This window comes from Pseudoalteromonas sp. 0802 (genome assembly GCF_013350085.1).
Lineage (GTDB): Bacteria > Pseudomonadota > Gammaproteobacteria > Enterobacterales > Alteromonadaceae > Pseudoalteromonas.
In genome coordinates this window covers 230686-288356 of the sequence record NZ_JABVXE010000003.1, presented here as the reverse complement: position 1 = coordinate 288356, position 57671 = coordinate 230686, and the positions used below count along the sequence as shown (strand labels likewise).

Sequence of the window (57671 nt, the reverse complement as noted above, 5' to 3'; positions counted from 1 at the left end):
TGGCCGCCTACGCTTGCGGTGTTTGTTAATTTATTTATGGAAATTGGTCCAATATTTATTCTACTGAGTGCTACTAGCGTACTTTTACAAAGATGGTATGTGCAAACTGCTTCAGCACAGGTGCCTTACCATTGGTATTCCATCTCAAACTTGGGTTCTTTACTGGCATTAATGAGCTACCCGCTCGTTTATGAATTACTATTTTCTTTAGAGCAGCAAACTACATACTGGCTATTTGGACTTATCAGCTACTGCTTGTTATTAGCACTTCTAGTAATATTTTTAATAAAAAAAGCCCCCGATTTATCAAGAGAGTCTACTCAAACTAGGCCTGTCACGCTTTTAAAAGGTAAAGGTCAATGGCTGTTATTAAGTGCCTTAAGCTCAGCCATGTTGGTATCTACCACGCATATGATCAGCACTAATATTCCACCCATGCCACTACTTTGGTCGTTACCTCTTGTAATTTACTTGCTCACCTTTAGTTATACGTTTGCCAACAGAGCAAATTATCAGCGTCATGTGTGGGCATATGTGTTTATATTTTCGGCTTTTGCAGGTCTGTTGATGTTTTTTTTTGGCAGCTTATTCAATGCCCTAGCCCAGCTTATAATTTACAGTCTGATTCTATTAACCGCCGGTATGATCTGTCATGGTGAACTGAGAAACAAAGCCCCTGAAAACGAGCAATTTACCATTTTTTATTTTTATATTGCCCTTGGCGGTGTGTTAGGTTCGCTTTTCAGTACGCTCATTGCCCCATTACTATTTGTCCAGATTGACGAGTATTTACTTACATTAGCGGTTATTTTTAGTTCTGTGTGTTACTACCAATTAAAAGCTAGAACAAAAACAAAACAGCTCAAATTCACTCTCGTAACCAGCTCAGTTACTTGGTTAGCATGCTATTGTTTTTTAGCGGTAAACTTTAACCAATATAACGTTGCGACTAGCCGCAACTTTTATGGCTATTTAGCGGTTAAAGATATAAACACTCAATCAATAAAAGAAAGGCGCTTAATTGACGGCACCACGATTCATGGCTCAGAGCCACTAAATCCAAGCCAACAGTTTGGGCAAAGTTATTACCACCAGCATACTGGTGTCGCTAAATCACTTGCCATACTAAAGCAACACAGCGCACTGAACATTGGCGTGATTGGTTTAGGTGCAGGCGTTTTAGCTCGGTTTGCAGACCAACAGGATAGTATTCACTTTTTTGAGCTAAACCCTGCTGTATACGAGATGGCAAAGCGTTATTTCTCATATTTAGAAAACAGTGAAGCCAAGCTCACAGTCAGCTTAGGGGATGGTCGTATTGCGCTAAAAAATAATGCGAACGAAATATTTGATGTTTTAATTATTGATGCATTTTCAAGTGATGTAATTCCTGCGCATTTGCTAACCCAAGAAGCAATGTCACTTTATTGGCAGAGGCTCAATGAAAATGGCGTATTGATTGTGCATATTTCAAATAATCATATCGACTTACTGCCCGTATTACAGGCACATAGCCAACATTTTAATAAGGCAATGTTAAAGTTTAGCTATCAAGGCCATAGCCCATCAGACATAGGCTCAGACTGGGTGGTGCTAACTGATAATCAGACTTTTTTAAATCGTGTATCTATCAGTGATTTGTCGCCTATTAAACGCTACCCACATAGCGAGCTGGCACTGTGGACTGATAGCAAACACAGCCTACTCCCCTTATTAAAATTCTAACAGGCATAAAAAAGCGCGATGATAATCATCGCGCTCATTAACTGCGTTTACTTTATTTAAAGTCGCGCTTAAATTGAACCTTTTATTGGTCCATGTTCGTGGTTTACATGTGGGTTTTGACCACGTTGACGCAATAAGTGATCCATTAAGGTAATCGCCATCATCGCCTCAGCAATAGGAATTGCACGAATACCTACACATGGGTCATGACGTCCTTTGGTGATCATCTCTACCGCTTCGTTGCTGGTATTAATGCTATTGCCCGGTATGGTAATGCTTGAAGTTGGCTTAAGTGCGATAGAGGCAATGATATCTTGCCCTGTCGAGATACCTGCAAGTACACCGCCCGCGTGATTAGATGTGAAACCATCAGGAGTTAACTCATCACGGTGTTCAGAGCCTTTTTGCTCAACCACATCAAAGCCATCACCAATCTCAACGCCTTTTACCGCATTAATGCTCATTAATGAGTGTGCAAGCTCTGCATCTAGGCGATCAAATACTGGCTCACCAAGACCAACAGGCACATTTTTAGCAACCACTTTAACTTTAGCGCCTACCGAATCACCTTGTTTTTTTAGGTCGCGCATGTATTCATCAAGCGCATCTAATTTACTCGGATCCGGGAAGAAAAATGCATTGTTTTCCACTTCATCCCAGTTGTAGTCTTCTGCTTTAATTGGCCCAAGTTGGCTCAAACAAGCACGTACTTCAATACCATGAAATTGTTTTAGGTATTTTTTTGCAATTGCACCCGCCGCTACACGAATCGCTGTTTCACGGGCAGAAGAGCGACCACCACCTCGGTAGTCACGAATACCGTATTTATGCCAATAGGTATAATCACCATGACCTGGGCGAAATACATCGGCAATTTTGCCGTAATCTTTTGAACGTTGATCGGTGTTTTCAATCAGTAAACCAATGCTAGTACCTGTGGTTTTACCTTCAAATACACCAGAAAGAATTTTTACTTCGTCACTTTCGCGGCGCTGTGTTGTATAACGACTTTGCCCCGGCTTGCGACGGTCTAAATCAATTTGTAAATCGGCCTCGCTAATTTCAAGACCTGCTGGTGTGCCATCAACAACGCCGCCTAATGCAACGCCGTGGCTCTCACCAAAGGTGGACACTTTAAATAGTTGCCCGATGCTATTACCTGCCATTAATTTTCCTCATTCCTAATGACTACTGAGACCGAGCCCTCAGGCTCGGCTTTTAAAATCTGCTGTTAATCTGCAAAATATTTAACAAGTTGCTGTTTGCTGATCACAAACACGCCAAGACCACCTTGTTCAAATTCAACCCACTCAAATGGTGCGCCTGGGTACAGCTCTTCCATATGTACCATAGAGTTGCCAACTTCGACAAATAACAAACCGTTATCAGTTAGATGCTCGGCAGCTTCAGCTAAGATGGTGCGAGTAACATCAAGACCATCATGACCCGATGCTAAACCAAGCTCTGGCTCGTGATGGAATTCACGAGGTAAATCAGCCATATCTTCAGCATCAACATACGGTGGGTTAGCTACGATCAGGTCATATTTTTGACCCGGAACACCACTAAACACGTCTGACTGTATTGGCAATACACGGTCATTTAGCATGTAATCGCTAATATTAATATCAGCAACTTCGAGCGCTTCATATGAAATATCAACCGCATCAACCTGTGCCTCTTCAAATGCTTGTGCAAGTGCAATAGCGATACATGCAGAGCCGGTACATAAATCAAGAATGCGCGTTACTGAGCTTGGCTCTTCTAACCAAGGTGCAAAGCGATTATTAATTAACTCTGCAAATGGCGAACGTGGAATTAACACGCGCTCATCAACATAAAAAGGCATACCTGCAAACCACGCGGTGTTGGTCAGGTACGGTACTGGCGTACAATCATTAATACGCTCTGCAATTAGTTCAGCTAAACGATTTTTCTCGGTGCTGGTTAAACGCGCATGCATTAACTCTTTTGGCGCGTCGATTGGCAAGCTTAATGCGGGTAATAGTAAGCTAACTGCTTCATCCCACGCGTTATCTGTACCGTGCCCAAAGAAAATACCACTGCTGGCAAATTGACTGGTTGTCCAACGTAACCAATCATGCAACGTTGAAAGTTCTGCAATTGCCTCGTCTAAAATTGCGTCTTCTATCTGGAAATGGTTCATGTATGTTCCTTAACTTTCAAAGTCTGTTCTGACGCGTATTGTACCGTCTTTTCAGTTGGTTTTTACTCGATTTTTAGCGTTTTTTTGTTTAGACTGCCGCCATGAAAAAAGATCCCCACGCCAACAACCACATTAGCACTGACGATATTGACTTATTTCGTCAGAGTATCAGTGGTGCCAAAGCATTTAAACAAGACACTATTCGATTCACCAATAAGCCTAAAGTGTCACAAGCGAAGCAATTTTCCCAGCAAAAAAAGCAACATCAGGCAGAATTTTTCTTTTCTGATGAATATGTACCAGACATCGACACTCATGGCACCGTAAGTTATGTCAAACCAGGTCACGATAGCTTTTTAGCAAAACAACTTCGCCGTGGAGATTACCCACCAGATTTAACCCTTGATTTACATGGCTTAAATAAAGAATTAGCCAAAGATGAGCTAGCAGGTTTAATTCATGAGTGTAAAAAACAGCATTACTATTGCGCTTGTGTTGTGCATGGCATTGGTGAGCGCATACTTAAACACAAAGTACCGCAATATTTAGTACAACACCCTGATGTGATTGCGATGCACCAAGCACCTCTTGAATTTGGTGGTAAAGGTGCGGTACTTATTTTAATTAATCTTCCACAAAGTGATGAGTTCAGACGCTAACGTCTTCTTGTCATAAGGCCTAAAGTGCATATTTTTTCGATTATCTTTCCACTGATTTTTATCGTGTTAAGTGGTTACATCAGCTCGCGAAGCACGTTTTTATCGAAAGAGCATATAGCAGGTTTAAGTAAGTTTACTTTTTATATCAGTGTGCCTGCTTTTCTATTTTTAAATATGGCCCAAGCCGATTTACAAAATAGTGTGTCTATTGCAGGCTTTTTGAGCTTTTACATTCCAGTATTGGCCATTTACGCCCTCGGCTATGTTCTTGACCGCTACCTTATAAGCAAGCAATCTGCGCCGTCACGTCATGCTGTATTTGCTCTTGGCAGTAGTTACTCAAATACAGTACTGGTAGGTTTACCTATTATTATTGCTGCACTTGGCCAACAGATGGTCGGCATTGTGTTTATGATCATCACTTTTCATAGCGCACTTTTGTTTACCCTTACCTTTTTGCTCAGTGCTAAGTCGCAGCAAACATTCTCTTGGCGAGCATTTGCTAAAAACATGCTGCTTAATCCAGTCGTGTTAAGCATCAGTAGCGGCTTGGCTGTTAACCTACTTGGCTTTACACTTTTTGATAATTTAGCAAATGGCCTGAGTCTACTTGCCAAACCTGCCATTGCCTGTGCGTTATTTGTATTAGGGGCGAACCTTGCGTTTTATAAAGTGGCCGACAACTTACAAGCCTCAATCATCGCAACCATCATCAAGCTTGTTGTGTTACCGTGCGGGGTCTACTTTTTTGCAGGCAGCGTATTCAATCTAGAGCAATCATTACTGAACGTGTTAGTACTTTTAAGCGCCTCTCCTTTAGGGGTCAACGCTTATCTAATCGCCAATCAAATTAAGCAACACCAAGCGACACTGGCAAGTAGCGTCGTGCTTTCAACAGTATTGAGTGTGGTGAGCTTTAGCATCTGGTTAAGTATTTTACTTTAAACATCCTCGCACTTGTTTTTGCTGAACATTTAATGGCGAAATAAAGTTATCTTCACGCTGTTTTTGCGTTAAGCAGTTGCGTCTTTTTGGCAATGCATTTTTCGCAGCATCATTAATTTCACGACTCAATGCGGGTAAACTAAACAGCTTACCTTGATTAGCTAATATAATTAAGCGGTCAGCATGCTCATCAAACGCTATTTTTTGCTGTTGATAATCATCAACCTGATAAAACAGCTGACCCGTGTCAAGATGATAAATACTAGGCTTACCTTGGTTAATTATTAAATATTCTGCTGATGCTGATAAGCTTAAATCCCCAGCTTCTTCAGTGGTGTTAAATCGATAAAGTTCTTGCAAGCTAACAGTGTCAACAACCACAACAGCTTTGTCTTTTAATCCAATAACCAGCTCACTCCCCTTAACAAGTAGGTCTGCAATATCAGACTGGAAGGTCAGTTGTTTTAAAACCTCACCGGTTTGCAAATCCAAGATACCCACTTTACGCTTGGCTGCTTTTATTACCAAACGGTTTGCTTGTGACACAAAGTAGGCATCAAGAACTCGGGCTATTTTAGTTGTATTAAACTGCGGCTTTTTCGCTTGTAAATCATAAAGCATCACCCCTTTTTTATTATTACCTAGCAATAAATAACGCCCCTCAGCACTCAGCCTAGGCTCGGTCATTATGGTATCTTCACTGAGGGGGATTTCGGCGATGCTTTGTTCGCTCATCAAGTCAACTAAGTAAAGCGCTTTTTTGTTCCAAGAATCTTCAATAAATAAAACAAAATGCTGTGCTTCATTTAATAACACGACCGAAGACGAATCATATTTGTCACCAAACTCAAGTAAGCGGTTCTTTTTTAGATCAAATACTTGGTGATTGCCATAACCACATTCCACACTTATAAAGCGTTTTGCATTGGCTACATCGGCGATATTAACACGATGTCGTTCACACAAATCTATGCGTCGAACAAGCTCACCACTCAAGCTATTAAACATATAAAGCTGGTTTTTATTATCAAGGCTCTGTGCTGCCAGAGTGTGCCCGTCAGTGCTAAATTCAGCGCCCCATAAATTAATTTTTTCGCTAAGTGCTATGCTTGGGCTATTTTTCAGTAATGACCAAATTGAAATACTTTTGTCATCACTCGAGGCGTTAACCAACTCACTATTTGTTAAAACAAGCTTTGTGCGCTGATTAATTTTAAAGTTATTAACTTCAATACCAGTTGCGACATCCCACACTCGCACATTTTTATACGCTAATGTGATCAAAAGCTTACCGTCTGGTGTAAATGCGCCATCTTCAACATTTGAAAAATGGCTAAGCTGACTACCTTGATTTGTTTTTATATTCCAAAGTGTCGGAGCCTTTTCTAAACTACGAATAAAATCAGCATTTTCGGTTGTCGATTGCACTTGGTTAACAGTGGCCATTGCATAAACGTATTCTCCATTTTTACTCATCAAGGTATGAATATGCGGAGTAACTCCTTGTTGCTCGCCACTTTCAACTGCTTCAACACGGGTACCATTTAGATCGTAAATAACTAAGCCTTGGCTATCATTGGTAAAGCCTGTTTGTCGAGCTAAGCTATTTTTAGCTGTAAAATCATAAGCTAAATCCAATGAGCGTATTTCATTTCCATTTTGAGCGTTGAAGAGTTTAAGTGGCCCCACGAGCTCAGGAGTCGTTAAAATATAGTGACCATTTGGGCTAATTTGAATGTCTGCCAAGCCGTATTGTTGAGAATGTTTAACATCGTATAAAAGCGCATTATTAGTGACATCCCAAGCAATGAGCCGGTCAAAATGAATGCTCATATAAAGGATTTTGTTATCAGGACTAAATACTAGGTTTTTTATCTCGGCTTTAATTTCGGTGCTTTGTTGTTTGGTTAAGGTATCACTATCCCAAACACTGACTTCGCCCTTACGAGTCGCTATAGCAAGTTGTTTGTTATCACGGCTTAAACTAAAGCCTTGAACAAACTGTTCAGTTTTAAGCAGTTTATCTTCGTCACTGTCTGTTATTGATAAACGCTTAACTTTGCCATTTGAAAGTACAAACAGCTGTTCATTTTCAACATATTGGTACTGTTCAATTTTTTCTTGTGCTTGATAATAAAAGTGTTTGTTATTGGCATAAATCGCCCGACGCAATTGCCCTATTCCACCGGGCATTGGACGCTCTCCGCCATATAAACCGGGTAGTGCATTGAGGCCTAATAGCAACGCAGTATCATGCTCTCCATCATCGTTTGCTTGACGGGCTCTATCAAGCAAAAAGCGACTTTGATTTAACAATGAAGCATCACGCTGCTCAGTTGCTATTTTAGTTTGCTGTTGTGCAAGCTGTTCATTTTTAATGGCTTGTTGCTGTTTAATATAAGCAAAAACACCCGCAACCACTGCAATAACAGCTAGCATAGCGACGGCACTTAACCATTGGCGCAAACGCTTTGCCTTTTGCTTAGCAAGTTCTAATTGATAAGCTTGATCGCGCTTAGTTAATGCTCCGAGTGGCACACCTAAAATGCCTGCGATAATTTTTAACAGCATCAATTTTTGTTGAGCTTGGTATTGCTCAACATATCGAGCTAAATCTTGGCTTGAAAATTCAGTGCGCGATTTTAAATACTGTTTATATGCTTCAATTGAGGTCCAGCCTTGTTCAAGCTTGCCATCATGATTAACCCGAAAATCAGCCGCTAGAGGCTCAGCTAATTGTGTTGTTGGGTTGCCCTGTGCGTCGTAAGCATATTGTAAGGGCTTTGGAAAACATTCCTCCTCTGGCGCAACCCCTTGCGATTGCTTTGTTTTATCCCAGCTTGCATTTGGTTCACCGTCGATCATCGCGGCAATAATTTGATCGCTTCGGCCTAACTTTTTGAAGTAATCGATTTCATCTGCAACATAAGTAGATGCCACTGCGTTAGGTGAACATAACACAATAAGCAGTTGAGTATTATCTAGTGCTCGTGTAATTGCATTGCCAAGATCAGCATCGGCTGGGAGCTCTTCTTCATCTCGAAAAATGGGGAAAATACGCTCTGGGATCAACTCGCCACGGGCATTTTTTTGACCCACTAAATCTTTCGGGATTTCATAGGTTTCGATTGCTTGGTGCAACCAAGTTGCCCACTGGCGACCGGTTTGCTTATTATCAGCGTGACGATATGAGATAAACGCCAAGTATTGATGCTTAACTAATTCCTCGTTCATTAGCTAATCTCTCTTAAAGTCTACAATACGCACTTCAGCTTTAAGTCCCTTACTAGTAAACGGGTAATGGCGCTTAAACTGTTCAGGCACACCATGCTGCCACCAATTTACAACATCAGCTGTACCGCCAACTCCTCTGCTAGGTTGAGAATCCCACACTGCGATTAGCTCGTCGGCCATAGCAACCAAGTGCGCTGCTAAAGAGGCATATTGCAAAGCACGAGACTCATTAGCTGTATCTTCCATCTCGGCTAAACTTCGATAAACAGGGGGAATTTCTGCAAACCACTGTGCTTTGGCGAGCAACTGTTCAAACTCACTATCTTGTTTACTAAAATCCAATTTATACAGTTCGTAAGCCATGGGCAGTAGAGCAATAAAACTAGCGTCTAAACGGGTTAGCGCTCGCTCTATCACTAATCTATCAGCTCCTTCAGCAAGACCAGACACAAACTGAAAATGACAATTTGGATGAGCCAGCTTAAGCGCATCTAACTGCTGATCAATGTCTCGAACCAAAGTGTCATGTTGCTGGCTTTCAAGGTTTGTGAAGCGATGGCCTGTAACTGCCACGGTGACCACTTTTTCAATGCCAAAAGGTTGCGTTGTATCTTTTGCCAGTAACAGTAAATCGTTAACAGCTGAGGCAAAAAAATCACTATTACCTTGCTGCTGTTGTTGTGTTAAATCATGCCAAGGTTTTATCAGTGTATGTCGTTTTGCAATATTTGAGCGAGTACTAGAAAACTGCCAGCCATCAATTTTACGCTCAGCGCACCAGCGAGCATGCTCCATCGACGACATCATATTGAGCTCGTTATCTGATAATTCAATGCTGTTTGAGTGACTGCTAAAACGTGCATTTACCATCGCCAGTTTTTCACGCCAACTCAGCGCAAAAGCTCTATTGGCTTCCTTTAAACTATAAGGTAGGTCTTGCCATGAAGTAACATTATCTTGATTTGCTTGATAGCTTTGTTCGTGAGCTCGCTTAGCTAACACTGAGCCACGAGGCTGAGTCACTGCGCTAATATTGATATCTTTACTGTTATCATTAAAAGCCACCAAGTTATCAGGTATTTGCCTTGTTTTAGCTTGTTGTTGTTCACTAAATTCGGTGTAGCTAGTGGCGTAGTAAATGGGTGCCATAAATAGGCATTCAACTAGCATCTTATTGCGAAGTGTCAAAGCGATAGAGAAACAGTTTAATTGCTGTGTATCGAAAATATAAATTTGCGTTGCATTAGAAATGATATCGAGCAGCAGTTTTTTATCTGCGAGTAACTCATGAACTTGCTTATTAACAACGTTAAGCTCAGCGGCAGCGTCAATAGCTGTAAGCTCTGCACTCAACTCTGCGTTAGATTCGGTAGTGATTAAAGTAATTTTTACCGGCTTTAAACTACTGTAGATAGCACTTTTCGCATAAGTTCTTGCTAAATCTAACGCCGCGTCATTACTACCAAAAATAACCAAATGAACTTGGTCTTTTCCTTGAATATTAAGCAGTGGTAACGGCGAATGCTTGGCAAAAAGCTGCTCTGCTAGTAACTGGCTTTTACGCCAAAAGCGTAATTCAGTGCTGGTATTTTCAATAAATCGAGGGAGTTGTTTAAGTTGATCCGCTAATACCCGACTATGCAGATGTACAAAAACGGGCGCTTTCAAGTTGGGTAAGTTAGTAAGTACTTGCTGAGCAATAGTAATGTTATGGCTATCATCGCCACAACAGAAAAATACCGCCTCAGCATGCTGTAAATGAAGCTTTTCAGCAACTGATTGATTAATATCACCAACATGCACAATCGCACCTTTTTGTTTCAGTAAGGCAATATGACTATTTTCAGGGTTACTTTCGATTGCTATAACTGATTTATTCGCAGCCAATGCAGATAGAGCAATGGCAGAACCTTTATTTCCCAAACCAATAACAAGCTGAAAATCAGAGCGAGGCCTCAGTAAATATACAATGAGCTGCTTTGCCCCATCAAAAATTAGATAAAAGAAAATTAATGCTGTCGTTAAGGGGGCTGCAAATCGAGCAAATTCAATGAAAGGGTTCATTTGATTGGTTTTATAAAGCTCTTGTGTCCAATCACCACTAAAAGCAAACAGGCCCGCAATTGCATATATATTGTTAGCTAAAGGTTCACTCCAGCGTGTTGTTTGCGATACACCAAACAGCCCCACCAACATAATGAACATAAATAAGCCGAACAGAAATAAAGTCGATTTCTTTTGTGAATCCATGGGCTACCTTGGGTTATTTTTATAGTTTATATTAGGAAATAATAACCCCTCAAAGCAGTTACCACCAGCAAGGCTTACTAAAGCCCACCCGATACGTCTATAAAACTGCCCGTTGTGAATGATGCTTGCCCACTTGCCAAAAAGTAAATTGCTGAGGCAACCTCATCAGCCTCACCACCACGCCCTAGCGGCAACTTAGATTTTAACCTATCGACTCGGTTTGCTTCACCGCCATCACGGTGCATATCGGTATAAATAAGGCCTGGCCTTACCGCGTTTACCCGAATACCTTTACTCGCGACTTCTTTGGCAAGGCCAATCGTGAAAGTATCAAGCGCTCCTTTGGATGCGGCATAATCTAAATATTCATTTGGCGAGCCTGTTCGCGACGCACCCGATGAAACATTGACAATACTGCCTTTGTCCATACGCTTTATTGCTTCTCGCGCACACAGAAAGGCGCCAGTAACATTACAACTTAAAATAGCGTTGATACGCTTAGCATCCATCTCTAATAACGGCGTTTGCGGCATCATCATCGCTGCGTTATTAACTAACACATCTAACCGCGAAACCTTAGCATCTAATTTAGCGAACATGGTGAGCACTTGCTGCTCATCGGCAATATCAGCTTGCAACAAATACGCATTCACGCCATAGGCTTTTAACTTATCAGCGACTTGATCTGCACTTGCTTGATCTGACTTATAGTTAATACACACATCATAGCCATGTTTAGCAAACAGCTTTGCTGTCGCTGCGCCTATACCGCGGCCGCCTCCGGTAATAAGAACCACAGGATTCGTGCTCACTCTGACTCCTTGAAAACTAACTTAAACTGCTCACACACCAACGGCATCTCAGGGTGACATTGATACTCTGTGCCTGCGAGCTCTCGCTGATAATAATCCCAATGTACACGCTGCCAGTACTCAAGGCTTTTGTCACCCTCGCCTTCTAATGCGGCGTAATCGGCGCTTATTTTATTATATGGGGTGATAGTTACAGAGACAGTTTCAATAATGCCGAGGGGCTGTCCCTGCCAATTGGTAAAAATGGCTAAATCACCAACTTCAGGAAGGGCTTCATTATTGGCTTTAAACCAATAAAGTGAAGGGGTTGTTGCTTGTTTTACGCCATTTAAAACTAATAATGCGCAGTCATTGGCATCTTGCTCATTGTCGCAAAAATGCCAACTTGGCAGTTCACTCACTGCGCGCCCTGATTGCTCATTAAAGCGAACAATCATTTGCACTATACGCTGCTCGTTACTTAATGGCTGCAACGACAGAAATCTCTACAAGGAGTGCATCGCGCGCCATTTTGGCCTCAACACAAGCACGAGCAGGTGCATGGCCTTGTGGTACCCATGCATCCCAAACAGCGTTCATCTGTGCAAAGTATTCCATGCTTTTCAGGTAAATTGTGGCGCTTAGCATGTGCTCTTTGCTACTACCCGCTTCAATAAGTAGCGCTTCGACCTTGTCTAGCATGGTTTGAGTTTGTTCGGTGATATCTTTTTCAGCATCAGCACAAACTTGGCCGCATAGGTATACAGTGCCGTTATGCTTAACGATGCGGCTCATACGCGCACCAGTCTGTAAACGTTCGATTGTCATAGTAAGAAATTAAAAAATCAACAGTGGCGCTAATTTAGCAAATCCACTGTTATATTTCGACGTTATTTGGCGAGTGAATACTGAGGTAGTGACTGCGCTGTTTATGTTCATCATATTCGATAACAGCAACCGCACCCGTATTGAAAATTGGCATATGACCAGGACTTAACTGATCAACTAAGTAACTAACAATGGGCATATGGGCAACGACCAACCAGGTGTTGCAGTCTGGATGCATAGCAATCAAGGTTTCTAGGTAATCAGCAGCAATTTGCGGTACACCATCAGGGGTAATATCACTGCAGGTTTCGTTAAATTGTAACGAAATATGTTGCGTCGCATCCAAAGCAGTTTGTTGTGCGCGAATGTAAGGACTTACCAACAGAGCATCAGGTTTATGGTGTGTCGCTAACCACTGCCCCATTCGACTGGCTTCTTGGTGACCGGTCTCGGTCAGTTGTCTTGCTGCATCATCTGCTTGCATTGGCGTAGCTTCGCCATGGCGCATGATTAAGATTGTTTTCATAAAAAATCAACCGATTAAAGAATATAAAACAGTAGCCAGTTTGCTTGATTGTTCGCTATATTAGAATATCATCACTAGATACATTAAACATCCGCTTATGATATTCAGGTAGATTTTCGTAGCTCTGTCTTTTTTAGCTTTCCTGAAAATATCATCTGTTGTTAGGACATTAACGCACTCTTTCAGGAGCATCTTTTGAATATCAGCCGCAATGATAACAGAACATATCAACCCCTAACACTGGACAATGGTCTAAAAGTACTTTTAGTGCAAGACTTAGAGTCAACAAAATCAGCGGCTTCAATGGCTATTAACGCAGGTCATTTCGATGATCCCCTTGATAGGCAAGGTCTCGCGCACTTTTTAGAGCATATGCTTTTTTTAGGCACTGATCTGTACCCAGAATCGGGCGGTTTTTCTAATTTTGTATCGCAATCTGGTGGCAACACCAATGCCTGGACTGGCACTGAGCACACTTGCTACTTCTTTGATATTAACAACCAACAGTTTGCTGAAGCACTGGCGCAATTCAGTCGTTTTTTTATTGCCCCACTCTTAAATCCTAAAGAGACAACAAAAGAACGTAACGCCATAGACGCAGAATTTAAACTAAAAATAAAAGATGATGGCCGACGAATTTATCAGGCTCACAAAGAAACGGTTAACCCAGCACACCCCTTTGCAAAGTTTTCGGTCGGTAACCAGCAAACCCTCGCGGATCGTGAGGGCTGTATCAGTGATGAGCTACGTGCTTTTTTCGATAGCCACTATCAGGCTCAGTGGATGACACTGGTGATATGTAGCAATGAAGATATTGCGACCATGACCACCTGGGTAAAACAGTTATTTAGCGAAATTAAAGGTCAGCCAAAAAGTAAAGAGATCATAGAGCAGCCACTTTACCGTAAACAAGACTTAGGTAAGGTGCTGCATATTGAGCCACATAAACATATGCAAAAGCTCATTATTAGCTTTGCGATGCCAAATATTGATGACTTTTACCGTCACAAAACCGTTAGTTTTATCGCTCACTTACTTGGCTACGAAGGCAAAGGTTCGCTGTACTCTATTCTAAAAGAGCAAGGCTGGATCAATGCCCTCTCAGCAGGTGGTGGCATTAATGGCAGTAACTTCAAAGATTTTAACGTAAGCATGGCGTTGACTGATGAAGGTATTGAATACTATGAAGATATCGTCGAAATGGTGTTTGAGTATATCTGCTTGATTAACCAAAACTGCGATAAATTGCCGCGCCTTTATCAAGACAAAAAGAACCTCTTGCAAATTGCCTTTGATAACCAAGAAAAAGCACGTTTAATTGATTGGGTTAGTAACTTAAGCATTAATATGCAGCATTACGATGAAGCCAACTATGTGCAAGGCGATTATTTAATGGAAGGCTTTAACCGCTGCGCTCATGAAATTGCCATGCAATGGCTAACACCTGATAACATGCGCTTGGTACTCATTCATCCAGGTGTTGAGCCTGAGTACACTACAGCTTGGTACAACACCCCATATAAAGTAGAAGACATCTCAGCAAGTTGGTTAGAAGCGCTTAGTGAAATAAACACGCCATTACCACAGATGTGCTTACCAAGTGCTAACCCATACCTCACAAAAGATGTTGAACTATTACCATTAGACGAGCCAAATAAATCACCTGAGCTTTTAGTCACACGAGACGGCTTTGATTTTTGGTTCAAACAAGACGCAACTTTCAGAGTAGCTAAAGGGCATTTTTACTTAGCAATGGATTCAACCTTTGCAATTAAAGATGTTAAACACATGGCCCTTACCCGCTTATTTGCAGACCTGTTTATGGACAGTGTTGCTGAGCAATTTTATCCAGCAGAATTGGCTGGCCTTAGTTATCACTTAACCTCGCACCAAGGTGGCTTAACCCTACATACTGCGGGTCTTTCATCGAGTCAGTTAGAGCTGGTTAATGAGTTACTTGAAGCACTCTTTAATGTTGAAATCTGCGCAAAACGCTTTGCTGAATATAAAAAGCAGCTCGTTAGACACTGGCGAAACAGCAATCAAAACAAACCTGTTAGTGAGCTATTTAGTATTTTGGGTGCGCAAATCATGCCTTGGAACCCAGAGCCTAATGCCTTAGCACAAGCTTTAAAAGATACGAGCTTCCATCAATTTAATTGCTTTAGAAATGAGTTTTTTAAAGCCTTGCACGTTGAGTCTTTTTTACATGGTAACTGGCAACGCTCTGATGCGCTTAAGTTCCAAAAGCAAGTGACTGAGCACCTAGATGACAGCACAACAATTATTGATTTAACGCGACCGCTAAACGATATAACCGAAGTAGATCAACAGCGCTTCACGTTAAATTGCAGCGATCATGCGATGGTGCTTTACTACCAAGCACAAACTGACGACACCATCGAAAAAGTACAAATGATGGTACTTAATCATTTAATAAATCAAGATTATTTTAATGAGCTAAGAACCAAGCAACAGCTCGGCTATTTAGTTGGTGCAGGCTATGCACCTTTCAATACCCGTGCAGGTATTGCTTTTTACGTGCAGTCACCTATGCATAGTGCTGATGAGATACTTCAGCGTCACCAGCAATTTATTAATAATTATGTGTCACAAGTAAACAACATTTCTGAGCAGCAATGGCTCGATACCAAAGCAGGTCTTGTTACACACATTGCTGAGAAAGATAAAAATTTACGCTTACGCTCACAGCGCCTATGGTTAGCTATTGGTAATCGCGATACTGAATTTAATATGCAACAACAGCTTTTAGAGGCACTTGATAAGTTAAGCCTTACTCAAATGCAGCAGTATATTACCGAAACGTTCAGTGAAAACAGGCCAAGAATAGAACTTTTAAGTGAGCCAAAGGCTAAAAAACAGCCAAAAGCAAGCCTTTCTTCGCATTCTCTTTGACTCGAACGCGAGCTTAGATTAGATTAATTGGTGCGATTTACGGTAATGCATTAATGATAAAAATAATAAAAATGATTTCTGCTTTTTTAACAATAAGTATGGCTGGGATTTTTTCAGCATCCGCCAGCCCCATAGAGCTTGAACAGAGCACCTTGCTGCTTATTCCAAGTGCTATTATGATGCTGTTATTGCCGTACCTATTATTTATAATTTTCAAATTAAAGCGCTCTCGAAAACAACTGCGTATTTCAGAACATCGCTTAAAAAGTACCGTAGAAGGCAGTGGCGATACCCTCTGGGATTGGAATATTAAAACCGGAGAAGTGCTGCGAATTAATGATAAATACACCTCAGATACAAACAGTAGCAGCGGCTTTCCTCCTAACCGCGAATTGATTCACCCACACGACTTACAACACGTTGAAACAGCCCTAAAAAAACACTTTGCCGAACACACCGCCTTTTTTGAAGCAAGTTACCGGATTAAAGACAGCCTCGGTCGTTGGCATTGGGTGCTGGATCGCGGCAAGATCATCGAAAAAGACGCAAACCTCAACCCTTTGCGTATGACAGGCACTGTAAGAGATATTTCTCAGCTTAAATCAACAGAAGCTCGTTTAAACCTATTCGCTAAATGCGTTGAGTCGCTAACTGACGCCATAGCCATTTTCGATAAAAACTTTAAGCTGGTTGACTTAAATCCAAGCTTCTTAACGCTATTTGGTGGTACCCGAGAGCAATATTTAAAGAAAGACTTTACCTTAAATGGCTATGACCAAAGCTATGTGGATGAAATTAAAGCCACTGTAAAAGCCACGGAGCATTGGCAGCAAGAGGTTAAACTTCGCAATGCGAAAAGGCAGCTGCTACCAATTGAAATTTCAATTGATGAAATCAAAAATGAGCACAACCAAATATGTAACTATGTCGTTGTGTTTTCAGATCAAACTGAGCGTAAAAAAGCCGAATCACAATTACATAATTTATCGAACAGAGACCGCACAACGGGCTTACCTAACCGAAACTTGTTTTTCACCAATCTGAAAAAACTCGCTAAGCAAGATAACCATCACGCTTTATTAGTGTTTGACCTAGATAACTTTAAAAAGATTAACGACTCTCTGGGTCACCAACTTGGTGATAGCTTGCTATCTAAGCTTGCGATGCGCCTTAATAAGTTAACCCGTGAAAAAGATGTGTTTTATCGCCTAGGCGGTGATGAGTTTGCACTGGTAATGTCGGGTACCAACGATATACATACCATCACTCGCATGGCAAAACTCTTTTTAGCCGCAATTGCCACCCCTTTTAATATGGCAGGTCATGAACTGGTGATCACCTCAAGTGTCGGTATCGTGCTGTTCCCTGAAGATGGCAATACCCCAGAGCTATTACTTAAAAATGCAGATACTGCCATGTATCACGCAAAGAAAAAAGGCAATAGCTATCTGTTTTTCAACGACACTATGAACCGTGAAGCAGTTAAACGCTTACAAATCGAAAACTTAATGCGTTACGGCCTAAAAGAAGATCACTTTGAAGTGTATTACCAACCGAAGATGAATATTCGTACAGGTAAACTCGATGGTATGGAAGCACTTGTTCGCTTTATTACCCCGAAAAAAGGGGTGATCAGCCCTGGAATGTTTATTCCTATTGCAGAAGAAACTGGGCAAATAATCGAAATTGGTGAAGTTGTTTTAAATAAAGCATGCCGCGATGTAAAGGCATGGATAGATCAAGGCTTATTCAACGGTCGTGTTGCTGTGAACTTATCGGCTAAGCAGTTTAGCTTACCTGATTTAACCACTCGTATTGATGTGATTTTGCAAAAGAATGAACTGCCCTCTTACTTCCTTGAACTTGAAATCACCGAAGGTACGGTTATGGACGACCCTAACGAAGCAATTGCAGTCATGCGTTCACTCAGTGCTCGTGGTATTCACCTTGCAATGGATGACTTTGGTACGGGTTACTCTTCATTAGCCTATCTTAAGCAGTTCCCGCTTAATACCTTAAAAGTTGATAAAGCCTTTATTGATGATATGCAATCAGAGCGTGGCCGCAATATGGTTGACTCAATTGTGACCATTGCCCATAACCTTGATTTGCATGTAGTTGCAGAAGGGGTTGAACAAGCCGAACAAGTTGTGATGTTAGAGCAGTTAAAATGTCAAACGGTTCAAGGCTACTATTACTCTAAGCCACTGTCTCAGCCAGAGTTTACAGCCTTCCTACAAAAGCAACTCGATAAATCTGCGCCGAGCCTGTTAAAAACAGCAGAAATTTAAGGTCGCCAGCCACAAGATTGGCGGCCAACATGGCGCACAAAAGCGCGGCGATAATGCACGTTAAATAAACACCAAGCGACAGGCCCAAGCACTCCACCTAACAGCATCCAACGCTTTACCGGCATTCCTTTAGATAGAGACTCTAAATACATCACCAAAATAAACACACAGCTCAAAAATACAAATAACACACAGCACCTCATTAAAATCAGCGGCAGTGTACATAATTTCAGCAAACTTTAAAACTTCACTCATGCTATACCCTCTATAAGGCTTATTTATACTGACCTTTATGGTAGTTAACCTTACTTTCTAGGCTGTTGAAATGATGTACAAAAACCAGCCTCACTGCTATTATCGGTACGTGCAATTTGCACAAAGGAATATACAAAAATAATTATGAGGAATCGTTATGTCTGAAGAATCAGCTAACATCTATGAAGCGCCAGAAGCTGAGCTTACTCAGCAAAATACCGGCGGTAATAAACCTATTTTAAACTTTGACCGCTTCTCTGCTTGGGGCGTGTTCTTTTTAAGTCTTATCACATTGGGTATATACGCAATTTACTGGCTAGTAAGCCGCACAAACAAAGCAAACGCGCTTGCCAAACATCAAGTTAACCAAAACCTAGTTTATGGTTACATTGCCCTTTACGTAATTAACATTGCAGTAGCGTTTACATCAATACCTGAAGTATTTTCTTCTATAATCTCAATTATTACTTTTATTGTTGGCCTAGTATTTATTTTCTCGTTACGTGCCTCACTTAAAGAGCTAATCAATGAAGGCAGTAACGAACCAGTGCATTTAAGTGGCATACTGACATTTTTCTTTTATGCTATTTATTTCCAATACAAAATTAATGAAGCCATTGATAATCAAAAATAATCGTTCCGTTATTTTCCTAATAAAAAAGGCATTGAATTCAATGCCTTTTTTATTGTCTGTTGCTATTAGGTTATTACAATGCCCCGGAGTGCTTCACATTTAAATAAGTGTTAAGCACATGCGGTAGCAGCTGCTCAGGGTTACAGTCTATGGCTATTACACCTTGTTTTTTTAGCTTCGCCATATTGGCTTTATGTGAATTTAGTAGTGCTAATGCTGCACAATAGCTGGTTGCATCTTCGTACTTTTCAATAGGCTCATCGAGCACCTCATTTACCGCCCGATTATTAATATTAATAAGTGCCACTAAGTGGTGTTTTTGTAATAGCTTAATTGCAGGCATTAACTCATCAATGCTTTGCTCATCAAGGGTGGTGACTAATAACACTAAAGAGCGCTTACTGCGCTTGGCGATTAATTGGTTTACAGCCACTAAATAGTCACTGCTGCTCTTATCTGGGTATAGATCATAAAAGTGATTCATTACCCGTGATACATTCTGCGCGCCTTTTACATCGGGTAACCAGCGCAGGTTTTGATTAAAGCTTTGCATGCTAAACCAATCACCTTGCTTTAAAACGGTGTGTGACAGCAGTAGCAATGCATTTAAAGCATGATCAAAGTGGCTGCCTTCATTAGCTTCAATGGCCATTTTTTTAGAGGCGTCTAGCATCACTATAACGTGTTGGTTTTGCTCTTCTTGATACTCACGAGAAATGAGTTTTCGACGCTTACTGGTCGCCTGCCAGTCTATCTGTCTAACACTATCACCTTGGCGATATTCGCGTAATTGCTGAAATTCGATACCATCACCGCGCTTTTTAGTGAGCTTTAAGCCTGAAATAGGCTTATTCACTACGCCATTTAAATGCTGCTTTGAAGTAACCCGGCTAAAATCTGGATACACTTTTAATTGAATTGCTTGCACAGCTAACCAGTTTGTTTGCCAAAGGCCAAATGGCGACCCTACCCTAAGTTCAATGGCACTGATCTGGGCATCCCCTCGTTTGTGAGCGCGTAATGTAAAGCTCTGCTTTACTTGTTGCATTGCATCTATAAACACCGTTTGCTGTGGCTTTTGCAGCTCAATAGCATTACTTAAATGAACACTGACATCTAGCATGGTCGCATGCTTCGCTTTGTTTTTAATCACTACCTGCAATGCTTGGCGGCGATACAAAGCCATGTTGAGAGTCGTTTGTGCACTTACTTCAAGTAAAGGCTCTGACTTCGCCGCCATATAATCTATAAATGCGACCAATAAAGGCACTAAGAGCAAGACCGTTAGCACTAAGCTGTCAACTGATGCAATGGCACAGACAAGCAACAATAACAGCAACAAAGCTGTTAATTGTACTAAGCGTTTTGCAGGCCTATGCTTGATGCGTTTCATGAGCGTGGCGCTTCAACACTGGCTAAAATGGCATTGATCACTTCATCGAATGACACCCCTTCCAACTCCAAATCAGCCGATAAAATTAATCGGTGTCTTAAAATATTCACTGACACTGACTTCACATCATCTGGGGTTACAAAGTCACGGCCATTCATCAATGCCATTACTTTTGCCGCTTTAATGGTATTAATTGAGGCACGTAACCCTGCGCCATGCAATACGCCTTGCCAAGTTCGTGAACTACGCACGATATCGACGGCATAATTCAGTATTTGTTCGTCTACTAAGATATCTGCACAAAGCTGTTTAATTTCCGCAATTCGATTAGCATCCAATACCGCAGGGAGCTGCTCTACTTTGGTTTCATTAGAGACAATTTGTGTATTTAGTTTTAAAAGCTCAACTTCCGATTCATGAGAAGGAAAACCAAGCTCCACTTTCATCATAAAACGGTCTAATTCAGCCTCAGGCAGTGGGTACGTCCCTTCTTGATCTAATGGGTTTTGAGTGGCTAATACCATAAACGGTGAATCAATAGATAATGACTCGCCATCAATGGTGATTTGTTGCTCTTGCATCACCTCAAGAAGAGCTGATTGCGTTTTAGCTGGTGCACGGTTGATTTCATCAGCCAGCAAAATATTAGTAAATGCTGGGCCTTTTTTGATATTAAATTCACCTGATTTCATATCATACAAACTATGGCCAACAACATCTGAAGGCATTAAATCAGGTGTAAACTGCACGCGCGAAAAGTCTACATTTAAGCTTTTTGCTAAGGCTCTAACCAGTAGCGTTTTACCAAGCCCTGGAACCCCTTCAAGTAACACATGACCACCCGCAAAGAGCACCGTAAGCACATCTTCAACAATGGCATCTTGACCAACTAACACACGCGAAATGTTATGCTTTACTTGTTTTACTGCATCAGCTGCCTCAACTAAGCTCATGCGATTAGTGTCTAATTCCGTGCTCATAAGGCATTCCTTAATTGTTTATATCGTTTTATATATTCTGTTCGTTGTTCTTTGGACTCAGGCAACTTGCTAGCAAGCAACTCAGCCACCTGTTGTTTTTCAAAATGAGTTAAATTAGCGATGATCTGCGCCTGCTTTTCAGCACTAAGCATCTTAAAGTTAGGCACTCGCGACTCTACTTTGGCGTAAAAATCTTTCTTGAGTGCAGTAAATAACATGGCTTCGTGACCATGCTCTGAATAGAAATTTGCTACTGCACGAATATGCTGATTAAAGCTGGTTTTTATATCGAAGTCAGGAGCATAAGAGCGGCCGATGCGACTACTGATATGCCACACTGCAAGCACAATTAATAACAGCAACGTCACCACAAATTGCCAGCTCCAGTGCCATAACTTGGCAAACCAATTTGGGTAAGTCAGATAAGGTACATACGTTACTTTTTCAGCCCCTTTACTTAACCAAAGTAATAAACTGCCATGATCCAGATGGCGAAGTCGGTAATTGGTAAAAGGTAACAGCGATGGCATCACAATGACCCTACCTTGACCAAATGCAAAGTCACACATCAAAGTATCGCCGTTATCATTATTTGTACTCACACCGGGGCAGTTTTCAATAAAAAAGGCACGGCTTAGCTCAAGGTCAAGCTGAGTGATTTCATCAATTGATAAAGTACTATTTTTATTCCCTTCTTTGAGCATCGCAAAATCATATTCAAACACATCTTCTTGGCTTTCTACATTGATGCCAAGCTGACTAAAAAATACGGTGCTATCAATCGCCAGCTCATCACGTTGCCTGTTTAATACATAAATTAAACGTCCGCCATCAGCGACCCAATCAGCAAGCTGTACATCTAACTGGTAAGAGTCAGCAAGCACCGCCTCATCCAAAATTAAGATACTTTGTGGGTCTATGTTTAACTCATCACTTTGTGCTTGCTCTGCCAAGCGTTTGTTTTTATTCCAATCGATACCATTGGCTTTAAGTAGCCGCTTAGCCATCGTAAAGTTATCTCTTGCTACATCACTATGAAAGCCAATTTCTATTTCTTTTTTCTGCCAATCTAAAGAAGCAATACCAGCAATAACAAATAAGCTAAACACCACTAGCGCCGCTATGAGCACAACCTTAAGCTTCATGGGCTTGCTCCTTAGTCTCTGTTGTCATTGCCGTAATTTGCTCTGTCAGCTCGATAAAATCGATATCAGGGGTTTTATGGCCCCAAGCAACCGTGACCCACGCAGAAAATAAGCGGGCAAAAATTGCTTGTCCTTGATTTGGCACCCTAGCATCAATTGCACGTTTACATTCGCGCTCAGTCATAGAGCGGTGCAAGAGCACTTCATGTTGTTGCTGCGCCCAACTCAGCGCATGATGAAGCAAATACGCCAGCGCCAAGCGGTGCTCACCTCGCTCAAAACACTGCTTTGCTGCGGCAATTAAATCTGTAGGTAAATCTTTACTTTTAATCTCTGCAAATAAGGTTGGGATAACAGCCTCTTCATTCACTTTACTGCGCTCAGGCAAGCTTAAGTTGGCAAAAAAGCCTCGCTTTTGCATCAGATAATAAACTAGCCAAATAACTAATAAACCGACCAATACCCAAACTAACACGCCAAACACTTCGCCAATGGCAGTAAACACATCGATAAGCCATGACCAGTCACTATCTGATGAACTCGCTTTTGCTTCGATATTTGGCACCCATGTGGTCTCAGTTTCAATGACATTAGGCTCATTATAAAGAGCAGTAACTTGCTCTTTTACCGCTTGCTTATCGATTTGCTCTGCATAGCTTGTTGATGGTTGCAGCGTAAACGTTGTAAGTATAAGTAGTGCTACAGCACTGACTACGCCTGCAAGACGGGTGCGAATATTTTTAAATGCCAGCTCTATATCCCAGCCTTCTAATTCAACTCGACGGTGTAAATAAGCAAGAAATCCACCGGTAACAAATAACGGTGCGACTAACGAGATACTGATGATATAAATAAAGTTAAACGCTATCTCAACCCAGATTGGCGCTTCGAGTATTTGGTACATGGCTTCTTGTGCAGAGAATGAATGGGGCACAAGTGCAATTGTCAGTGCCGATATTCCCATCAATAAGATAAACTCAAAATGTACACAGAACAGCATCCACAATGTCTGCTTAGGCTTAGTTGAAGCAAACAACACCTGCTTACGCTTAGTTTTGCGCTCACCTGATAGTCGTTCAAGTTGCTCTACAGGGGCTAAAAATGCTCTGTTTGGGCTGAGCCTAAAAACGGTTAAATGCGCTAACATATCAGCGATTTTTAACTGCTTGAGTGACTTTAAGCTACTCATTATGTTGACTGGCTGATTGAAAACCGCTTTTGACATGTAATCGAGTAAGGGTCGCTCAAATACAGGTTTAAGCCACCAAACAACAAAGCCACCTATGCTCCAGCTTAATAAAAAACCGACAATCAAAAATACGGGTACTACCATCATCAAATACAAAGAGACCAATGCCACAGCATGCTGCTTAACTAGCAACACTGTTAAATCAAAGGTTTCGTAAGCACTGCGCTTGCGAGGATTGAAGCTAAGACGATTAAGCTCCATAGCGCATTCCTCTGTATAAGCGAAAAATGACATAAGCCCAACAACCGCTGCCAACTAAATATTTAATTTCGTTAGCAATATCACGGGGTGACCAAAATGCTTCGATGAAAGCGGCAATGACTAACATCAAAAATGCGCCAACAATCAGTGGAAGCGCTTTTTGTGCAGCCTGTTTCATCGCATATGCGCGGGTATACTGTCCAGGGTTTAACAAGCCGTAACCTATTTGACACCCGGCCGCTGAGGCAATAATGATAGCGGTTAACTCAAACGAACCATGGGTTATTACAAACGAGAAAAATGGCCCTTCAAATCCAACATTTACAATGTGAGCTGCAACGGCACCAAAATAAAAGCTATTGAACAATAGGAAAAAAGCAGCGCCAACACAGAACAGTACGCCACCTGCAAACATCTGAAATGCAATGCCAATATTATTGTAGATATAGACCCCGAACATCATCAGATCTTGCGATGCGCCGCGCTCAGCCGATTGAACGCTACCACTAGGGTTATACATTTGTTCGATATTAAGTACTGTGCCTTGCCCTAAAAATGTATACGCAGCATCAGGGTCAATTGTCACCCAAATAAAAGCAATTAAGGCCAACCCCCAGAATGCCAATAAGTTAATACCAAGCATTAAACGATTTTCATACAGTGCACGCGGAAATGCCGTGCGGGCCACATGCCATATTTCAGAAAATTGATTGCTTCGAGATAAATAAAGGCGCTTCTGCCCTAACTGCACCAGCCTGTTTATTTGCTCAATCAACACTGGACTATATTGACGACTTTGCGCAATGGCTAAATCATTACAAACTTTGCGATACAAGTTAGGGAAATTAACAGGTAAAGACTCTGCACTATTTTGTTCACAAAGCGCTTCAAATTCATCCCAACTGACACTATTTGATTTTACAAATTGAGTTTGCTTCATTGCTTACCCTCCTGCTGCGGGTAATCGCTATCGTGTTGAACTTGACCAGCAAAGTGGCGTGCATAGCTAACGAGCTGCGCCTCAATCTCATGCTCTGCGGCAGAAAACGGTGCAGCTAAGATAGCTGCCAACTCACGGCGCCTTGCATCAGATAATTCATCATGACGCTCTGCAAAAGCAAGCACAGCTAATTGCTCTTCGGTGGTTAAGCTAATGGTAGGAATATGCACTTCACCTTGAGATAATTCAGGGCGCGTAGCTAACTCATCGTCGTAAATGACCATGGTGCCTGCAGCCCAATCACCAATGCGTTTAAAACGGTTGTTAAACAACATAACCACAAGGCCTAAGAAATAGCCTATAGGTAGCATATCGGCTGGGCGTAGTAGGTTACGCACTACAATTTGCGAAAAGCTTGCCGGTAAACCATTGTCTTGCACAACACGGATTTTAAGGCGTTTTTTACCCGGCGTTTGGCCACTTTCCATTTCAAACAGGATGTTATAACCCCATGAAACTAAAAAGTAAGCAATTAATATAAGTCCCTGCCCAGCATCGCCAAAAAAGGCAAATACAGTACCTACAGCAAGTAAAACCAAACTACGGATAATAAAATCGATAATGTAGGCATAGCTTCGGGCAACAACGCCAGCGGGAGTAATGGCGATATCAACGCCTTCGGGGAGTTTGATGTATTCTCTGTTTTCCAATCCGTGGTTCAACATTAATCTACTACTGGTATTTATTATTGTTTTCGTAAGCCAATAATAATGCGCGTTTTTCGTTCCTTTTTCAATGAATATTGTTATGAGCGCGTTACAAATAAAACAAAAAAACCGGCTATAAGCCGGTTTCTAAAAGGGTACAGAGTTATTTTTCTGCGCGACCCATAAATTTATGCTCAACGGTATTAATACGAATACGGTCGCCTGTTGAAATATGCTCAGGAACTTGAATCGTTAAACCCGTTGTTAAACGCGCAGGCTTTGAACGTGCACTTGCTGAAGCGCCCTTGATTGAAGGGTCAGTTTCTTCAACTACAAGCTCAACACTCGATGGTAAATCTAAGCCAACTGGCGAGCCATCAATCACAATAACGTGAAGACCTTGAGTTTCTTCATTAACGAATAAAATCTCTTCGCTGATCGCTTCTTTATTTAGGTTATATGGCGTGTAGTCTTCGTTATCCATGAAAACATACTCTTCACCGTCAATGTAAGAGAACATAGCTTCACGACGAATGAGATCAGCAAGCTTTAGCATGTCGCTGTCTTTAAATGTTTCATCAACTTTACCGCCTGTTACCACATCGTATAAACGCATGCGGTATAAACTGCCACCAGCACGGCCTTGTGGTACAGAACGTTGAATATCTTTAACTACTAAAACACGGCCGTTATGCTCGATAGCGGCGCCTTTTTTAACTTCACTTGCCTTAGGCATGGGTGTATTCCTATCGTTTTTTGATGACAGAAATTTACCACGTAATGGCTTTTGTTCAATAAAAATTTACAGTTTTGACTGGCAGCCGTTATTTATTCGATTTTTCAGCAAATTATGACAATAGTTGTCTCAAAACTACGAAAAAGCTGCTATCTTTATAACTACGAAAAATGACTTCAAGGATTGGATCATGAATCAACACACAGTACACGAGTATTTAATGAAAAAGCCATTGGTGATGATCACCCAACCATTTGGCCAAGATGTCGACGTTTACAAGGTGAATCATAAAATGTTTGCCACCCTTGCCGAGGGCAAAGAAGGCCAAACAGACGATGAGGGAAACCTTGTATGGTGGCTAAATCTGAAATGCGATCCAGATGAAGCCCAAGCACTGCGTGATATTTTCCCGTCGGTGATCCCGGGTTATCACATGAACAAACGTTTATGGAATACGGTTATTTTAGACGGCACCGTACCACAAGGAGAGATCGAACGAATGATTGATAATTCGTTTGATTTAGTGGTTGCGAATATGCCAGAAAAAGACAGAAAAGCGATTGAGCTTCATCTGTAAAATTGCGCACTGATCACGCTCTGTGATCAGTGCAACTTAAATGAAAATGATGATCGGTATACAAAACACCGCCAATAGCATACGCATCTAGCTGCTTATCGACTAACTGAAAACCACATTTCTCAAGTACTTTTTCTGAACCGATATTACCCTCGGTGACAACCGCTTTAAATTCACGTACCGCATGTTCTGATTTGGCGTAATCAAGCACTGCTAGCAAAGACTCTGTGGCATAGCCACGACCATGAAAATTAGGCAGCAACAAATAACCGACTTCTTGACTATCTGGCACTGTTGATGAGGTAAACCCAGTTACCCCCACCTCTTTACCAGTACTGGTTTCAACAATAACTAAACAAAGTGGTGAATTCGAATTTGGCTGCCAAGGCTTTAAGCGTTCATTAAACTTAGCTCGCAACTGCGCCTCTGAGGGCTTATCGAAGCATTTAGCTATAACTTCAGCATCATTATGCAAAGTATAAAACAATGGCCAATCATCGGCATTTAACAGCCGTAATGTTAATCGCGCAGTGGTGAGAGTCATGGTGATTAATCGCTAAGTAAATAAACCTAGTTATAACAAACTGATTTCGTGAGTTAAATACCACTTATGGCCAATATAGAAGAAAAAAGCCCCGCTCAATGAGCAGGGCTTTTAAAATTAACTAATTAATTTAAAGAATTAGCTTTTAGTCGTTTCTGTATCGGCATCTTCTGACGCTTGCTCGTCTTCAACCACTTCTTTGGTTACTTCAACCGGATCGACAGACGTAGCTTCAACTACTGCCGGCTCTTCGCTTTCTGCTTGGTAAAAACGACCACCTTTTTCAGCCATTGCTTTTAACGTATCGCAAGGTGTGAAAATTGGGTTGTAGTTAGCAAAAGTCGCCATTTCAGAGCTCACTTGTGCTGCACCCAGTTTATCCATATAGCTAAATGGACCGCCTAAGAATGGTGGGAAACCAATACCAAAAATAGCACCAATATCACCATCACGCGGGCTTGCAATAATGCCATCATCTAAACAGCGCACCGCTTCGTTTAGCATTTGCGCAACACAACGTTTAGCAATTTCGCTCTTGTTTAAACGAGGTGATGGCGTAACACCAAGTAGCTCGTATACTGACTCATCCACTTTTTTATCTTTCTTGTCGTAAAGATAAAAACCACGGCCAGTCTTACGACCTAAACGCTTAGAATCGATTAAGCGATTAAAGGCATCAGGTGCTTTAAAGCGATCGCCCAATTCTTTTTCAAGGATTGGCGCAATTTTAGAACCGATATCAATCCCTACTTCATCAAGAAGCGCTAAAGGCCCTACCGGGAAACCAAACTCAACCAATGCTTGGTCAATCTTTTCAATCGGCTCACCTGCTAGCAGTAAATTAGCCGCTTCATTTACATAAGGCGCTAAGATACGGTTTACATAGAAGCCAGCCATATCTTTAACCACAATTGGTGTTTTACCTTGCTTACGGGCAAAGTTAACAACGCGTGCGATAGTCTCTTCAGACGTACCTTCATGTGGAATGATCTCAACAAGTGGCATTTTCTCAACAGGTGAGAAGTAATGAAGACCAATTACATTTTCTGGGCGTGCTGCATCAGCAGCAATTTGTGCAATTGGTAATGATGAGGTATTACTTGCAAAAATCGTGTTGCCTTGGCACTCACGTTCTACATCAGCCACCATACCTTGCTTTAAAGCAAGATCTTCAAACACGGCTTCGATAACGATATCAATGTGTTTAAAGCCGCTGTAATCGGTGGTACCGGTAATGCGGTTCATGGTTTGTTGTAGATCAGCTTTAGATAAAATACGACGCTTTTGCTTTTTATCTAAAATCTTATAGCTGTAGTTCATCGCATTGCTGATGCCCTTTTCAGCCACATCTTTAATGCGCACTGGAACACCCGCTTTTACAGCACTAACATGGGCAATACCCGCGCCCATGAGGCCGCCACCTAATACTGCTGCTTTAGCGATTGCTGGTGCATCATCATTACGCCACTCTTTTTTCATTTCAGTGGTTGCAAAGAAAATACCGCGTAATGCTTTTGACTCATCGCTCATTACCAGCGTGGCAAAGCCTTCAGCTTCAGTTTTGTATGCTTTTAACTGATCAAGTTCAACACTTGCACGAACGGCTTTAATAATGGCTAAAGGTGCCGGGTAGTGACCGCCTGTTTTTTTCAGCACGTTTTCTTGTGCTTTTTTGAAAATAATATTGCGACCAAATGGGTTTGACTCAAGTAATTGACTTAAACGGTCTAGCTTAGGTTTAGTAGCCTTCGCCTTACCTTTCAGAGCAAACTCTTTAGCAACGTCAAGTAATACACTGTGTGGTACACAGTCATTTACTAAGCCTGTTTTCTTCGCTTGCTTAGCACGCACTTGCTTACCTGTAAGCATCCACTCAAGTGCTTTTTGCAGGCCAACTAATTTAGGTAAACGTTGAGTACCGCCACCACCAGGTAATAAGCCTAACTGTACTTCTGGCAAACCAAGCTTAGTGATATCGCTGTCTGAACACACGCGATAATCACAAGCTAAAGCAAACTCTAAACCGCCGCCCAATGCAGCACCATGAATAGCACTTACTGTTGGAAAAGGCAGCTTTTTCATATCGAAAAATGCTTGCTGACACATTTCGCTTAATGCTAATGCATCTTCACGGCTATTTGCGCTATCAAGCATTTTAATATCAGCACCGGCGATAAAGTTATCGCTTTTACCACTGATAAATACCATGCCTTTTACTGCTTGCGCTTGTGCGTCTTTAAGTAAGGTTTTTAAATCTTCTGCAAAACTGCTGCGCAGGGTGTTCATTTTTTCACCCGGCACATCAATGGTTACAACGGCTACGCCGTCATCAGCCACTGATAAACTAAATACTGAATCTGTCATTACGCACTCTCCAATACAAAGGCTGCGCCTAAGCCACCCGCTGCACACGCAGTCGTAAGCGCTAAGCCGCCACCGCGACGATTAAGTTCATGTAAGCTTTGCGTGATCAGGCGCGCACCTGTTGCCGCAAATGGATGACCGTATGCAAGTGAGCCACCTAATACATTGAACTTGTCCATGTTTATTTCGCCGATCGCTTTGCTGCGACCTAGCTTTTCTTGTGCAAATTTATCTGACGCAAACATCTTCATATTAGCCAGTGTTTGCGCTGCAAATGCTTCATGCATTTCGATTAAATCTAAATCAGCTAATGTGATACCTGCTCTATCTAGGGCAATTGGCGTTGAGTGCGCCGGACCCATTAGCATATCTTCATGTACACCAATTGCTGAGAAAGCAAAACTGCGTACATAACCTAGAATGTCGTAACCCAATGCTTTGGCTTTACTCTCACTCATCATTAATACCGCAGCGGCCCCATCAGTTAATGGCGTTGCGTTAGCTGCAGTCACTGATCCGTGCTGACGGTCAAATACTGGTTTTAATTTCGCGTAGCCTTCAACCGTTGAGTTATGACGAATGTTATTGTCTTGCTCAATAAAGCTCTTATAAGGTGCAACATGGGCAGTCATTACTTCATCTTTAAGCTTACCATCAGCCCACGCCTGACTTGCAAGGGTGTGCGAACGATGTGCTAAAGCATCTTGATCTTCACGGCTGATGCTATGTGTTTTCGCCATTTGCTCAGCCGTTTGACCCATAGATAAACCAGTAGAGTACTCAGCGACCGCAGGCGGTACAGGAAGTAAATCTTTTAAACGTAGTTTTGAGAAAATCTTTAATCGCTGACCAAGCGTACGTGCTTTGTTTAAATCAACAAGGCTGCCCGCTAATTTTTTACTAACACCAATAGGTAATACAGACGATGAGTCAGCACCACCGGCAATACCTACTTGCACTGAGCCTGCCATAATTGATTCGGCTACGTTAGCAATGGCTTGGAAACTTGTCGCACACGCACGCGAAACAGAATAAGCATCAACAGAAACAGGCATACCCGTACCTAATACGATTTCACGGGCAATGTTTGGCGCTTCTGGCATTTGCACTACTTGTCCAAATACAAGTTGGTCAATTTCAGATTTATCAAAGTTAAGTCGTTCAAGCATTTCGTTGACAACTAACTTACCCATATCAAGGGCTGGTACATGATGGAATGCTGTGGCTTGCTTTGCGAATGGCGTTCGCAGGCCGCTAACGATAGCGATACGATCGCCTTTTGCTGTTTTAAGTATATTTTGCTCAGACATTTATGCTCTCCCGCTGACAGGTCTGACCTGTTTGTTTTTCCTGATTCTAAAACAACCCGTGTACGAATGCCAATAGTAAGTTTTCAACCATAGGCTTTTTTCAGCCTATTTACAAAAAAACACCGTATTTATATGGTAGGCTAAAAATCCTTAAAAAATAACGAACTATTTGAGGATTTTGTGTCTAACACTTGTGTTATAACTTTTGAATCCTTATAACTTGTTAATAGCGCCCCACCACGGTACCGCGCAAATAATTTATCGGTACTGAATATAACGCATTGGCGCATAACAAAAACAATTTTTGACTCACGCTTTTAGGACAGTCTTTTTATTATGGCAGTTAACGCATTTTCACAATTAAAATCATATCTAGACACGCAAATTATCGGCCAACCACAATTAACTCAAGCACTGTTAATCGCAATTTTGGCAGATGGCCACTTATTAGTTGAAGGCCCTCCGGGTCTTGCGAAAACGCGTGCAGTCAATGCCTTAGCGAAAGGCGTTGAAGGCAGTTTCCAACGTGTGCAATTTACCCCAGACTTATTACCTGCAGATGTAACTGGTACCGATATTTATCGCCAGCAAACCAGTGAGTTCGTATTTGAAAAGGGCCCGTTATTTCATAACCTAATTTTGGCTGATGAAATTAACCGTGCTCCTGCTAAAGTGCAATCTGCTCTTCTTGAAGCCATGGCTGAACGCCAAGTAACGGTTGGTAAAAACACCTATCCACTGTCTGATCTATTTATGGTTATGGCAACCCAAAACCCGCTAGAACAAGAAGGCACATACCCACTACCTGAAGCTCAGCTTGACCGCTTTTTATTGCATTTGAGCATTGATTATCCGGGTGCTGAACACGAATTAGATATCCTACGCCTAACCCGTGGCGAGGCTATTTCTGATATGCAGGCAACGACACAACAAATTAGTCAAAGTGAGCTATTTGCTGCCCGTAAAGCGATATTAGGTTTGTATTTAGCTGAGCCGCTTGAGAAATACCTAGTACAGTTAATTGTTGCCACTCGTGAAGCAGCTGAGCTTGATGAGCAACTTGGTCGCTGGATTGAATATGGCGCAAGCCCACGTGCAACCATTGCCCTTGATAAGTGTGCCCGCGCGCATGCTTGGCTTGAAGGCCGTGACTTTGTTGCCCCAGATGATATTCAAGCAGTGCTGCATAATGTATTGCGTCACCGTATTATCTTAAGTTACGAAGCACAGGCCGATGGCATCAGTAAAGACGATGTGATCAGCCGTATTTTAGAATTGGTGGCAGTGCCATAAGCTATGTCGAGCCAATTTGATACAGCGGCGTGGTTAGCAGCGAGTCATAGTCAAGGCGTCAATTTATCACTCAAAGAGTTGATGTATTACAAAGCCAAAGCTCGCTTGCTAGAACTTGCGCCCAAAGTAAAAATCAAAAACAGCTTAGCTGGGCAATACCTTGCACCTCATAAAGGGCGTGGTATGGAGTTTGCCGAGGTGCGTCATTATCAAGCCGGTGATGACATACGCTCTATCGACTGGCGTGTTACTGCACGCACTGGCGAAACCCACACTAAGTTGTTTCAAGAAGAAAAAGAACGCCCAGTTTTTGTATTTACCGACTTTTCTAACTCGATGCTGTTTGGCTCAAAGTTATTATTAAAGTCAGTGCAAGCAGCGCACATTAGCGCACTGGTTGCTTGGTCGGCGTGTCAACGAGGTGATCGCATTGGTGGCTTGGTGTTTAATCAGCAAGGTCATCACGAATTAAAACCGACCTCTCGAGAAAAAGCAGTGTTAAAGCTTTGTCACAACTTATGTGATATTCACAGCCAAGCTCTGACTAATATCGATCAAACAGCCACCAGCTTATTTAGCGAAAACCTTAAACGTCTTAATCATTTAGCAAAACCAGGGAGCTTGGTTTATATCGTTTCTGATTTTAGTGCCCTTGATGAAGCAAGCTTCAAACAACTTGAAATGCTGAGCAGGCACTGTGAATTGATTGGCTGCCATATTAGTGATCCGTTCGAGCATCAATTACCAGCTTTCAAACAAACGGTGACTGTGTCGGCGAATGGCCAAGAACTTGCTTTACCACTAATGGATAAGCAATTTCGCGAGCGCTTTGCTAAGTCTGCCGAAGAGTCGTTTTCTAACAGATTAAAACGCTTACAAAAATCTGGGCTTAGTTTAATTTCATTCAGTGCAGCCACTCCTCTTGAGCTGCAATTAGTGAGAAAGTAACAATGCAAAAAAATCCGCTAGATGGCTTACATGATGTCATTGCACCGACCGAGGTTGCATGGTGGCCACTTGCTCCAATTTGGTGGCTAATTATCGCCTTAGTTGGTTCGTTATTAATTATCGGCTTAGTGCTTTTATATAAAAACCAGCAATTTAAAAAAGCCAAAAAACAAGCCATTAAGTTAAGTAAAACCCTTAGTGATGATGACGCGCAAGAGCTACACATTATTTTAAAACGCTTAACTCGTCATTATTACAGCAGTCAGCTTGCTTCTCAGCCCTTGGCAAAGTGGTCTGAAAGTTTATCGAAACTGAGTGGCGATAACTTTAGTTACGACGAATTGATGCCGCTTTATCAACAACAAAGTAATAATGCTGAGCTCGGGGCTAAATTACGCAGTGCCATTAGCAACTTTAAACTCAAGGAGCCAATTAATGTTTGAGTTTAGTTGGCCATGGTGTTTTGTGCTTTTACCTCTGCCTTGGATATTAAGCCGCTTTATGCCGTTAAAGCAGCAAGGGCAGTTACGTTTACGTATTCCGGGCTTTGCTAAGCTTGGCTTAAATAATCAGGCAGTACAGCAACATAGTCGCAAAGTTTCATTGCTCGAATGGGCTGTTTGGGTCTCTTTAGTTGTCGCTATTGCAAACCCAACTTGGCTTGATGAACCTATCACGCTGCCTAATGAAGGCCGCGATATTATGCTGGCGGTGGATTTATCTGGCTCTATGACAGAGCAAGATATGGCCTACCAGAATCAATATGTTGATAGGCTTACCATGGTAAAAGCTGTACTCAGTGACTTTATTGAACAGCGTCAAGGTGACCGCCTAGGTCTTATCTTATTTGGTGATACCGCATTTTTACAAACGCCTCTTACTCGTGATGTTAAAACCGTAAGCCAAATGCTCAGTGAAGCACAAATTGGTCTAGTAGGTAGAGCAACAGCCATTGGTGATGCATTAGGTTTATCGGTGAAGCGTTTCGCTAATAAGGATGAAAGTAACCGTATCGTAGTACTATTAACCGATGGTCAAAATACCGCGGGTAACCTTGACCCAGAAGATGCGCTACTGTTAGCCCGCGAAGAAGGCATTAAAGTATATACCATAGGTGTTGGCTCTGATAACCCGCGTGGATTTAGCCTGTTTAATATGGGTGGTATGAGTGGCGGTAACTTAGATGAAAGCTTACTCAAACGCATTGCCGAGCAAACCGGCGGCTTATACTTTAGAGCAAAAGATGTCGCTGGTTTACAGCAAATTTACCAAGAGCTCGATAAGCTTGAGCCAATTAGTAGCGATGAACAAACGTTCCGCCCACAAATTTCATTGTTTTATATTCCACTGCTTGTGGCGCTAGGCTTAATAAGCTTAGCAATGCTCGTCAGTTTTATTCGCCAATTTAAGCAGGAGAGCTAGTATGGATTTTGAATTTATTCGCCCTGCCCTACTTTGGTTATTAGTTCCCGCGCTGATTATTCTTAGTGTGCTGTTGGTACGCAACAAAAAAAGCGCCCCAGCTGATTTAATTGCGCCCCATTTGGCGCAGTTTGTAATGAGCGACAATCATAAAAAACAAAGCCAACCGCTTTGGCTAGTTGCTGTATTTACTTTATTAGCCATCGTTTTTGCAGCAGGCCCAAGCTTTGAAAAGAAACAAGTCCCGGTGTTTCAAGCAAAGAACGCGCGAGTTATTGTGATGGACATGTCGTACTCCATGTTCAGTACCGACATAGCACCAAATCGATTAGTGCAGGCTCGATTTAAAGCTCTTGATATGATTGAGCTTTTCAAAGAAGGTGATACGGCATTAGTGGCTTATGCAGGCTCTGCATTTACTATTTCGCCGCTAACCAATGACGCTAGCACTTTGGCTAACCTTATCCCAAGCCTAAGCCCTGATATCATGCCGAGCAAAGGTTCGAATGTTATTGAAGGCCTAGAAAAAGCCGACGATTTACTTAAACAAGCTGGCTATTTAGATGGTGATATTATTTTAGTCACCGATGGAGTTGATAGCCTAGATCAAGAAGATATTAGCCGCTTTACCGCTCAATCTAATTATCGTTTAAATGTCTACGGCGTTGGCACAGAGCAAGGTGCGCCGATTAAGCTACCTGAAGGAGGCTTTTTAAAAGACATACAAGGGCAGATTGTGATTCCGACGCTTAATGTCAGCCGCTTAAGTGCGCTTGCACGTAATAGCGGTGGCAAATTTGCACTGTATCAAACCAGTAATAAAGATATTCAAACATTTGCCCCCACTGCCAATGCTGAAGTACTCAAAGATGAGAAGCAAAGCCAAGCGTTATGGCGAGTTGATGCAGGTATTTACGGCCTGATTATTTTATTGCCGTTAGCACTCTTTTTAATTCGCCGTAGTAGCCTAGTAGTTGGCTTTTTGTTTGTTATGCTATTACCTCAGCAGCAGGTTTACGCCGCTGAATTACCTGAGGTGTTTAAGAACCAAGACCAACGGGCACTTGATGCCTATCAGCAAAATCAATTTGAACAAGCCGCCCAAGCACAAAACACGCAATTAAAAGGCGCAGCTCTTTATCAGCAAGGTAATTACCAAGCGGCCATGGATGCGTTTAGTGAAGATAAATCTGCAACGGGTTTGTACAACTACGGTAATGCCCTTGCTAAGGCCGGTGAGCTAGAACAAGCCATAGAAGCTTATAAGCAAGCCCAACAGCTTAAAAATGACTTCACTGAGGCAAAAGAAAACCAAGCCCTCGTAGAACAGTTATTGCAGCAGCAAGAGCAACAACAGCAGCAACAAGATCAACAGCAAAACAATGATCAACAAAACTCTGATGGCCAGCAAGATAACCAGCAAAAGCAACAGGGTGAAAATTCACAGCAAGGTGAAAACTCAGAGCAGAGTGAGCAGCAAGATGGCCAACAACCTTCAGAGCAAGGTGAGCAATCAGATCAAAAAGGTGAGCAAAGCGAGTCTAATAGTGACCAGCAAAACAAACCAGAAATGGAATCACAAGCAGACACGTCGTCACAATCTGGAGAACAACAGCCAGAGCAAGCTCCCGAGCAACAAGAGGCCCAGCCACAGCCATCGCAAAGCGACGAACAAGCTAAACAGCAAGCAGAGCAACAGGCTATGCAAGCACAAGCTGCTGAACTGACCAATGAAGAGAAAGAAAAAGCCCAGCAACTTAACCAGCTGCTGCGTAAAGTTCCCGATGATCCTGCGATCTTATTAAGAAATAAAATGCAATTAGAAGCACAAAAACGAAACTACCAACGTCGTCCACGAGGAGCCGAAAAATCATGGTAATGCGATTATTATGTTGTTTATTGCTAATCGCGGCAGCGCCGCTATGGGCTGCCACCCAGCTACAGGCAAGTGTTGATAAAAATCCTGTCCTTGCCGGTGAGTTTTTTGTTTTAACCATCTCAGCAGACGACTCTATTAACAGCGAACAACCAGACACTTCTGTGCTATTAAAGGACTTTGTTGTAGGGCCAACCAGTGTCAGCTCGCGCACTAATATTATTAATGGTGAAATCAGTAAGCAAACTAACTGGTCTGTAAAGCTGATGACCCGCAAAGAAGGCACTTATACCATCCCTGCATTTACTGTAGCCGGTGTTAGTTCAAAACCGATTGAGCTAACGGTAGCTAAACGCAGTCAAACCTCAGAGCAAAATAAAGAAGCCTTCATTAAAACAAGCATCAAGCCAAGTAGCTTATACGTGCAAGAAGCCGGTGTTTATACGGTTAAATTGTATTTAGACAACAACAAAGAATTGCTTGATGGCAACTTAACTACGCCAGAAATGGAAAACGCTGAGCTAACCCCAATTAACAAGCAATCTGAAGACTATGAGTTAATTGATGGCAAACGCTATTTAGTGATCACCCGTGAGTACTTAGTGCAGCCACAAAAAAGTGGCGTAAATACTATTACAGCACCTGTGTTCAACGGCCGTATTCGTCAAAACTATCGCCAAATGGCTGTGTCAGCGATGGGCGAAGATGTTGATGTTGAAATCAAGCCAATTCCAGATAACTACACAGGTGCATGGCTACCAAGCGAACTGGTTAACCTTGATGAGCAATGGCAACCAAAAGACGACACCGTTGAAGTTGGCACGCCGATCACTCGAACTATCACCTTAACTGCATTAGGGGTTACTAAAGAGCAACTTCCTGATATCGATATGCCTCAGGTGCAAGGTTTTAGAAGTTACCCTGATGAAAAAGAGAGTAATCATCTGGTACGTGATGGCCGTGTTATCTCACAACAAACGGCTTCTTATGCTTTATTACCGCAAACACCGGGCACTTACACATTGCCTGAAATCAAGCTGCCTTGGTTTAATACTAAAATCAATCGTATTAGCTATGCGACCATACCAGCTCGTACATTAACCGTTGTACCAAGTACAAATCCACTCACACCAACAGCTCCTGCTATCGCAGAGCCGCAAACCGCAAGCTCCAATGAGCTGAGTGATACACCAACTAATGTACAAACCGTTATGCAAGTCACGACCCCTGTTTGGCTTATTATCGTGGCAATTGTCGGCTATGGGCTTTGGTTAATCACCTTAGTGCTTTACATTAAAAAGCGCCCTCAACAGTCGGCAGCTGAGCCATTACCTACCAGTGGTTCATCAGTATCGTTGAATGAGCTTAAGCAGTTTGCAAAGCAAAACAATAGCTCAGGGTTTTATAACGCGTTGAACCTTTATGCAAAACAGCAGACAGGTAAAAATGCAGCAGCAATCGAGTGTTTACTAGCATCGCTGAAAAATACACAACTTAATGATGAAATTGCTAAATTACGCACTAAACTTTATAGTTCAGCAGATGAACAGGTTGATTTAAGTTTAATCGTCAGCTTGCTAAGTCAAGCGGCAAAGCAAACGAAATCGACAAGTAATGCGACTGAATTAAAAAATCTTTACGATTAACAATTAACCTAATAGGTTGAAAATAAACGGCTAATCTTGAATTAGCCGTTTTTTTAAGAAAAAAATAATAATCTCAGAAAGTTTTTTTCTGATAGGCAGGTCTTAGTTACTATGACAGAAAAACAAAAGCGATATGAAGCGCTGGTTCATGTCTACCACAGTGAGCTTTTTCGCTTTGCGTATTGGTTGTGTCGTGATCAGAACATTGCTGAAGACTTAGTGCAGGAAACCTTCCTGAGGGCTTGGCGTGCCTTGGATTCACTGCAAGATCAACAAGCAGTCAAACCTTGGCTGTTAACTATTTTGCGCCGCGAGAACGCACGCCGCTTTGAACGTAAACAATTTGATTACGCCGATGTTGAAAACGACACCCTTGTAGATGAACAAAGTACAACCCTTGATGCTGAAATGGAACAAACAGTGATTCAACGACAAATAGGAAAGTTATCACAAGAGTATCGAGAGCCATTGCTATTACAAGTAGTAATGGGTTGCTCTGGCGATGAAATCGCCCAAATCCTCGATTTAAATAAAAATACTGTCATGACACGACTTTTCCGTGCCAGAAACCAGCTTAAAGAGGCTTTAAGCAGTGATGATGATCAACTTAGAGGAGCATCAAATTAATGGATGAACTCGAGTTTCGCCGCCGCATCCTCGCCGAGCCAAGCACTATTGATAAGGAACTTGAAGCGTTTGCCGAGCAGGACAAAGATAAACAGGCGTTTATTGATGATGTGCGCGCTTTAGATGATGAACTAAGTAATGCGCTTAACATCCCCGTGCCTGAAAATTTAGCAAAGCGAATTATTGATAATACCTATGCTGCAGAAGAAGCGCCTTCAGAGCAGCCGCTAGACACCATTATTGAGGCTAAGTCGCGCTTTGCCTTTAACCGCTTGTATTTAGCCGCTGCAGCGTCGTTTTTAGTAGCAATTAGTGTGTTCTTTGTCACTAACAAACAACATACGTTATACAGCGTGGGTGAGCATGCCTTTGCGCACCTATACCATGAGATAGGCTCGCTAGATAAACATGAAGCGATAGACCTTGCCTATGTGAACGAAAAGTTTGCCACCATTGGCGGACATTTAGATGAGCTACCAGGTAAAGTAACCTATTTAATGTTTTGTGACTTTCAAGGCAAAAAAGGTCTGCACTTGGTATTTGAGTCTGATTTTGGCCCTATGACGGTATTCATTGTGCCTTCTGACGAGCAACCATTTGGCACTGGCTCTGACGATTTCAATGATGAGCGTTTCGCTGGCCACATCAACCGTGGTGAGCGAGCGGATACTATCTTAATAGCGAGTATTGGCGCTCCACTTGATAGCTACAACAGTATGATCAATGACGCCATTCGCTGGCTGCATTAATACCTACTCGAAGTAACACATATTACAGGCATAAAAAAACCGCACACTGCGGTTTTTTTATCGCTATAAAGCAGGTTACTTACAAACGTCTGCTACTGCATTTGCAAAGTAATCAATGTTTGCATCACTGATACCAGCAACGTTTACACGGCTAGAACCAACAATGTAGATTGAGTACTCTTTTTGTAAGCGCTCGATTTGCTCTTTATTAATACCTAGGAATGAGAACATACCATTTTGACGGTCAATAAATGAGAAGTCTTGCTCAATGCCTTTCGCAGCTAAGCTTTCTTTGATTAAAGTACGCAAACCATTAATGCGATTACGCATTTCATCAAGCTCGTCATGCCACATTTGCGTCAGCTCAGTGCTACCTAAAATCGTGCTAACAATATCAGCACCATGCGCAGGCGGCATTGAATAGATGCTACGTACAACACTTAATAATACAGAGTTAGAGATATCAGCAGTTGCTGCATCTTTAGCAATGATTGAACATGCACCGATACGCTCGCGGTATAAACCGAAGTTTTTCGAACAAGAAGAACAGATGATTAACTCATCTACCGCTGCTGCTAATTTACGAAGACCCGCTGCGTCTTCTTCAAGGCTTGAACCAAAACCTTGGTAAGCAATATCAACCAGTGGCGTGAAACCAACTTCAACAGCAAGATCAGCAACTGTGCTCCATTGCTCAGCATTTAAATCCATACCGCTTGGGTTGTGACAACATGCGTGGAATAACACAACATCACCTTTAGGCACTTGCTTAAGGGTATTAATCATGTCATCAAATAAAAGGTCTTTATTTTCGTAATCGTAGTAAGGGTATTCTTTTACTGTTAAGCCCGCCGCTTCAAATAAGCTGATGTGGTTTGCCCACGTTGGCGTAGTTACCCATACCGTCGCATCTTTATTGCAACGCTTGATGAATTCAGCTGCAACACGTAATGCACCTGTACCACCTGGTGCTTGTGCAGTGCGAACACGGTTAGCTAAAAGTGCTGGATGCTCACCCAGTAATAAGTTTTCCATTTTTTGACAGTAATCTAGGTTACCTGCCAAGCCAATGTACGATTTACTGGTTTCGTTTTCTAAACGAAACGCTTCCGCTTTTTTAACCGCTTTTAATACAGGCGTATTGCCTTGCTCATCCTTATAAACACCTACACCCAAATCGATTTTCTTTGGGTTTGTATCTTGTTTAAAGGCCGCCATTAGGCCAAGAATAGGATCTGTTGGTAATGGTTTTAATTCTGAGAACATTGACTATCTCTTTTTATAGGGGTTAGCGTTGCCACTAGCTTAACATAAAAACCCAGCCTGATTACTAGTTAAATTAGACCAAGAGTTGAGGAATTTTAATACAACAAGCCACAAGTAATGCAAGGGTTTGCTGATCAAAGAAATCATTATTAAATGCTTCTGCATCTATAATACCTAAGCATTCATTTTTGTCTGATAATAATGGTAAACAAGTCTCGGCTTTCACCTTCGGGTCGCAAGTATAATACTCACCACCTTGTGCAAGGTAATCGGCTACGTTATTGATCACACGCCCTTGTTTAGAAAGCGCAACTTGAACATTGTTACTACCTTTAGCAAACGCTTCAGTTAGCGGGAATAATGGACGGCTCGGTGCACCATGATAAACCAGCTTTAATAACTGAGAACCTTCATTAGTCTCTGTCGCTTGATAAATACCAAACCAATCAACTTGAGTTTGGGCAACAACAAAATCGATAATTTGTTGCAGCTTAGCCAGTTTTTCAGTATTGGTAGCATTATCAGCAACATAATGATTTAATTTGAATGCTTCATCTTGTAAGTAGCCAAACAAGCTACACGCACCACCCTCGCCTAGCTCAGGAATTTGATACTCCCAACGCACTGCTGGTAAAGCTGACTCTGCAAGATAATGTTCAAGGTTCGATAATTGCTCAGCAACCAAATTTTCTGGTAATTCAAGCTGAGCTGTCGATAAGTAGTTAGAAATCATTTGGCCATCCAAACATCTATAATGCCAGAATGATAACATGCGATTTTAGTGTGAGCTAGTACTGCTTGCTGTTAATTGATAATAAATTTCGACTTGGTTGCCTGCACTATTGAAGGTCACTTTTGAAGCTACTTCCCCAAGCAAGCACAAGCCTCTACCATGCTCTCTTGCAAGGCTTTGTTGATTTGCCTGATCTTTACTAAAACCATTTCCTGAGTCGCAAACAGTAAAATATAAAGCAAGTTCTTCTGGGCAATAGCGAATATCAATAATGATTAAGGCATCGGTTAAATTTGCGAGGGCCTCTTCACGCTGCTGATAATAAATTAAAAAGCCATCTTCTTGATTTTTTACCTCTGAGTCGAGGCCTAACACGCCGTGGTCTAAGGCATTATTGTAGGCCTCTGAGAGTATCAAAAAGATATTAGCGCGATGTGCGTTTAAGCCTGCTACTTTGCTTATTACATCAACGACTTCCAGTACCGGATCGGTGCTTTTGATTTGCTTTGAATTTAGGCTCAATGAAAAGTTAAAAGGTAATGCGGATAGCGGCTCAGACTTTTGCTCAGGCTCACTCATGGCTAAGCAATTTAATAATACTAAGCTCAAGTCGTCTTGTTGTTTATTCCCACGAGCAAATTTATTGACTCGTTCAAGTACTTGCTCAGAAGAAATAGCTGGTTTTGAAGCGAGCACTTTTTTAAAGCGATGCTCACCAAAATACTCGTCATGTGGACTCGTTGTTTCAATGATACCATCGGTTGCCATGACAATACGGCATGTGTCCTCTACTTCAATATGAATAAGTGCACGTTCGAATTCATCTTCTTCTAAAATACCCAGTGCCATGTGTTGAGATTCAAGGGTACGAATAACTTCACCGCTTTGGTTGATGATATAGGTATCGGGTAAGCCCCCCAGCCATGCCGAGATACTTTTTCCGGTACTGCTAAGCTCTATGATGGTTGCAGCACAAAACATGTGGCCTGGTAATAACTTACCTAATACTGAATTGATTTCTGCGGCAATATCACTCACCGACATGCCCTTACTCACCATGGTATAAAATACTCTTGAAGCAGGGAGAGCTCCGACTGCAGCGGCTAAACCATGACCAGTAAAATCACCAAGCATGCAATATAAGCTACCTAATGGGCTTTGTGCGACCAAAAACATATCGCCATTAAACATAGCCGCAGGCGATAAATGAAAATCTAAATGCTTAGGAAAAGATTGTTGGTTCTCAAGAGCATTATTAAAAATATGTTCGACTATTTCATGTTCGCGGTCGACTTGATTTTGATGATATTCAAGTTGTAGATTTTGCTCTCTTGCCTTTTGGCTTAAATTACGGATCCGGCTATGCGCTTTAATTTTCGCGTTAAGAATCACTTCTTGAAACGGCTTATGCAAAAAGTCATCACCACCAACCGATAAGCAACGCTCAAAGCTCGCTTCGTCTTCTAATGAGGTAATAAAAATAATCGGTAAGTAAACTTGGCTAAAGCGCTCTTTGATAATCGCGGCGGTTTCAAAGCCGTCCATCACAGGCATAATGACATCGAGTAACACAATATCAATGGTGTGTTCTTCAAGCAAATTTAAAGCAACAAGACCGTTCTCAGCGGTATAAACACGGTAGCCCTGCTGCTCTAACATCACGGTTAATAAGCGACGATTTAAGGCAAGATCGTCTACAACCAGAATATTAAGCATCAATCAATATCGAACTTTTTATCAAAACGTGAGATTTGCAGGATTTTTTTCAGTTGCGGTTGGCAGTTACTAATTTGAATTGTTTCAACTTTGCCTGTTAGGTTTTTTTTCATGTTCAGCAACATGCCTAACGCTGAGCTGTCCATGTAATCTGTTTCTCTAAGGTCTATGACCACTTTATCGATATTGTCGTTGAGATCGGCATACGCCTGACGAAAAGATTGCACCAAATTAAAATCAAATTTTCCTTTGATTTGTACAGTTAATATAGCGCCATCAGCAGAAGTGCTGCGCGTTAAACTCATAATAAACTCCTAATAAACAAATCTTTCCTGATACTTAACTAAATATAACCGCTTAAAACAAATAAGCCAAAAATTAAAACACTTAGGATGAAATTTGTTATCATTTAGCCAAGCTTCTATAACGAGATCTACCATGAGCGATAATAATCTAGTTTATTCAACTGCAACGGGTCGCATTGAGCAACCTAAAGAAAGTAAACCAAGCCAAGGTAAAGTTTTTAAAGACGGCTTTTTACGCATTGAACGTCAAACCAAAGGACGCAAAGGTAAGGGCGTGATGTTAGTTGTTGGTATCGACAGCGAGCAGCACGACTTAAAAAAATTAGCCAAAACCATTAAAAGTAAAATGGGCCAAGGTGGTGCAGTAAAAGACGGTATCATCGAAGTTCAAGGTGATGACAGAGATAAGCTAAAAGCGATTCTCGAAGGACTAAAGTTTAAAGTTAAAATTGCAGGGGGCTAATCACCCCCCTTTTTTGCGTTCTGTATTTTATGAATTCAACGAGTTGAGCTGTTCATAAAGTGCAGGCAACTCATCTTCAGGGATAGGCTTACTATAGTAGTAACCTTGCACAATATAACAGTTGTTGTTTTGTAAAAACTCAATCTGCTCGATAGTTTCCACCCCTTCGGCAACAACGTTAAGCTTTAGCTTTTGTGCCATAGCAATAATCGCAGCGGTAATTTCCATATCATTACTGTCTTGTGGAATATCTTTCACAAACGAGCGATCAACTTTCAAAATATCCACAGGGAAACGTTTTAGGTAACTCAGTGAAGAATAGCCAGTACCAAAGTCATCGATTGAAATTGATACACCCAAGGCTTTTAACTGATGCAGTTGTAAAATAGCGGCTTCAACATGCCCCATTAGCATACTTTCTGTTAGCTCAAGGTGTAAGCGTTTAGGCTCAACACCTGTTTGCTTGATGATCTTATCCAGTGTCGACACCAAGTTCGCATCTTTAAATTGACGTGCCGACAAGTTGATTGAAATATTATTCTTTAAGTCTTGGCTTGCTAAACGTGCAGCAAACTCACACGCTTCTTGCAGTATCCATGCGCCTAATTCAACAATTAAACCAGTTGCCTCAGCAATAGGAATAAACTTAGTTGGTGGGATCATCCCTTCATTAGGGTGGAACCAACGAATAAGTGCTTCGTAGCCAACCACTTGGTTATTTCTACAATCAACTTGTGGCTGATAATAAACCCTAAACTGCCCTTCGCGAATACCAGTACGAAGCTCATTTTCAATGAATAAGCGCTCGTTTGCTGCAGCATTAAGCTCTTGGCTATAGAAGTGGAAAGTATTACGCCCTTTCGCTTTTGCTTCATACATCGCAAGGTCGGCATGTTTTAGTAGCTGATCTTCTTCTTGGCTATCAAATGGTGCCATTGTGATACCAATACTGGCACTGATGATCACTTCATTGTTACCTAATTTGATTGGCTCATTAAGTGTGCGCTGAATCGTATTTGCCACTTCCATTGCATGTGTTTGATGCTCAATACCACTTAATAATACCGCGAATTCATCGCCGCCTAAACGCGCTATTGTATCTTCCGTACGCAAACGCTTTTTCAAACGGTTAGCCACTTCAACTAATAACTGATCCCCTGCATCATGCCCTAGTGTATCGTTGATACGTTTAAATTCATCTAAGTCAAAATAGAATAAGGCAAATGCATAATGACCACGTTCAGCCAGTGCCATTGATTTACGCAGCTGCATTCTGAAGAAAGTACGGTTAGCAAGCCCAGTTAAGGTATCAAAGTAAGCCAATTGCTCCATTTTACGCTGGCTTTCTTTCACAAACGAAATATCTTGAGCTGATGCCACGTAACTGGTGATTTCACCACCATCTTCACGAATTGGTGAAATACTTAGCGAAACCCAAACAGATTGACGATCATTAGCTTGTAATAAGGTATCCCCGCGCCAATAATTGCGGCTACGTAAATCGATATCAATGTCATCGACTAAAATCGCCATTTCTTGGGAAATAACATTCAATAGCGGCGAGCCAATGAAATGACGCTCCTCGAAACCGGTCATTTCAACCATTTTAGGGTTCACATATTTAACTTCAAAGTCTTGGTCAGTGATCACCACCCCGGTGCCCGAGAAGGCCACAGCTTTAGATAAACGATTCGCCGCTTTTTCAGCTATTTCTTTTTCGCTAATGCGCTGGTTTAAGCCATCAATCAACTTACGAATTTCGATAGCCATATCTCTGAATGAGCCATTTAGCGTGCCAATTTCATCTTTATTGGCCTTTGGAAACTCAGTTTGTAATTGCCCTTTGCCAAAACTAACCACCGCATTAACCAATGAGTGAATGCGGCGCAGTACTAATTGATAAAGTGCTTGATGCAATAACAAGGCAACTAAAATTGCGTACAAGATAAACAAGCCGAAGAATTTTACTTTTAGCTCTTCAAGTGCTGAAAGTGCCGACGAACGTTTTTTATAAATACCAATATACCAATTTAGGTTCTCGACTTTACGAATATTAATAATGTGTGTTTCGCCATCTTGTACAAATGAATTTGCCGACTCAGGTAACTTTAAACGAATTGTTTCAGAGACTAGCTTTTGCAGATCAGGGTTTACAAAGTCTTCGGTGAGTAATTTTTTACCTTCACGACCATATTTCTCAAGTGTTGTTTTATCCAAATCAGGGTGAGCTAATAGCTGACCTTTTGCATCAAACACCAATAGATGTTGTTCACGGTCACCGATAGGCAGTTGTGCCAATAAAGTTTCAAGAGCAATATCACTGCCTGTTACTCCAAAAAATTCGTTTTCGAAGTAAATAGGCACTAGCACACTAACCACCCATTTATGCCAAATTCTGTCGTAATACACTTTTGACCAAACAGCTTCACGACTGGGGTTAGTTGCAGCCTGAGCGTAATTGAAGGTTTCGTCTTTGGTGAAATCAAAGTCACCGGGGACATTCAACGCCCAGTTTGGTGGCGCGATTCGAATAAAGTTATCTTTGGTAACTAAGTAAAAATTGAAGAAGTCTTGGATTAAGGTCGGTGAAACTATTTTCCAGAGTGACTCAGAATCGTTTATAAGCTGTTTATAAAATTCAGAATAATTATCTTGAGGGATAAAGGCAGCCGATAAGCCATCTTCTGAGGTACTACGGATACTGCCATCGACGGCAAATTTGATATCTGCACTACGTTTACTTTGTAAATGCGATTCGTTTTGAAGTAGTTGACTACTAACAACGTTATTCGCCTGCTCGGCAATGTTGATTTTAGTTTTGATCAGGCGGTTAAATTGACGACTCAAGCGTTCACTAGAGTGCTTTAAAAGTTCGTGCTCTTCAAACACAAGCTGTTTTTCTTCAGATTTAAGCATCAAAGCCGCAGCACATATACCTGCAATCAAACAAATCGCAGAGATCAGCAGCGACAATTTCATACTTAATGAATTCACACCAAAACGTGATGGCGGTCGTCGATACACCACAGGACTACCTTATTAATAATTGTTATTATTTATTGTGCAAAAACAAATATACCAGATTCATTTTTATATTTATAAATTTTTTATAAATATAAATGAATTTTCTGAGTAAACACCTATCTTTTCTAAATTAGCTGCGATAGGCAGTTGACTTTACATACAAGTGTTTTTACATTAGTTCAATGAAACAAATTATCTCTCGCACTTATTTTTCGTTTTTTAGCTTCTTTAGATAGAGGAGGCTTAACTGTTTGCGAGATAAATTCACCGAATAGCTAAAGCCTCCCACTTGGGAGGCTTTTTTGTTTGTGCACTGTTTTGGAATGAGGAAACCAACATGAGCATTGATACATTAAATGCGTTACGACACGATATTAATGAAATAGATTCCGACTTATTGGTGTTACTGGCTAAAAGACGCCGTATTAGCCACAGCGTAGTTGAATATAAAATTGCCAATAACAAACCAATTCGCGATGAAGCCCGCGAACAAGCATTACTCGAAAAGCTTATTAATTATGGTAAGTCGCTAGGTCTAGATGCGTACTACATCAATAATGTGTTCCAAACTATTCTTGAAGATTCTGTTTTGAATCAACAAGCAATGCTACAAAAGAATCTAAACCCTGAAGCAATGAGCGAAAGTCATCGCGTTGCATATTTAGGTGGTCAAGGCTCTTATAGCCAATTAGCCTGCCATAAATATTTTAGCCGTCGCCCAGGCAAGCTGATTGAGATGGGGTGTTCGAGCTTTGATCAAATCACCGGCAAAGTTGAAAGTGGCCAAGCTGATTTCGGCTTACTGCCAATTGAAAACACCAGCTCAGGTAGTATCAATGAAGTGTTCGATTTATTACAACATGCACAAGTATCAATTGTCGGTGAGGTCACTCACAGCGTTGAGCACTGTTTATTAGCAATGCCAGGTACTGAGCTTTCTCACATTAATAAAATCTTTGCTCACCCACAGCCTTTTGCTCAATGTAGCCGCTTCATTCAGGGTTTAGGTGATATTCAACATGAAACATGTGACTCAACCTTCCATGCATTACAATCAGCGGTTGAAACTACAAACAGCGCCGCTATCGGCTCAGCACAAGCAGGTAAAAATGTAGGGTTAGAAGTCGTTAAATCAGGCCTTGCAAACCAAAGCGAAAACCATAGCCGCTTCATTGTCGTCGCGCGTAACCCGTTGCAAGTATCTAAGCAAATTCCAACAAAAACCAGTTTGATTATGGCGACCAAACAACAAGCGGGTTCATTGGCTGATGCCTTGATGATTTTTAAACAACATCAAATTAACCTAGTAAAATTGGAATCTCGTCCAGTACCTGGAAACCCATGGGAAGAGGTGTTTTATGTTGACCTTGAAGCAAACCTTGATGACTTACATGTTAAGCAAGCGCTTGAAGAGCTAAAAGAACACACCCAATATACCCGTGTATTAGGCTGCTATCAAAGTGAGTCTTTGCAAGCTGTTAGTGTGTAACAGCCAGCCTAGATATGATTAATAAAAAGGAGCCAGTCGGCTCCTTTTTCGTATAATTTCATCTTAGATACTTGCACCCACTGCCCTGTCTAAGCATAATCTTGAAAACAATTTGAAATTGGAACTTTCATGAATTGGTTAGCAGAATTAGCAACTAAAAGAACACCTTGGTTATTATTAGCCGTTATTTCCCTCGCATTTGAAATCACTGCGTTATTTTTTCAATACAACATGGGCCTTGAGCCATGCATCATGTGTATATATCAACGTACCGCTGTTTTAGGCTTACTTGCAGCGGGTGTGATTGGTGCAATTAACCCACAAAATATGGTTGTTCGCTTAGTCGCATTTGCCACTTGGGGTGTCTCTGCAATTTGGGGTTACTTTATTGCCAAAGAACACATTGCAATGCAAAACAATACTGACCCTTTTGCATTTAGCTGTGCATTTGAACCTAACTTCCCAAGTTTTATGCCTTTGCACGAATGGATCCCTAGCTTCTTTGCCGCTACTGGTGATTGCGGAAATATCGATTGGCAGTTTGCTTCTATGAGTATGCCAGCATGGATGGAAGTGATTTTTGCAGCATTTTCAGTGGTATTTGTGGCTGTTCTAGTTAGCCGATTAGTGAGCAAAAAGTCGCTATAATGATTTATTTTTTTACTAGCCAAATCCCTGCTTTAAAAAGCTTTAAAGTAAGGCAACGCCAGCAAATTATTGCCCTTGCTTTGGCTCATTTAAGCCCAAGTAAAAAGATCATTTTATCAGTATGTAAGCTTGCCTTTTTAGCACCATTATTTTTAGGCTTGGCCTACTTTGAAGGCTGGATGCTTATTCCTTGGTTATTGTTAGCGGGCTTAAGTTACCCACTCATCACAACACCTATCGAAAACATGTTCGCATTAGCGCATTTAGACAAAGCTATCGATGAATTTAAACAGGGCGAATAACGCCCTGTTTAGGTGTATAGCCCGCTATTTATAGTGTAATTTTCCCCTCAAGTTTAGCAAATAGCTTATCGCCAATTCCTTTTACTTCTTTTAATTGCTCTACCGACTTAAACGGACCTTGCTTTTTACGGTGCTCAACAATCGCTTTAGCTTTTGACTCTCCAATACCCGGTAATTGAGTAAGTTGATCTATGCTGGCTTTGTTTATACTGAGCTTTTGCATTTTAACTTGTGTTGCTTCGGTTGGTTTAACGGCGAATGCCGATGTAGCAGGTAGTAACGCAATGCTTGTGGCAAGTAAAATACTTGATAGTAATTTCATAATTTCCTCCATGATGTCCATCTTGGACAGGTAGTTAGCTATTACCCAACACTCACTCCATCGCTTGTGTTTAACTTTGGGTAACAATTTAAATAAAGCTAATGTCCCTATTATTGTCAAATTTGCTGAATAAAATTTTTCTCAAGTTACTTGCAAAGTAAGCCCCGAAGCATTACTGTATATAAAAACAGTAATCAAAGTAGCGGTATTACGCTGCAAATGCCACGCTTAAATGCAGGAGAAATCATGGCTGTTGTTGTTAAATATGTTGTAGAAAGAAACGGAGTCGAGCGCATGACGTTTACTACTAAGAAAGAAGCTGATGCGTATGACAAAATGCTCGACATTGCTGAGTCATTAGAACTAATGCTTGAAAAAGTTGATGTACCATTAAGCGAGCAACAAATTGAGTCACTGGCGCTTGAAATGGCAAAAGAAAAAGACCAATTTATGGCGGTACTTAAAGGTGCAAAAGACACCCCAGCTAAGCCTAAAAAAGCAAAGTCAGACGACAACGTTGCTGATATAAAAGAAAAAGCGGCAAGCTAAACGCAAATTTAGATCATAAAAAAGGGCAACAGATGTTGCCCTTTTTTGTGTTTAATCAAAACTACAGTGACGACTCAACTTCATCAAATAAGTCTGTAATTTCTTTTTTCGGCTCAGCAGTTGTAAGGCTAACAACAACAATAGCAATTGTTGATAAAATAAAGCCTGGGACAATCTCATAAATGATTGCACTTAATGCTTGGCCATCAATTGTAATTGGCGCGTAAATCCAAAACAGCACTGTTGCAGCACCAACAACCATACCACTAATAGCGCCTTGTAAGTTCATACGCTTCCAGTAAAGGCTCAGTAATACGAGTGGACCAAATGCAGCACCAAAACCAGCCCATGCATTACTCACTAAATCTAAGATAGAGCTATCGCGGTCATAGGCTAGGTAAATAGCAAATAGAGCAACCAAAATAACACTAATACGACCTACTAAAACCAGCTCTTTTTGAGATGCACTACGGTTTAAGTAAATCTTATAAAAATCTTCGGTTAGTGAGCTTGAACAAACTAATAACTGTGATGAAATAGTACTCATAATCGCCGCTAAAATAGCTGCCAATAAGAAGCCGGCAATTAAAGGGTGGAAGATAAGCTCAGACAACACTAGGAAAATCGTTTCTTTATCATCAATTGGCATTTGGTTTTCAAGCATATAAGCAGCACCAAATAGACCTGTTAGCACAGCACCAATAGCTGAAAGCGTCATCCACGACATACCCACACGGCGCATAGTCGGCATATCTTTCACAGAGCGCACAGACATAAAACGCACAATAATATGTGGTTGACCAAAATAACCAAGGCCCCAAGCCATGGCAGAAATAATCGCTATCGTTGAACCACCTGCAAACCAATCCATCATATTAAGTGCATGAATTTCTGATTCTTTTGGTGAGCTTAATAATAAGTCATAGCGTGCATTTGCAAGTGTATCCATAACTGGCTGATCAAGCATGGTAAACGTTGCAATTGGCACAGCCAGCAACGAGATAAACATGATACAGCCTTGTACAAAGTCAGTCAGGCTCACTGCTAAGAAGCCACCAAACAAGGTATATAACACGACAACACCGGTTGTGATGTACAGACCCATTTCGTAGCTCATATTAAATGAGTTTTCGAACAACTTGCCGCCTGCAACAACACCTGATGAGGTATACAAGGTGAAGAAAACAATGATTACAATCGCAGAGATCACACGCAGAATATTTTTATTATCATCAAAGCGGTTCGCAAAGTAATCTGGAATGGTGATTGAGTCATTCGCCTTTTCTGTGTAAACACGTAAACGAGGCGCGACTAGGAAGTAGTTAGCCCAAGCACCGAGTACTAGACCTATGGCAATCCAAACCTTGCTTAAACCAAACAAATACATTGCACCCGGTAGACCCATTAGCAGCCAACCACTCATGTCTGATGCGCCAGCTGAAAGCGCAGCAACACTTGGTGATAAATTACGACCACCTAGCATATAGCCTGATACATCGTCGGTAGATTGCTTATAAGCATACAGCCCAATCCCCAGCATGACGATGAAGTACATTGCTAACGAAATTATCATTCCTGTTTCCAAATTAGCCTCCAAAAGTTGTTTAATGTTGGCTTTTAATCCGAATAATGACTCGCAAGTTATTTAATTTTAAGACATTATTGGGGTAAAAACCGATATCACCCATGACTATAACATGCTTCCCCCCTACAACTCCAATCAAGCAGTTCAATGGCAGGGTTTACAATTTCAACCTTTTCATAACAAAAATATGATATTTAATCGCAAGTTATAGAATTCAATTGCAATTTATCCTAGTCTTAAGATCAGAATAAAATCAGTATTTATCCTCAAATACTCGCATTTAATTAATGCTATTTCAGGCACAATGACATATATTGCTGATGGATAAATGAATTAACCGAAGTGGACATGCCAGGACTATGTATTTTTACGCTGCACGCCAACCTATTTTAGATAAGGAAAAGAAACTTGTCGGCTACGAACTCCTTTTTAGGGATGGCGTAGATAACGTGTTTCCAGACATTGATGGCGATGAAGCAACATCACGACTCATTGAAGGTAGTCAGTTCAATTTTGGTTTAGAAGATTTAACGGATAACAAACCAGCTTACATTAATTTCACTTTAGATACACTCCAAAAAGGCTACCCTTTATTACTGGGTAAAGAACAAGTCGTTGTCGAAATTCTTGAAACTATTCAACCAGGTAAACGTTTACTTGCTCTGGTTAAAGATTTAAAAGAGCGTGGTTACACACTGGCCCTTGATGATTACATTCATCAACCTGTCTGGCGCCATTTTTATCCGTATATCGATATGATCAAAATTGACTTTTTAACCACAGACAAAGAGTCGATTGAAGCGGTTATTGAAGCGATAAAACCTCACCCGCACATCAAGTTGCTTGCCGAAAAAGTCGAAACTTACGAGAAATACCAACTTGCCCTAGAAATGGGTTTTAGTTACTTTCAAGGCTTTTTCTTTTCAAAACCGGAGATGGTACAAAGTAAAACTTTGCCACCTTCTGAGATGGCTCTTGCCGAGCTCCTATACGAAACATCAAGTATTGATTTAAACCTTAGAAAAATCACTGAGGTGTTTGAACGTGACGTTAACTTATCTTATAAGCTATTACGCTATTCAAACTCCGCAGCATTTAAACGCCGTGCCGAAATCAGCACAATCAAGCAAGCGCTTATCGTATTAGGAAGCGAAGAAATTAAACGTTTCTTGTCGCTGTTATTTGCAGCTCAAGTATCTGCAGATAAACCTGCTGAACTGATCCGCCTGTCGCTAACCCGAGCACGGTTTGCTGAATTACTGGCAATTAGTCATGGTAAGTTACGCGATACAGGTATGGCTTTCTTAACAGGCATGATGTCATTAATGGATGCTATCTTAGATGAAGATATGCCAAGCGTTATGAATAAGTTACCGCTGACCAACGAAATTAAAGACGCTCTACTTAAAGATGAAGGCTTACTCGCTACCTATCTAAACTTTGTAAAATTCTATGAGCAAGCAAATTGGGAAAAAGCGAAAGAAATCCAACAACAGTTGGGCCTTAAGCCAGAAGAAGTACCGGACGCTTACCACGACGCATTAAGTTGGTCTAATGACCAGATGAGTGTGTTTGGAGACTGATGAATATCAATCTATTAATGATATAAAAAATGCCAGCAATTGCTGGCATTTTTATTTGAATAATCTTAAAGATTCTCTAAGAAGTCTTCGTCAAAATCATCCGGCTCTTTTTCTACTGGCGGATTACCATCATGTAGCTCATATAATTGACGCTGGAAGTAAATATCCTTCACGAAAATATATGGGTCTAACGACTCGTTTAATAAGCTCTCTTGTGGCATTAATGAAGCACGGGCCTCAACCGCTTTCAGCGCGAACACTAGTATTGTCTGTGGTGTTGTTAACGTGATTTCAGGTAACACAAAGTTATCTACCACATCACCTGTTAGGTTTCGTGCTGTACTTGGCCCCATACCTGGGATCATCAAGTATGCGCCATCACCTACACCCCATACACCTAAGGTTTGACCAAAGTCTTCATCGACAATTTCTAAACCCAGCGATGAAGCGACATCAAAAAAGCCGAGTAAACCTACCGTAGAGTTCACTAAAAAGCGCGCTAGGCTAATACCCATATTACCAGGTTTACCTTGCAGGCCAGCATTGACCATATCCGTTGGTGCAGTGATGTTATCGGTAAAATTAACAATGCTACGTCTTACCGGTGTTGGCGTTACTGTAACGTAGCCAACGGCTGCTGGGCGAAGAATATAAGCATCAAGCACGTCCATATTAAAATCATACATAGGACGGTTGAACGACTGTAATGGGTCTCGCTCATCCGCTTTTTCTTCAGGTATTTGTGCGCATCCTGCAAGCACTACAAAAAAGATAAAAAATATACTGTGCCTAAACATCGGCTATCCTTAAGGTATTAACTCATTAATTAGCAACGAATATTCTTTTACGTTTGCACGCTCTAAAACATCCGACTTGCCTTCCAACTCGCCGCTAGAAGTTACCACAGTTGCATCTTTTGATAAACGCGCAGTTAAAATAATTTTATCGACACTTGATAGATTCAAGCCTTCAACCATGGCATTGCTATCACTCAACGTCACGGTTAACGGAAAGCTATATTCGGTCATTTTTACCACAGCTAATGGCATTTGTGGACCACTGGCTGCTTTTGCAAAAACAAATAACGTGCCGTTTTGTGGCAGCGAATCTGCAAGTGCAGAGTCTAAATCAACCGTGATGCTAATTTCACTGTTTGAAGCTTCTGCGAGTTTTGTATTTGTAACTTGCTGCTCGTTATTTAAATGGGCATCAATTTCAGCAATTCGCTCTGCAATCATGCTATAACGCGGGTCGTTTTGCTGCATACTTGCAAGCAGTACTTCAAACGCAGTTTTTGCTTGCAGCCAATCTTTACGCTCATAAGCAATTAGGGCTAGCAATGAGATAGCATCAATATTGGTCGGCTCTGCTTTTAACACTCTCGATAACATAGTCGCCGCACGAGACATATTCGCATCACTGCCTTCCATTAGCAGGACTTGCGAGTAGCTGATCAGCACTTGCTTGTTATCTGGGTTCATTTTAAGAACCTTATCAAATGACTGCATTGCCATATCAAATTCATTTAATGACATCGCAACACGACCTAGCAGCATCCACGCCACTTCATCATCACCACTTTGATCAAGCTTGGTACGCAATGCTAAAGCAAATGCTTGCAGCTCATTCGGTGTTAACGGCTCACCATCTTGCATTACGGCACGCTCACCATACGACTTAAGGTTTGCCATCGCGTCATGCCAGCCTTTAATTTGCTGCTGACTACCCGTGTAGCCATAAAAGATAGCCGTTAAAACAATTAAAAAGCCTGCGCCAGTAAGGGCAAAAATACGGTTGTTACCTTTACTATTTAGCGCTTTTTCTGGAGACAACTCATTGAGTAAACGACGCTTTTGTTCGATAACTGACTCATCGTGCATTTGTGCATCAATACGCTGGTTATCTAAGTCAGCTTTAAGCTCGTCTAAACGTTGATGATAAATTCGGATTAACTCCGAGTTTGCATTGTGATCAAGGCGTTGAATACGTTCGCGTTTAAAAAACGGAACGACAACAAATAGCAATGCAACCAGTGTGAGTAAAACAAAAGAAGCCCACATTAATGCCATCTAGCTTTGCTCCTGACGTTGATTTTGTTCAATTAACTTTGCAAGCAGTGCCTCGTCTTGCTCTGTCCATGTTTGTTTTACAGATGCCTTACGTTGGCGTAAAACAATAAAGCCAAAGCCAAGTACCACAATTAATACTGGCAATACCCATAACACTAAGGTTGCAGGTGTTACTGGTGGATCGTAATGTACGAAGTAACCGTAACGGTCAATCATATAATCGATGACTTCATCTTTGCTTTTGCCATCTTTTACCAGCGTTAACACTTTGTCACGTAAGTCTTTGGCTACAACGGCGTCTGAATCGGCAATGTTCTGGTTTTGACATTTAGGGCAACGCAGCTCTTTGGTTAGTTCACTAAAGCGAACAGCTTGCTCTTTATCATCAAATTGATACTTGTCTTGCTCTGCAAATGCGCTAAACGTGATGAGCAAACTTGCTAAAAAAATCACGAGTCTCATTACTGTAACTCCTGCATTAACGGTGCGAATTTGGCTCGCCACACACGCGGATTAATATCGCCGGTATGGTGTAGCAAAATAGTGCCTTGCTTATCGACTAAAAAGGTCTCTGGTGCGCCAGACACACCTAAATCAAGGGCTAATGTGCGTTTTAAATCTAAGATATTAAATTGATATGGGTCGCCAGCACGATTAAGCATGCTAGTGACATCTTCGCGTAGTGCGTTAATATCAAACTGACCATCAAAGTCAGGGTCATAGCCTTGCTCGTAGTATAAGCCAACAATCTTAACGCCCTGCTCTCTAAGCTCGGTTAAATAGCCTAACTCAGCTAAACAGGTCGGGCACCATGTGCCCCACACATTTAGTAAGTAAACTTCACCTTTTAAATCACTATCTGTCCAACGCTTTGACTCATCCATCAAATCTGGCAGATTAAAAGCTGGCATAGCCTGCCCAATACGCCCTGTTTGCAGCTCACGCGGGTTAGCAAACAAACCTTGATATAAAAACACACACAGTAAAACGAAAACCAGTAAAGGTGCTAGTGCGAGTAGTTTACGGTTCATGCTGAAGCCTCCTGCTTAGTCGATTTTTGGCGGTAGCGTTTATCACCAAGTACTAAAAAGCCTGCCAGTGAAATCAAGATACCACCGAGCCACATCCAACGAACATAAGGCTTATGGTAAATACGTAACGACCACGCACCTTGGCTTAATTGCTCACCAAGCGCTAGATATAAGTCACGTGTGAAGCCTGCATCAACAGCCGCTTCAGTCATAAACTGCATACCAATGTCATAACGGCGTTTTTCAGCATGTAAAACGGTTACTTGTTTATCGTTTTTCAGCACTGTGACAACCCCAGCATGGCCGCTATAGTTAGCACCGCGAATAGACTTAACACCATCAAAGCGGTACTGGTATTCATTTAAAGCCACAGTATCACCCGGCTTCATTGATACATCACGCTCTACTGAATAAGCAGAGGTTAACGTTACACCTGCAATTACGAACGCTAAACCAACGTGGCCTAAAACCATCGCCCAATAGCTTAGCCCTAAACGTTTAAAGCCTTCGCCTAAGGTTTTGTGAATAGTTACTTTTGCCGCTAAATCAACCACTGTAGTAACAACAATCCATACCGCTAGCGTAGTTGCAATAAAGGTAATAGGCGCAATTACATCGTAACTTGAATATAACCACGCTGCCGTAGCCACGAGACTAA

The 57671-nt window shown here is 41.5% G+C and carries 51 protein-coding genes and 1 pseudogene (2 of these 52 only partly in view); 21 read left to right on the top strand and 31 right to left on the bottom strand.

The genetic code is table 11. The features are described 5' to 3' along the window. Nucleotides 1-1725: the 3' portion of a fused MFS/spermidine synthase gene (locus HUS61_RS09015; protein ID WP_175082376.1), read on the top strand. The gene continues 282 nt to the left of window position 1, outside the view; 1725 of the gene's 2007 nt are visible here — the last part of the coding sequence; its start codon lies beyond the left edge, outside the window; it ends in the stop codon at nt 1723-1725. A gap of 68 nt (nt 1726-1793) precedes the next feature. On the opposite strand, the gene aroC is transcribed toward HUS61_RS09015, so the two are convergent. Continuing rightward, a complete protein-coding gene (aroC, locus tag HUS61_RS09010; RefSeq protein ID WP_175082375.1) occupies nt 1794-2891 on the bottom strand; it encodes a chorismate synthase in 1098 nt (365 codons plus the stop codon). Nucleotides 2892-2956: 65 nt separating this feature from the next. Beyond that, nucleotides 2957-3892, bottom strand: a complete 936-nt coding sequence (gene prmB / locus HUS61_RS09005) for a 50S ribosomal protein L3 N(5)-glutamine methyltransferase (protein WP_130166683.1) — start codon at nt 3890-3892, stop codon at nt 2957-2959. A gap of 101 nt (nt 3893-3993) precedes the next feature. Between prmB and smrB the strand changes: the two genes are divergently transcribed. Together smrB and HUS61_RS08995 are read left to right on the top strand one after the other, a co-directional pair. Beyond that, nucleotides 3994-4551 (top strand): endonuclease SmrB, encoded by a 558-nt coding sequence (gene smrB / locus HUS61_RS09000; protein ID WP_054562116.1) that lies wholly within the window; start codon nt 3994-3996, stop codon nt 4549-4551. A gap of 24 nt (nt 4552-4575) precedes the next feature. Continuing rightward, on the top strand, nt 4576-5496 hold the full coding sequence (locus tag HUS61_RS08995; protein WP_130166681.1) for an AEC family transporter: 921 nt from the start codon (nt 4576-4578) through the stop codon (nt 5494-5496). Here the strand turns inward: HUS61_RS08995 and HUS61_RS08990 are convergent. From HUS61_RS08990 to sixA, 6 genes are all read right to left on the bottom strand, one after another. Next, nucleotides 5488-8730 carry a toll/interleukin-1 receptor domain-containing protein gene (locus HUS61_RS08990; RefSeq protein WP_175082374.1) on the bottom strand — a complete coding sequence of 1081 codons (3243 nt, stop codon included), beginning with the start codon at nt 8728-8730 and terminating at the stop codon, nt 5488-5490. The genes HUS61_RS08995 and HUS61_RS08990 overlap by 9 nt on opposite strands. Nucleotides 8731-8733: 3 nt before the next feature. After that, complete coding sequence (locus HUS61_RS08985; RefSeq protein ID WP_175082373.1) at nt 8734-10980, bottom strand: NAD-binding protein; 2247 nt, start codon at nt 10978-10980, stop codon at nt 8734-8736. Nucleotides 10981-11057: 77 nt separating this feature from the next. Further along, nucleotides 11058-11792 (bottom strand): SDR family oxidoreductase, encoded by a 735-nt coding sequence (locus tag HUS61_RS08980; RefSeq protein WP_175082372.1) that lies wholly within the window; start codon nt 11790-11792, stop codon nt 11058-11060. Next, on the bottom strand, nt 11789-12229 hold the full coding sequence (locus tag HUS61_RS08975) for an ASCH domain-containing protein (protein ID WP_258535988.1): 441 nt from the start codon (nt 12227-12229) through the stop codon (nt 11789-11791). Before HUS61_RS08975 ends, HUS61_RS08980 begins: the two co-directional genes overlap by 4 nt. A gap of 19 nt (nt 12230-12248) precedes the next feature. Beyond that, entirely contained in the window at nt 12249-12599 is a 351-nt protein-coding gene (locus HUS61_RS08970) for a RidA family protein (protein ID WP_119853457.1), read from the bottom strand. Nucleotides 12600-12648: 49 nt separating this feature from the next. After that, a complete protein-coding gene (sixA, locus tag HUS61_RS08965) occupies nt 12649-13125 on the bottom strand; it encodes a phosphohistidine phosphatase SixA (protein ID WP_058586339.1) in 477 nt (158 codons plus the stop codon). Between the two features lie 195 nt (nt 13126-13320). On the opposite strand from sixA, the gene HUS61_RS08960 reads away from it, so the two are divergent. Next, complete coding sequence (locus HUS61_RS08960) at nt 13321-16041, top strand: insulinase family protein (protein WP_175082370.1); 2721 nt, start codon at nt 13321-13323, stop codon at nt 16039-16041. 176 nt (nt 16042-16217) lie between these two features. Further along, on the top strand, nt 16218-18332 hold the full coding sequence (locus HUS61_RS08955; RefSeq protein WP_371319663.1) for an EAL domain-containing protein: 2115 nt from the start codon (nt 16218-16220) through the stop codon (nt 18330-18332). Here HUS61_RS08955 and HUS61_RS08950 read toward each other — a convergent pair. After that, entirely contained in the window at nt 18329-18523 is a 195-nt protein-coding gene (locus HUS61_RS08950) for a hypothetical protein (protein ID WP_058586342.1), read from the bottom strand. The two genes, HUS61_RS08955 and HUS61_RS08950, sit on opposite strands and share 4 nt — an antisense overlap. A 221-nt stretch (nt 18524-18744) precedes the next feature. Here HUS61_RS08950 and HUS61_RS08945 point away from each other — a divergent pair, with 221 nt between their 5' ends. Next, entirely contained in the window at nt 18745-19221 is a 477-nt protein-coding gene (locus HUS61_RS08945; protein WP_130166674.1) for a DUF4234 domain-containing protein, read from the top strand. 73 nt (nt 19222-19294) lie between these two features. Here HUS61_RS08945 and HUS61_RS08940 read toward each other — a convergent pair whose 3' ends face one another. From HUS61_RS08940 to yeiP, 7 genes are all read right to left on the bottom strand, one after another. After that, a complete protein-coding gene (locus HUS61_RS08940) occupies nt 19295-20614 on the bottom strand; it encodes a DUF58 domain-containing protein (RefSeq protein WP_175082368.1) in 1320 nt (439 codons plus the stop codon). Next, entirely contained in the window at nt 20611-21594 is a 984-nt protein-coding gene (locus HUS61_RS08935) for a MoxR family ATPase (RefSeq protein ID WP_175082367.1), read from the bottom strand. Before HUS61_RS08935 ends, HUS61_RS08940 begins: the two co-directional genes overlap by 4 nt. Beyond that, nucleotides 21591-22739 carry a DUF4350 domain-containing protein gene (locus HUS61_RS08930; protein WP_175082366.1) on the bottom strand — a complete coding sequence of 383 codons (1149 nt, stop codon included), beginning with the start codon at nt 22737-22739 and terminating at the stop codon, nt 21591-21593. The genes HUS61_RS08935 and HUS61_RS08930 overlap by 4 nt, the downstream gene beginning before the upstream one ends. Beyond that, nucleotides 22729-24189 (bottom strand): hypothetical protein, encoded by a 1461-nt coding sequence (locus HUS61_RS08925; protein ID WP_175082365.1) that lies wholly within the window; start codon nt 24187-24189, stop codon nt 22729-22731. The genes HUS61_RS08930 and HUS61_RS08925 overlap by 11 nt, the downstream gene beginning before the upstream one ends. Then, nucleotides 24179-25129 (bottom strand): stage II sporulation protein M, encoded by a 951-nt coding sequence (locus HUS61_RS08920; protein WP_175082364.1) that lies wholly within the window; start codon nt 25127-25129, stop codon nt 24179-24181. The genes HUS61_RS08925 and HUS61_RS08920 overlap by 11 nt, the downstream gene beginning before the upstream one ends. Next, nucleotides 25126-25854 (bottom strand): RDD family protein, encoded by a 729-nt coding sequence (locus HUS61_RS08915; protein ID WP_175082363.1) that lies wholly within the window; start codon nt 25852-25854, stop codon nt 25126-25128. Before HUS61_RS08915 ends, HUS61_RS08920 begins: the two co-directional genes overlap by 4 nt. Nucleotides 25855-25999: 145 nt before the next feature. Beyond that, nucleotides 26000-26572 carry an elongation factor P-like protein YeiP gene (yeiP, locus tag HUS61_RS08910; RefSeq protein WP_055020721.1) on the bottom strand — a complete coding sequence of 191 codons (573 nt, stop codon included), beginning with the start codon at nt 26570-26572 and terminating at the stop codon, nt 26000-26002. Nucleotides 26573-26762: 190 nt separating this feature from the next. On the opposite strand from yeiP, the gene HUS61_RS08905 reads away from it, so the two are divergent. Continuing rightward, a complete protein-coding gene (locus HUS61_RS08905; protein ID WP_054553214.1) occupies nt 26763-27149 on the top strand; it encodes an MmcQ/YjbR family DNA-binding protein in 387 nt (128 codons plus the stop codon). Between the two features lie 13 nt (nt 27150-27162). On the opposite strand, the gene HUS61_RS08900 is transcribed toward HUS61_RS08905, so the two are convergent. The 3 genes from HUS61_RS08900 to fadI form a co-directional block, all read right to left on the bottom strand. Further along, nucleotides 27163-27693 carry a GNAT family N-acetyltransferase gene (locus tag HUS61_RS08900; RefSeq protein WP_130166667.1) on the bottom strand — a complete coding sequence of 177 codons (531 nt, stop codon included), beginning with the start codon at nt 27691-27693 and terminating at the stop codon, nt 27163-27165. A 138-nt stretch (nt 27694-27831) separates the two neighbouring features. After that, nucleotides 27832-30057 carry a fatty acid oxidation complex subunit alpha FadJ gene (gene fadJ / locus HUS61_RS08895; RefSeq protein WP_175082362.1) on the bottom strand — a complete coding sequence of 742 codons (2226 nt, stop codon included), beginning with the start codon at nt 30055-30057 and terminating at the stop codon, nt 27832-27834. Then, a complete protein-coding gene (gene fadI, locus HUS61_RS08890; RefSeq protein ID WP_054553218.1) occupies nt 30057-31367 on the bottom strand; it encodes an acetyl-CoA C-acyltransferase FadI in 1311 nt (436 codons plus the stop codon). Before fadI ends, fadJ begins: the two co-directional genes overlap by 1 nt. 336 nt (nt 31368-31703) lie before the next feature. Here fadI and HUS61_RS08885 point away from each other — a divergent pair, with 336 nt between their 5' ends. From HUS61_RS08885 to HUS61_RS08850, 8 genes and pseudogenes are all read left to right on the top strand, one after another. Then, entirely contained in the window at nt 31704-32660 is a 957-nt protein-coding gene (locus HUS61_RS08885) for a MoxR family ATPase (protein ID WP_055020720.1), read from the top strand. A gap of 3 nt (nt 32661-32663) precedes the next feature. Beyond that, entirely contained in the window at nt 32664-33608 is a 945-nt protein-coding gene (locus tag HUS61_RS08880) for a DUF58 domain-containing protein (protein ID WP_055020719.1), read from the top strand. A gap of 2 nt (nt 33609-33610) precedes the next feature. After that, nucleotides 33611-34051, top strand: a complete 441-nt coding sequence (locus tag HUS61_RS08875) for a DUF4381 domain-containing protein (RefSeq protein WP_130166665.1) — start codon at nt 33611-33613, stop codon at nt 34049-34051. Continuing rightward, entirely contained in the window at nt 34044-35030 is a 987-nt protein-coding gene (locus HUS61_RS08870; RefSeq protein ID WP_175082361.1) for a VWA domain-containing protein, read from the top strand. Before HUS61_RS08875 ends, HUS61_RS08870 begins: the two co-directional genes overlap by 8 nt. Before the next feature lies 1 nt (nt 35031). Beyond that, entirely contained in the window at nt 35032-36909 is a 1878-nt protein-coding gene (locus HUS61_RS08865; protein ID WP_175082360.1) for a VWA domain-containing protein, read from the top strand. Continuing rightward, the gene (locus HUS61_RS08860) at nt 36903-38552 is read left to right on the top strand and encodes a BatD family protein (RefSeq protein WP_130166662.1); all 1650 of its coding nucleotides are present in this window, start codon (nt 36903-36905) and stop codon (nt 38550-38552) included. Before HUS61_RS08865 ends, HUS61_RS08860 begins: the two co-directional genes overlap by 7 nt. A gap of 78 nt (nt 38553-38630) precedes the next feature. After that, a pseudogene (locus HUS61_RS08855) lies at nt 38631-39179 on the top strand (sigma-70 family RNA polymerase sigma factor); the annotation flags it as partial. Then, a complete protein-coding gene (locus tag HUS61_RS08850; protein ID WP_130166661.1) occupies nt 39179-39928 on the top strand; it encodes a DUF3379 family protein in 750 nt (249 codons plus the stop codon). The pseudogene HUS61_RS08855 and the gene HUS61_RS08850, both read left to right, overlap by 1 nt. Before the next feature lie 75 nt (nt 39929-40003). Here HUS61_RS08850 and HUS61_RS08845 read toward each other — a convergent pair whose 3' ends face one another. The 4 genes from HUS61_RS08845 to HUS61_RS08830 form a co-directional block, all read right to left on the bottom strand. Continuing rightward, a complete protein-coding gene (locus HUS61_RS08845; RefSeq protein ID WP_054553227.1) occupies nt 40004-41194 on the bottom strand; it encodes an amino acid aminotransferase in 1191 nt (396 codons plus the stop codon). Between the two features lie 73 nt (nt 41195-41267). Next, nucleotides 41268-41927 carry a GAF domain-containing protein gene (locus HUS61_RS08840; RefSeq protein WP_175082359.1) on the bottom strand — a complete coding sequence of 220 codons (660 nt, stop codon included), beginning with the start codon at nt 41925-41927 and terminating at the stop codon, nt 41268-41270. A 45-nt stretch (nt 41928-41972) separates the two neighbouring features. Beyond that, a complete protein-coding gene (locus tag HUS61_RS08835; RefSeq protein WP_130166659.1) occupies nt 41973-43643 on the bottom strand; it encodes a fused response regulator/phosphatase in 1671 nt (556 codons plus the stop codon). Continuing rightward, nucleotides 43643-43948, bottom strand: a complete 306-nt coding sequence (locus tag HUS61_RS08830; protein WP_054562148.1) for an STAS domain-containing protein — start codon at nt 43946-43948, stop codon at nt 43643-43645. Before HUS61_RS08830 ends, HUS61_RS08835 begins: the two co-directional genes overlap by 1 nt. A 133-nt stretch (nt 43949-44081) precedes the next feature. Between HUS61_RS08830 and HUS61_RS08825 the strand changes: the two genes are divergently transcribed. Next, complete coding sequence (locus tag HUS61_RS08825; RefSeq protein ID WP_058586369.1) at nt 44082-44411, top strand: translation initiation factor; 330 nt, start codon at nt 44082-44084, stop codon at nt 44409-44411. 27 nt (nt 44412-44438) lie between these two features. On the opposite strand, the gene HUS61_RS08820 is transcribed toward HUS61_RS08825, so the two are convergent. Next, nucleotides 44439-47438: an EAL domain-containing protein gene (locus HUS61_RS08820; protein WP_175082358.1), complete on the bottom strand. Its 3000-nt coding sequence runs from the start codon at nt 47436-47438 to the stop codon at nt 44439-44441. 334 nt (nt 47439-47772) lie between these two features. Here HUS61_RS08820 and HUS61_RS08815 point away from each other — a divergent pair, with 334 nt between their 5' ends. From HUS61_RS08815 to HUS61_RS08805, 3 genes are all read left to right on the top strand, one after another. Continuing rightward, nucleotides 47773-48924, top strand: coding sequence for a chorismate mutase (locus HUS61_RS08815; protein WP_054562150.1), 1152 nt, complete (start codon nt 47773-47775; stop codon nt 48922-48924). 129 nt (nt 48925-49053) lie between these two features. Beyond that, nucleotides 49054-49572, top strand: a complete 519-nt coding sequence (gene dsbB / locus HUS61_RS08810; protein WP_054562151.1) for a disulfide bond formation protein DsbB — start codon at nt 49054-49056, stop codon at nt 49570-49572. Then, the gene (locus HUS61_RS08805; protein ID WP_055197970.1) at nt 49572-49874 is read left to right on the top strand and encodes a DUF6170 family protein; all 303 of its coding nucleotides are present in this window, start codon (nt 49572-49574) and stop codon (nt 49872-49874) included. The genes dsbB and HUS61_RS08805 overlap by 1 nt, the downstream gene beginning before the upstream one ends. 28 nt (nt 49875-49902) lie before the next feature. On the opposite strand, the gene HUS61_RS08800 is transcribed toward HUS61_RS08805, so the two are convergent. Continuing rightward, nucleotides 49903-50196 carry a helix-hairpin-helix domain-containing protein gene (locus HUS61_RS08800; protein WP_054562153.1) on the bottom strand — a complete coding sequence of 98 codons (294 nt, stop codon included), beginning with the start codon at nt 50194-50196 and terminating at the stop codon, nt 49903-49905. 246 nt (nt 50197-50442) lie between these two features. Here HUS61_RS08800 and HUS61_RS08795 point away from each other — a divergent pair, with 246 nt between their 5' ends. After that, nucleotides 50443-50745, top strand: coding sequence for a YebG family protein (locus HUS61_RS08795; protein ID WP_130166655.1), 303 nt, complete (start codon nt 50443-50445; stop codon nt 50743-50745). Nucleotides 50746-50806: 61 nt separating this feature from the next. On the opposite strand, the gene putP is transcribed toward HUS61_RS08795, so the two are convergent. Beyond that, on the bottom strand, nt 50807-52318 hold the full coding sequence (gene putP, locus HUS61_RS08790; protein ID WP_054562154.1) for a sodium/proline symporter PutP: 1512 nt from the start codon (nt 52316-52318) through the stop codon (nt 50807-50809). A gap of 371 nt (nt 52319-52689) precedes the next feature. On the opposite strand from putP, the gene HUS61_RS08785 reads away from it, so the two are divergent. Then, nucleotides 52690-53913 carry an EAL and HDOD domain-containing protein gene (locus tag HUS61_RS08785; protein ID WP_175082357.1) on the top strand — a complete coding sequence of 408 codons (1224 nt, stop codon included), beginning with the start codon at nt 52690-52692 and terminating at the stop codon, nt 53911-53913. A gap of 65 nt (nt 53914-53978) precedes the next feature. Here HUS61_RS08785 and HUS61_RS08780 read toward each other — a convergent pair whose 3' ends face one another. The 5 genes in view from HUS61_RS08780 to HUS61_RS08760 are tightly spaced (at most 9 nt apart) and all read right to left on the bottom strand, a layout consistent with a single transcriptional unit that may run on beyond the window. After that, the gene (locus HUS61_RS08780; protein WP_130166652.1) at nt 53979-54710 is read right to left on the bottom strand and encodes a VacJ family lipoprotein; all 732 of its coding nucleotides are present in this window, start codon (nt 54708-54710) and stop codon (nt 53979-53981) included. A gap of 9 nt (nt 54711-54719) precedes the next feature. Continuing rightward, nucleotides 54720-55982 (bottom strand): c-type cytochrome biogenesis protein CcmI, encoded by a 1263-nt coding sequence (gene ccmI / locus HUS61_RS08775; RefSeq protein ID WP_175082356.1) that lies wholly within the window; start codon nt 55980-55982, stop codon nt 54720-54722. Continuing rightward, on the bottom strand, nt 55983-56444 hold the full coding sequence (locus HUS61_RS08770; protein ID WP_054562158.1) for a cytochrome c-type biogenesis protein: 462 nt from the start codon (nt 56442-56444) through the stop codon (nt 55983-55985). Next, a complete protein-coding gene (locus HUS61_RS08765) occupies nt 56444-57013 on the bottom strand; it encodes a DsbE family thiol:disulfide interchange protein (RefSeq protein ID WP_130166650.1) in 570 nt (189 codons plus the stop codon). The genes HUS61_RS08770 and HUS61_RS08765 overlap by 1 nt, the downstream gene beginning before the upstream one ends. Continuing rightward, nucleotides 57010-57671, bottom strand: the end of a protein-coding gene (locus HUS61_RS08760) for a heme lyase CcmF/NrfE family subunit (RefSeq protein WP_175082355.1). It continues 1294 nt past the right edge of the window; only the last 662 of its 1956 coding nucleotides appear in the window; the start codon falls outside the window, past its right edge; the stop codon is at nt 57010-57012. Before HUS61_RS08760 ends, HUS61_RS08765 begins: the two co-directional genes overlap by 4 nt.

What these genes read in the sequence shown, in the direction of transcription:
- HUS61_RS08860 (WP_130166662.1), top strand. Translation starts at nt 36,903, where the DNA reads ATGGTAATGCGATTATTATGTTGTTTATTGCTAATCGCGGCAGCGCCG.
- HUS61_RS08925 (WP_175082365.1), bottom strand. Translation starts at nt 24,189, where the DNA reads ATGGAGCTTAATCGTCTTAGCTTCAATCCTCGCAAGCGCAGTGCTTAC.
- HUS61_RS08865 (WP_175082360.1), top strand. Translation starts at nt 35,032, where the DNA reads ATGGATTTTGAATTTATTCGCCCTGCCCTACTTTGGTTATTAGTTCCC.
- sixA (WP_058586339.1), bottom strand. Translation starts at nt 13,125, where the DNA reads ATGAAAACAATCTTAATCATGCGCCATGGCGAAGCTACGCCAATGCAA.
- HUS61_RS08915 (WP_175082363.1), bottom strand. Translation starts at nt 25,854, where the DNA reads ATGTTGAACCACGGATTGGAAAACAGAGAATACATCAAACTCCCCGAA.
- HUS61_RS08835 (WP_130166659.1), bottom strand. Translation starts at nt 43,643, where the DNA reads ATGCTTAATATTCTGGTTGTAGACGATCTTGCCTTAAATCGTCGCTTA.
- HUS61_RS08840 (WP_175082359.1), bottom strand. Translation starts at nt 41,927, where the DNA reads ATGATTTCTAACTACTTATCGACAGCTCAGCTTGAATTACCAGAAAAT.
- HUS61_RS08990 (WP_175082374.1), bottom strand. Translation starts at nt 8,730, where the DNA reads ATGAACGAGGAATTAGTTAAGCATCAATACTTGGCGTTTATCTCATAT.
- HUS61_RS08875 (WP_130166665.1), top strand. Translation starts at nt 33,611, where the DNA reads ATGCAAAAAAATCCGCTAGATGGCTTACATGATGTCATTGCACCGACC.
- HUS61_RS08845 (WP_054553227.1), bottom strand. Translation starts at nt 41,194, where the DNA reads ATGTTCTCAGAATTAAAACCATTACCAACAGATCCTATTCTTGGCCTA.
- HUS61_RS08920 (WP_175082364.1), bottom strand. Translation starts at nt 25,129, where the DNA reads ATGAAGCAAACTCAATTTGTAAAATCAAATAGTGTCAGTTGGGATGAA.
- HUS61_RS08945 (WP_130166674.1), top strand. Translation starts at nt 18,745, where the DNA reads ATGTCTGAAGAATCAGCTAACATCTATGAAGCGCCAGAAGCTGAGCTT.
- HUS61_RS08815 (WP_054562150.1), top strand. Translation starts at nt 47,773, where the DNA reads ATGAGCATTGATACATTAAATGCGTTACGACACGATATTAATGAAATA.
- HUS61_RS08955 (WP_371319663.1), top strand. Translation starts at nt 16,218, where the DNA reads ATGATGCTGTTATTGCCGTACCTATTATTTATAATTTTCAAATTAAAG.
- fadI (WP_054553218.1), bottom strand. Translation starts at nt 31,367, where the DNA reads ATGTCTGAGCAAAATATACTTAAAACAGCAAAAGGCGATCGTATCGCT.
- prmB (WP_130166683.1), bottom strand. Translation starts at nt 3,892, where the DNA reads ATGAACCATTTCCAGATAGAAGACGCAATTTTAGACGAGGCAATTGCA.
- HUS61_RS08825 (WP_058586369.1), top strand. Translation starts at nt 44,082, where the DNA reads ATGAGCGATAATAATCTAGTTTATTCAACTGCAACGGGTCGCATTGAG.
- HUS61_RS08900 (WP_130166667.1), bottom strand. Translation starts at nt 27,693, where the DNA reads ATGACTCTCACCACTGCGCGATTAACATTACGGCTGTTAAATGCCGAT.
- HUS61_RS08880 (WP_055020719.1), top strand. Translation starts at nt 32,664, where the DNA reads ATGTCGAGCCAATTTGATACAGCGGCGTGGTTAGCAGCGAGTCATAGT.
- HUS61_RS08830 (WP_054562148.1), bottom strand. Translation starts at nt 43,948, where the DNA reads ATGAGTTTAACGCGCAGCACTTCTGCTGATGGCGCTATATTAACTGTA.
- HUS61_RS08800 (WP_054562153.1), bottom strand. Translation starts at nt 50,196, where the DNA reads ATGAAATTACTATCAAGTATTTTACTTGCCACAAGCATTGCGTTACTA.
- putP (WP_054562154.1), bottom strand. Translation starts at nt 52,318, where the DNA reads ATGATAATTTCGTTAGCAATGTACTTCATCGTCATGCTGGGGATTGGG.
- HUS61_RS08970 (WP_119853457.1), bottom strand. Translation starts at nt 12,599, where the DNA reads ATGACAATCGAACGTTTACAGACTGGTGCGCGTATGAGCCGCATCGTT.
- HUS61_RS08935 (WP_175082367.1), bottom strand. Translation starts at nt 21,594, where the DNA reads ATGAGCACGGAATTAGACACTAATCGCATGAGCTTAGTTGAGGCAGCT.
- dsbB (WP_054562151.1), top strand. Translation starts at nt 49,054, where the DNA reads ATGAATTGGTTAGCAGAATTAGCAACTAAAAGAACACCTTGGTTATTA.
- HUS61_RS08805 (WP_055197970.1), top strand. Translation starts at nt 49,572, where the DNA reads ATGATTTATTTTTTTACTAGCCAAATCCCTGCTTTAAAAAGCTTTAAA.
- HUS61_RS08765 (WP_130166650.1), bottom strand. Translation starts at nt 57,013, where the DNA reads ATGAACCGTAAACTACTCGCACTAGCACCTTTACTGGTTTTCGTTTTA.
- HUS61_RS08905 (WP_054553214.1), top strand. Translation starts at nt 26,763, where the DNA reads ATGAATCAACACACAGTACACGAGTATTTAATGAAAAAGCCATTGGTG.
- HUS61_RS08985 (WP_175082373.1), bottom strand. Translation starts at nt 10,980, where the DNA reads ATGGATTCACAAAAGAAATCGACTTTATTTCTGTTCGGCTTATTTATG.
- HUS61_RS08930 (WP_175082366.1), bottom strand. Translation starts at nt 22,739, where the DNA reads ATGAAGCTTAAGGTTGTGCTCATAGCGGCGCTAGTGGTGTTTAGCTTA.
- HUS61_RS08795 (WP_130166655.1), top strand. Translation starts at nt 50,443, where the DNA reads ATGGCTGTTGTTGTTAAATATGTTGTAGAAAGAAACGGAGTCGAGCGC.
- ccmI (WP_175082356.1), bottom strand. Translation starts at nt 55,982, where the DNA reads ATGGCATTAATGTGGGCTTCTTTTGTTTTACTCACACTGGTTGCATTG.
- HUS61_RS08785 (WP_175082357.1), top strand. Translation starts at nt 52,690, where the DNA reads ATGTATTTTTACGCTGCACGCCAACCTATTTTAGATAAGGAAAAGAAA.
- HUS61_RS08780 (WP_130166652.1), bottom strand. Translation starts at nt 54,710, where the DNA reads ATGTTTAGGCACAGTATATTTTTTATCTTTTTTGTAGTGCTTGCAGGA.
- HUS61_RS08870 (WP_175082361.1), top strand. Translation starts at nt 34,044, where the DNA reads ATGTTTGAGTTTAGTTGGCCATGGTGTTTTGTGCTTTTACCTCTGCCT.
- HUS61_RS08975 (WP_258535988.1), bottom strand. Translation starts at nt 12,229, where the DNA reads ATGATTGTTCGCTTTAATGAGCAATCAGGGCGCGCAGTGAGTGAACTG.
- HUS61_RS08770 (WP_054562158.1), bottom strand. Translation starts at nt 56,444, where the DNA reads ATGAGACTCGTGATTTTTTTAGCAAGTTTGCTCATCACGTTTAGCGCA.
- HUS61_RS08885 (WP_055020720.1), top strand. Translation starts at nt 31,704, where the DNA reads ATGGCAGTTAACGCATTTTCACAATTAAAATCATATCTAGACACGCAA.
- HUS61_RS08940 (WP_175082368.1), bottom strand. Translation starts at nt 20,614, where the DNA reads ATGAAACGCATCAAGCATAGGCCTGCAAAACGCTTAGTACAATTAACA.
- yeiP (WP_055020721.1), bottom strand. Translation starts at nt 26,572, where the DNA reads ATGCCTAAGGCAAGTGAAGTTAAAAAAGGCGCCGCTATCGAGCATAAC.
- aroC (WP_175082375.1), bottom strand. Translation starts at nt 2,891, where the DNA reads ATGGCAGGTAATAGCATCGGGCAACTATTTAAAGTGTCCACCTTTGGT.
- smrB (WP_054562116.1), top strand. Translation starts at nt 3,994, where the DNA reads ATGAAAAAAGATCCCCACGCCAACAACCACATTAGCACTGACGATATT.
- HUS61_RS08850 (WP_130166661.1), top strand. Translation starts at nt 39,179, where the DNA reads ATGGATGAACTCGAGTTTCGCCGCCGCATCCTCGCCGAGCCAAGCACT.
- fadJ (WP_175082362.1), bottom strand. Translation starts at nt 30,057, where the DNA reads ATGACAGATTCAGTATTTAGTTTATCAGTGGCTGATGACGGCGTAGCC.